We start from the raw sequence: 57,671 nt of genomic DNA, 5'->3' as shown, positions 1-57,671 counted from the left end.
TCGTTTCATATGGCCAGTCGGTGCACGGCATCATCAACACGATGACGGGCAACGCAAACATCACTGTCACCGATGGTGTCGTTAATGGCATCAACATGGCGCAGGAGTTATGCCAGACAATAAATAATCTGTCTTCACTAGGCTCTGTCCAGCCAGCTCAAACGGTCGACCAATCAACGCCTTTTGCTAAAATGGGCGGCAATTTCAACATCAAAAACGGTGTCGTCAGCAATAATGACTTAGGCGTTAAACTGGATGCCATGAACATCAAAGGTAAAGGCGATGTGAATTTACCTCAAGCATTAGTCGATTATCAGTTGGCTTTGATTATCGAAGAAAACCTGTTCAAGAAAACCTGCCCCGTCAATAATCGCCTGGAAGGTGTAGAATGGCCAGTGCGTTGCAAAGGCTCATTTGATCTGGAGCCCACTCAGCTGTGTAAACCCGACACTAAAGCGATTCGCGACATTCTTAAAAATGCGGTCACCAGTAAACTTAAAGAGCAACTCAGCGATAAGGTTCAAGACAAGCTGGGCGATAAACTAAAAGACAAAATTGGCGGCGATGATGCAGTCAAAGGCCTGTTAAAAGGGCTCTTTAAATAACCCGGATACTCCACCAACAATAAGTACCTCATGACCCCTGAAGAATTTAATACTGCCGTGCTGGACTGGTTTGACCAGTACGGCCGGCATAACCTGCCGTGGCAACAAGACAAGACAGCCTATTTCACCTGGATCTCTGAGATCATGCTGCAGCAGACGCAAGTAACAACCGTCATTCCCTATTTTGAGCGATTTATTGCGCGTTTTCCGGATGTTCAAACACTCGCCAACGCCGATCAGGATGAAGTTCTGCACCTTTGGACAGGGCTCGGTTACTACGCCCGCGCACGCAATTTACACAAAACCGCGCAAATCGTTGCCAACGACTACTACGGCGAGTTCCCGCAGACAGTAGAAGCGCTCGAACAACTGCCCGGCATTGGCCGCTCAACCGCTGGCGCCGTCTTATCTATCTCAACCGGCAAACGCGCCGCTATACTCGATGGCAATGTAAAACGCGTACTGGCTCGCTTTTATGCACTAGAGGGCTGGACGGGCTCCACGGCTAACCAAAAAACACTGTGGGAATATGCAGAGCGCAACACCCCCCAACAGCGTGTCGGCGATTACACCCAAGCGATGATGGATCTGGGAGCTACCCTCTGCACCCGCAGCAAACCAAACTGCCAAAGTTGTCCGCTGCAAAACCACTGCACAGCATTAAAACTAGGCCGTAGTAACGAGTTCCCACACCCAAAGCCGAAAAAACAGATCCCGGTCAAACAAACCATTATGCTGTTACTCCAGGATGATCAACACCAGACGCTGCTCCAGCAACGCCCACCCACCGGTTTATGGGGCGGGTTATGGAGTTTGCCCGAGGTTGCTGACCTACGCGATGCCAATAACATCACAGGGCTTTGTCTGGATATAGACAGTGCTGAGCCCCTGGAACCGGTGCGTCATACGTTCAGCCACTTTCATCTGGATATCACCCCCGTCCGGGTTCGCTGCAATAACCTTACAGACTGTGTCATGGAAGGAAATCCCACTCTCTGGTATAACATACAGCAACCACAGAACATCGGGTTGGCAGCACCGGTTAAACGACTGCTGCAAAAATACACCCGCACTAGCAAATAGATTTGGAGAGTTAGATGAGCCGTACTGTCATGTGTCGTAAATACAAAGAAGAGCTGGCTGGTCTTGAAAAACCACCCTATCCAGGCCCTAAAGGACAAGAAATTTACGAGACTATCTCCCAAAAAGCCTGGGCAGATTGGACCGCACACCAAACCATGATCATCAACGAAAAGCACATGAGCCTGATGGATCCTGCCACCCGTAAGTTCCTGCAGGAAGAGATGGAGAAGTTCATGGACGGTGGCGATTACGAAAAAGCCGAAGGATACGTCCCTCCTTCAAAATAATTGAGGCTAAGATGTTGACAACCCTGCAGATTAAGGGTTTAATACGCGCCTCTTGAGATGCCCGGATAGCTCAGTCGGTAGAGCAGAGGATTGAAAATCCTCGTGTCGGTGGTTCGATTCCGCCTCCGGGCACCAAGTACTAACAAGCCTCGCAGTCAAATGTGGGGCTTTGTTGTATCTGGGCTCTGGTCCATATCTGGTCGGGGCGGTGTCAAATATATTCCTACATTCCTTCTTGCTGCAATTTACAGTTTTCGTATTCGTCATCATTTATTAAACATTATCATATAGCCTCCTTGCACGTTACGTTCGCGTCACTACAAAAGTTTATTTCTACATAATGGCCATTGTTGGTTGTAACATTTTGATATTGCCAACCATAGTGTTGGACAAGGCGCTCCGTTAACTCCAGCCCTAAGCCAAATCCGAGTTCATCGCTTTTGTGTGAACTTGTCACATTCTGATTGCTAATGATAAGACAAGCGTCAGATTGTTTAATAGCAACTGTGCCTTCACTGGTGTGTTGTAACGCATTTCTGATTAAGTTTGTCAGAATAATCCGACACAGCGCCTCAGGCAAAAGGTATGTGGTTTCATCTGTTTCAACCGTCACTTCAACCATTTTCCCATTGATCAAGTACGATAGTTCTTCTAGTAGTTGTTTAGACAATAAGCCGATCGAAACCGGTTTAATGGGCATGGATTTGTCTGACTGGCGGTTAAGCCATAACAGTGTTTCGGTCAGGTCTGTCATGGTAAAACTGGCCCGTTCGATACGCTCGAGTACTTGAAGCTGCTTCTCCTGACTAATATTTTTCAACATCATTTTACGTAGCAATTCGGTGTTGGTGCGCGTTACGGCAATAGGGGTTCGTAGTTCATGGCTGGCGTAGCCTAAGAAGCGCTGCTCTCGCTCTAAGCTCTCTTGCACTGACTGCAGACTTGATTGCACCATCGTTGCCAGGCTATTGAGCTCACTATAATAAAAATCAGGAATGGGTTGTGAAAGCTGCTCTTTATTTAACTGTGTTGCCCACGCTATTAATTTCTCAACAGGGCTAGCCACATTACGCAGGATAAAATATGGAACCAAAGAGAACAGCGCAATCGCGACTAATGCTATTAAAATAATGTAGAGAAACTCAGGCGGCGGGCCTGCTGTTAATCTTGTATTTTTTTCTCTGGTAAACATCGATGATACATAACGTACTTGTCCATCGCGACTGACCTTCATCGCAAAATAACCGGCCTTTGGTTTAGCAAATAGCGGATTGCCGTCAATGTGCTTTAGTAAGTCACCTTCGATGAGTTCATGTTCTTTCAGGTTGGCTTTTATGGGCGCAGGCAGATCATCCCACTGGCTGGCAACCACAAAGTCATTGAATGTTACCGGATTACCATTGGATACCGGCTGTTTATATGCATACGATCGCATAGCACCACTCATGGAGAAATCAATGCCCGCAAAAAAGTAGTTAATACTCACCACTGACATAACCGAAATTGTTACCACTCCCGTCATAATCATCATGGCAAAAAAGTACAGTTTCAAACTCGGCCTGATCTTCATCCCTGACGCTCATTTTTTAATACAAAGCCACGTCCGACAAGGGTGTGGATCAATTTACTTTCTGAACCATTATCTGCATGGCTATCTAAGACTTTTCTTAAATTAAACATGTGTACTTTTAAACTATTACTGTCAGGTTGTTCGTCCCCCCAAACACTTTGTATTAGCTTTTCTCTGGAAACGGGATTTGGGCTGGCCCGCATTAAGGTTTCTAATATTTTGAAACTCGTTGGTGACAGCTTTACGGGGGTAGAGCCCCAAGAAATGAGTTGCTGCTGAGAATCCAATTCCAAACCACAGGCGGTTAGTTTCGTCACTTGTCCACTGCGTCTGCGGGATAACACTTGAACCCGGGCAATAAGCTCCTGCATGGCGAAGGGTTTAACTAAATAGTCATCAGCGCCTTTCGAAAAGCCTAACAGTTTATCATCGAGGGTATCTTTTGCCGTTAGCATGAGAATAGGCACATCTATCCCCTGAGCTCTGAGTGTTTCACATACTTCTAATCCATTCATTTTTGGCAAGTTCAAATCTAAAATTGCGACATCATAGTGATTTGATTTAATCAGGTTTAAACCCGACAGGCCGTTGGCGGCGTGGTCACATTGAATATTCTCAAGCTCAAAGTAATCAATAACGGCGGTCGCCAAGTCAATATCATCTTCGACTAATAGTAACTGCAACTTATCTAAACCCATGATTGCCTCTCACTTTTCTGTCTAATACTGCATCCGATGTAAATAAAATAACAATAATCAGGTTAAAGCATGGTTAAGGAATAGCTAAGGCATAGCTAAGGAGTCAATTTACAAATTTTGCACGTTAACCAGACTTTAACCTCCCTGATGATAATTTGCCCTCCATATTGTTACGAATCCCTTGGAGTGGCGCATGAGTATGCCAAATACATTCAATTTAAAGGCAATAAAATTTCGGCTGAGTAGGTTTCGCTTAACCAATAAGCATACATTAACCTTGGCCTATCTCGTTCTGCTGTTACTACCATTTGTCGTCGCTGAAAGTTTAGGGATGCTGTTTGAAGGCATGTACAACAGGGTACTGAGTGCACTAAACCTTAGTGCTATGATGGCGTTTTTTGTTCAATTTCCTTTGGCAGGCCGCCTCAGACATGTGCCTTTGTTTGCCAATATAGACTGGAGTATTGCTAAACATAAAAAAATAGGTAAATACCTTGGCGTGTTCTTCTTTTTACATCCGTTATTAATCGTAGCGCCTAAGATGCTGTTGTCATTTGATGCGTTAAGTACAAGCATCATTAGCATGATTACGTCGCCTCAGCTTCTTACCGGATTGATTGCCTGGGTGGTCATGGCCGTATGGGTGTTGATGTCAGTATATAAAGACAAACTCAACATGCGCTATGAAACCTGGCGCTTATGGCATGTCATCGGCTTGGTGGCGATTGCCACGCTGGCCACATTGCATATCACCACTGTGGGTAGCCATGGACAATATAATCAGGAATTTAATGTCATCTGGTGGTCACTTTACACATTATCAATGATGATCGTTATTTATAACTACTTCATTAAGCCTCGTATTATTCAACGACAGCCATTTACGATTACATCCATTGAAAAAGTGAGCCCATGCGACTGGCAGCTCACCATCGAATCAAAGTCTAAGCAAAGATTTGCTTTTGAAGCCGGTCAGTTTGCCTGGATCAATACCAGCGGCTCGGCTTATAACCTTGAGCAACATCCGTTCTCGATTGCTTCTGTGCAGAATAATGCGGCGCAATTGTCTTTCATCATTCGGGAGTTAGGCGATTACACCTCATCGTTAAATCAACTTGAAATTGGGCAGACGGTGTTTGTTGATGGCCCATACGGAAGCATGAGCTTAGATCAGAGCCGAACATCGCAAGGTATTACTCTCATCGCCGGTGGTGCAGGCATTGCGCCGATGATGAGTCTTTTAAGAGGACTCGCCAGACAAAATGATACCCGACCTATTCGATTAATTTATGGCAACCGAAGTCTGGAAAGAATGGTGTGTCTGGACGAACTTGAGGCGCTTGAAAAGCGTATGGCCAACGTCCAACTGCAATTGGTATGTCAGCAGCTTGAAAATGCTAAAGATACGCTGCGCCCTTATGTACGCCAGGGTCTGATCGGCAAGTCGGAAATCGACGCCAGTTTCACTGCAGGACAGCAGCAGAATTGGGCTGTTTATCTCTGTGGCCCAACGGCAATGATAGACGCAACAACCACTCACTTAAAACAGCTCGGTCTGGCGTCCAGCCAGGTCCATTTTGAACAACTTGCCTATTAATGAGGAGCATAGGATGCCTATTCAACAAATCTCTGGCTGCATTGGTTGCGAAGCCTGTGTAAAAAGTTGCCCAACGGATGTGATCCATATGAACAAAACGACCAATAAAGCAGAAATACGTTATCCGGAAGATTGCCAAATCTGCCATTTGTGTCGCTTATACTGCCCTGTAGGCGCAATAACAATTACCCCTGAAAAGCATATTCCTGTCATGGTGTCCTGGAGATAATAATGAAATCAAAAGCAAATTTATCTCGTCGTCATTTTATGGGAATTGCAGGTGGAATTGCCGGGGCAGCTGCGTTAGCCAGCTTTGCATTTGATGCCCCGGCAATAGAAAACAAGCCTAAGATCGACGCTTCAGATTTCACTGAAGAAAAACGAGTGCTTGACGTGCTGGTGATTGGTGGTGGTATGGCTGGATTATTTGCGGCGGTGAAAGCGCATGATGCCGGGGCAAAAGTATTGATGGTGTCGAAAGGGAGAATCGGCAGCTCCGGTCTGACGCCGTTTGCCAAAGGCATCTTTAGCTATGACAAAAATAACGCTTCTATGAGTATTGATCAGTTTGTTGAAAAAGTCTCAGAGTCGGCAATTCAAACCAATAACCCTGTGTTTACACGCCAGTTAGCAGAGCACTCATATGCCCGTGTAGAAGAGTTAAAAACATGGGGCTTTTTTGACTCTCCATTGTATAACGAAAGCTTTATGCGACCGATAAGTGAGCGCAACATTGGCGTTGAAGAGCGCGTCATGATTACACATCTGCTTAAGCAAGATGGTCGCATCATCGGTGCTTCAGGTTTTAGTTTGGACGACAACAAAATCATTCACTATCACGCTAAGTCGGTGATCTTGTGTACCGGTTCTGGCGGTTTTAAGCCCAGTGGTTTTCCTGTTTGTGATTTGACCCATGATGGCACAATCATGGCTTATAAAGCAGGTGCAAAGGTGACGGGTAAAGAGTGGAATGACGGGCATCCCGGTTCAGCTACAAACTCGGGTTCCAGTTATGACAACTGGCATGGTCAGGTTGAAGAAAAACCCTCAACTACCTCTATTACTATCAACCATCATCTGGGTATGGATTTAAACTACCAAGGTTATATATATGGTGCTCCTGTGACGATGGGCCCGCCGATGAGACAAGCTGAATCAGAACCCCAGACACGACAAGGTGGGCCGTTTACCCCGGAGGCATTTAGAATGACTTCACCTCCGCCACCCCCGCAAAAGGGACTGTTACGAACACTGATTTCAGGCAAAGGACACTCAGGGCCTCCGGGCATGGGAGGAGAACAAGTTGGCGGCTCGAGTGCTGGAATGGCGATCCATAAAGCTGAAGGTTTGGTGCCGATTAATGAGCAGGGCCTATCGACCTTACCCGGCTTGTACGCAGCAGGAGATGCCTTAGGCTCATATATGTCGGGTGGCATTTACACCCAGATTGGTTCATCACTTGCAGGCTCAGCAGTACAAGGTGCGATTGCCGGAGAAGCCGCCGCAAAAGACAGCCTTAACCTAAAGCTGAGTATAGAAGTAACTCAGCAATACTCTGATACGATAACTGAAGAGATACTGGCCCCACTCAAACGTCAGCGAGGCTATAGCCCGGCGTGGGTAACACAAGTACTACAAAGCGTGATGATTCCTAATTTTGTACTTTATATAAAAAAAGAGCGGATGATGCAGGCGGCGCTTGCTTATGTGGAAGAGTTACGTGAGCATCATGTCCCTATGCTACTTGCAAGCGATCTGCATAGTTTACGTTTAGCGCATGAAACTGAAAATATGATAATCACCGCCGAGATGAAACTGAAAGCATCCATCATGCGGACAGAAAGCCGCTGTAGCCATTACCGCTTAGATTGCCCGGATATTGACTACAAAAACTGGCAAGCGTGGATTAACATTCACCAGGATGAAACGGGCAAGATGCAACTTGAAAAGCAGTCATTTGATAAATGGCCTGAATTTAGCTGATAGTGTTTAAAGTTATTGATTTTAGTTCTTAGACATTGCAGAAACACAGATGCAGTCTACTCTTTAATAATTGCGCATAGCTGCAAAGGCTGTTGCTGATGTCTTTATTGAGCAGAACAAGGAAGACTCTATGCCGTGGAATATTACTAACTCCAAAGACGCTAGCATGGCATCGGATTTGAAAGTCTATGCCCAACTATAAAACATGAATGCCGCAACGGGAAAAGGCCCGGTAGCAAATCATGCAACGGCCTCAGCACATCTCAGACATTCTCTCACCGCACTGCTACTTGTATGCTTCGCCGCTGGCCTGAGGGTATGGCCGCTACAAGCGTTTGAGTCGGAACTCACCTGGCTGACATTCTATCCTGCGGTAATTTCCGCTGCCCTCTACGCAGGACTTTACGCAGGATTGCTGGCAACCGTGCTGGCTTGTCTTGCGGTGACATTTCTCTGGCAGTTATTTGTTACTCAGCCTTTTATTGAGAATCGCTTTGACCTTCTGGAGATGGCCATTTTCGCCATCACCTGTGTTTTTATCTCGTACCTTGTCGAAACCGTGCGGCGTACTCAAAAGGCACTCGATCAGGCTGAGACAGCCTCCAAGGCCAGTATCAAACGTGAGCAATTCATCAAATCCATTATTGATAGTATGCCAAGTATGATCGGCTATTGGGGTAGTGATTTACGCTGTCGTTATGCTAACAATGCCTACCGCGAGTGGTTCGGGAAGCCGCCCGAGGACATTATCGGCATCACTTTCCAGGAGCTGGCTGGCGATCACCTATTTACTCTGAATGAGCCTCATATTCGCCGCGCTCTGGCCGGCGAACCGCAACGCTTTGAGCGGATCCTGAACAAAGCCAACGGAAACGTAGGGCATATTATCGGACACTACATCCCCGATTTCGATGCCGCTGGTACTGATAACGACAGTACAGTCAAAGGATTTTCAATTCTGGCCAGCGAGGTGACTGTCTTCAAGGAAACGGAGGCGAAACTCAAACTGGCCGCCTGCGTCTTTGAGAACACGCTTGATGGTGTCCTCGTCACCGATGCCGATGGGGTTATTTTGTCGGTTAATCCCGCCTTCAGCGAAATAACCGGTTATGCGACCGAAGAGGCCGTCGGACAAAACCCTCGCATGCTGCAATCTAACCGGCACGATCAGGTATTTTATGCATCCATGTGGAAGGAGATAAAAACTAACGGACGCTGGAATGGCGAGATATGGAACCGTCGTAAAGACGGGGATCTTTACCTGGAACGCATGACCATCAGCATGGTTCGCGACGAGGATGGCGAACCTATTCGCTATGTCTCGGTATTCAGCGACATTACCGCGCTTTGGCGTAAAGATGAATACATAAAGCATCTGGCTTTTCACGATGCCTTAACCGATTTGCCAAATCGTACCTTGGTAACCGACCGAATAAACCAAAAACTTCTCCATTACAATCGTGAACAATGCAGTCTGGCGCTGATGTTTCTCGACCTTGACGGATTTAAGCTGGTCAACGATCAGTTTGGCCATAACGTCGGGGACGACCTTTTAAAGGAGGTAGCGAAAAGACTGCTGGCACTGCTACGAAAATCAGATACTGTCGCCCGCGTGGGTGGCGACGAATTCATGTTTATCTTCGACAACCCGAAAGGAAAAGACGAAATTGAGTATGTCGCTAATCGTGTTATCAGCTCGATTAATGAGCCTATTGAGACTCTCGGAGAAGTACTCCAGATAGGAGCATCCGTTGGCATTGCGATGTTCCCCGCTGATGGAGATACCTGCGTTGATTTAATCAAGAATGCCGACACGGCAATGTATGCTGCAAAACGCTCGGGTAAGAATAATATTAGATTCTTCTCGCCTGAGAACAATTTTATAAAAACGTGAATACCAACGCGAAGAGAAGTGGCTAATTAATTGGCCGAGAGGCTCTAACTCCCGGCCCTCATATCAAGCCGCATGCGGGTCTGCGCCGATAGTCAAAAATCACCATAATTTCTCCACATTTGTGCGATACACTAATCAGCACTTTATAAGTCAACGTACGAGACGGCTAACCTGGGAGACATGGCGCCTCGATACCACATAACAAAGGAAGGCCGGTGCGATCAAGAATATTTATTAAGCTACTGCTAACGCTACTGGCTACGCTTGCCGTAACTGTGGTGCTGATGTTGGTTGTCGTGAATTGGTCTTTTCAGCGTGGTTTTGTCGCCTATATCCAGCAGGGTGAGACTGAACAGGTCACCGAACTAGCCGACTTGTTAAGCGAACAATACGCCAAACAGGGAAGTTGGAATTTTTTAAGCAACAGCCGCGGTCGCTGGCCACAAATTCTGGCATCAGCAGGCATCGAAATACCACCTCCTCCACACGCTTCCTCTCCTCAAAGAGAGCCTCCGGGAGAGCAGCTCCGCGAGCGCGGCCAGCCCCCACATTATCAGCCTGCACTTAAGCCAGCCGAACGCTCGTCAGCTGACCGGCCCGCTGCGTCGGCGCCTTTAGCCCACCGAATCAGCGTTCTTGATGTTGATCGCAAACCGCTGATCGGACCAAAAACTCCGCCTGGTAATACACAGTGGATAACGGTTCAAGTTGAGGAAACTACCGTGGGCTGGTTAGGCTTGCAACCCATCGATATGGTCACTGACCAGCTCGCCCGTAGCTTTATCAACCAGCAGCGCCACAGCTTTGTTTGGGTCGCCGTTTCAGTTCTGCTACTGTCAGTATTAGTTGCAGCGGGTTGGGCGCGCTGGTTCTTACGCCCTATTCATAACGTTATTCAAGGTGCGAAACAATTATCTGCGGGGGACTATGAGACCCGGGTGCAGGTAAAAGGGCATGATGAACTGGCTGGGCTGGCGCTTAATTTCAATCAGATGGCCAAGACCTTACAACGTAACGAACAACTTCGCCGCCAGTGGGTTGCCGACATTTCCCACGAGCTACGCACGCCAATCGCCGTTCTCAGTGGTGAAGTCGAAGTGCTACTCGACGGTATTCGCAAGCCCACCCAGCAACGGATATCCTCTCTCTATAACGATATTCGTTCGTTGAGCAAGCTGGTAGACGATCTGCACCAGCTTTCGCTGGCCGATCAGGGCGCCATGGAACTGTTGCTTACCGACGTGGATATCTATGCTATATCTCATGATCTGCTGTTGCTGTTTGAGCCCCGTATGCAAGAACACGGTTTACAACTCTCTTTGGACGCTGAACCCGCTCATAACTTCTCGGTAATCGGTGATGAACGCCGACTGATCCAACTGATCAGCAATCTACTAGAAAACAGCCTGCGCTACACCGATAGCGGCGGAGAGGTTCGCATTCAAATATCCACGGCCGGGAATAAACTCACTCTCTGCGTTTCGGATTCTACACCGGGGGTTCCTGAATCGGATCTGTCCAGAATTTTTGACCGTCTCTACCGTGTTGATAAATCACGTAGCCGTTCTGTGGGCGGTTCGGGTCTGGGGCTTTCGATCTGCAAGACAATTGTCGAAGCTCACGCGGGACAAATCGTTGCCCAAAATGGGCCACTAGGCGGTTTGAATATCATTGTCCAATTACCGTTGAGCACAAGCCTGAAAGGTTAATGCGATGAGGAGTATGCTACGTACCTATGTCAGCCACCACTAAAACAATTCTTATTGTCGAAGATGAACATAAACTGGCCCAACTTCTTCTGGAATATATGGAAATGGCTGGGTATCAGGCCTATTGCCTTCACGACGGTGATCAGGTAATTCCATGGATCAATACCCATCAGGCCGACTTGCTGATACTCGACCTGATGTTACCGGGCAAGCATGGAGACATCCTGTGTCGTGAGATCCGCCGCTATTCTGATGTGCCGATTATTATGGCGACCGCTCGAGTCGAAGAGGCGGATCGGCTCAAAGGGCTGGAGATCGGGGCCGATGATTATGTCTGCAAACCCTATAGTCTGAAAGAGATGGTCGCACGAGTTAAGGCCATCCTGCGACGTATGGATTCGAATTCATCGCAAGGAACCAGTCAAAAGAAACTCAATAACCTGTTCGACGTCAATCCGGCTAAGATGAGCATCTCTGTTTATGGCCAACCGCTAGACCTGACACCCGTTGAATTCAGGCTCCTGGAGCATTTTATCGCCTATGCGAACATCGTATTCTCGCGCGACGATCTATTGAATGTGATCTATGATGATTACCGCCTGGTTTCAGAACGTACCGTCGATAGTCATATCAAAAATCTGCGTAAAAAAATTCATCCTCATGTGCCTGATCGTGAACTGATTCGGTCAATTTACGGTGCCGGTTATATCTTCGAAACGGATGCTAGCAGCAACTAATGCCTTGTGCGTAGAGCCTGCAGCATCGTTATCCTCCCACATATACGGTTCCACATTTCCTTCACATTCTCAGCGATCTTATGAGTTATTCTGATCTCAAATCAATGTCAGGAGATACAAAGATGATTAGTGGAATATCCGGTGCCTCAATGGCGGTCTTTCAGACTCAGTCCAGCAGTAATTCTTCTTCATTGTCTACCGATCAGCGCCAGTTAATTGAGGATACGCTGGCTGAGTTTAATGTCGACCAACTGACAGAAGCTGACGCGCTGTCCATTACCGAAACGTTTGCGGATGCGGGCATTCAACCCGGCCGAGAGATGGCACAAGCCATGTCTGATGCAGGATTCGATGCCCGGACAATCGGTGACCTTGCCGGCGTTGGCGGACCTCAGCAGGGAGGGATGCAACAAGGAGGCACGCCTCCTCCGCCGCCATCCCAAGGATTGAATATCAGTGATGAGATGCTTCAATCCCTGAACGACCTGCTGAATGACTATTACAGCGGAGACCTGACAGAGGAAGAGCAGGCATCAACACTCACCTCGATTACCGACATCCTCAAGGAAACCGCACCTGAAGGCGGACTGATCAACGTGACTGCGTAATTAACGGAGACGACAGCTTAATATTGAAAGCGGTCAAATAGCTTTTCAGCAAAATGAAAAAGATCGAAATACCGATAAGGACACATGTGATGAATAAACAAAAAATGCTTGTACTGACGCTGGCTACGACTCTGCTCGGACTAGCGCCGACGATCAGCTTCGGCGCAGAGAATTCGGGGCAGCGTCGCCCACACCAAGGGCCGCCTCCCGAAGCTATTGAAGCGTGCAAAGACAAGCAGGTGGGCGATGAAGTAGGCTTTGCCGGCCGTAAGGGAGAAACACTTGAAGCCATTTGTCAGGAGCGTGACGGTGAACTGGTGGCTATGCCGACATCAATGCCAGACCATGGCCCTCGTCAGTAGCCACAACGTCCGTTCAGCCCGTTAGCGTTTATGCCGATAGTGAGTTTGAACCATAGCACTCAGGTGAACCTGAGTGCTGATATGCTCAAATGCTAATGCCTGAGGCAATCTACTAAATAACGGGACGCCTCCTCCCAGCAAGATGGGGATCTGCGTGATAGTCAACTCATCAATCAAATCAGCGTTTTTATCTCCAATATAACCATCCAGGCTCGTTGCGATGTAGACAATATTGGGCATGTACCCCCCCTAAGAGTTAAACTTTCCGGCTGCAGGCTTCTGGTACTTTTTCAGGTGTAATTCCTCAATACGCTTAATAACATGATGATTTTTGTCACGTATATTTAAACGGGAAATTCTTTATTTCTGTGTATTCTCGGCTACACTTTTTTTAGTCTTAGAATAAATTTATTGGTTCGTTTTATTGAAGATAACGCAGTAGGCACATTTCAAATCCGAGCCTGTCTCCTAATAGTGTGAGCAAAGAGCTGTTCGTGCCTCTTCATTTATGACGCATCAGATTGCCACAATGACCAGATCCGGGCGCGTATTACTTTTCGCGACAACTACATCGGCAATGCCCTGTCAGCCTTTAAAGAGAATAATTTTTTATGTTTAAAGAAAAAATTAAACAGTCACTCATTAATCTCGTGACCTTGTGTCTGATGGTTTATGCAACAGCTATATCGTTTGCTAACGCAGAAAACAGTACGCCTGTTTTGACCGTCCTCAATTGGTCTGAGTACCTCGACCCTGATGTCGTTTCAGCATTCGAGAAAAAATATAATGTCAAAGTTCACGACGTCTATTATGAGAACGATGATGAGCGGGATAAGCTTTTGATTCAGACAGGTGGCAGTGGCTATGATGTCGGGATTGTCAGTGGTGTAATGTTGGAGACCTATCAACAGAAAGGCTGGATTGATCCAATCAACCAACGGAATGTGCCTAACCTCCAGTATATCGATACAGCTAAGAAAAATTCTCATGAAGGGGCGAATGGCTATAGCCTTCCTTATGCGTGGGGCACCCTGGGGATTGCCTATCGGGCAGACCTGGTGAATAAACCCATTGAAACCTGGATGGATCTTTTTCAGCCTGAAGCGGAGTTGCATCAAAAAATCGTGATGATTAAGGGCGCAAGAGAGCTACTTGGGACCGCTTTAAATGCCAAGGGCTATTCTGTCAACAGTATGAATAAAACAGAGTTAGCCGAGGCAGAAGCTTTACTCCTGACTCAAAAACCGCATGTCTTCAGATATGGTCACATTGAGCTCGGTGCTGAAAGTGTATTAGCCACAGGAAAAGCACTGGCGACTATCACTTATAGCAGTGATGCACTGGTCTTAAATGAGCTAAATCCCAATATTAAATATGTCGTGCCTAAAGAGGGCAGTACTGTTTGGGTGGATCATTGGGTGGTCTTTGTAAAATCAGCCAACAAGACTCTGGCACATCAATTCCTTAATTTTATCAATGACCCGAAAATCGCGGCACAAAACGCAGAATACCTTTATATTGCAACGCCAAACCTTGCAGCCGCAGAGTTTCTTTCAGAGGAGTTTCTCGAAGATTCAATAATCCACCCACATGCAGAGCAATTAAAGAATTTAGAAACGTATCACCAGCTCCAGGGCAGAGCGTTAAGAACGCGTAGCCAGATTTACAATCGGGTTGTGAATTAACGAGCCTGATTGGTAATGAATCAGCTACGAAGCAAATTGTTGGCGTTAATACTGCCTATGGTGATAGTGCCTATCATGCTTTTTGGTTTGATTTCGAGTCAGCGAATAGCCAGCATTGCACATGAGAATATTGAAACAAATATTCTCAACTATGCCAGTCAAACGCAGCGCCTAATAGAAAATATTTTATCTGTTGGGCAGTCTAATTTGGAACTGTTTGCACAGCATGACCTGATCACTCAGTATGCACTTGCAGCGGAAAATGAACGCTACAACCTTTTGCACCCTATTCTTCTGAATACTTTTCACGCGTTTCATAATGCTTATCCGGAATATTCGGAGATTCGCTTTATTTTGCCGGATGGTTATGAAGATGTCCGTTATTCAAATAATAGCCAGAATATTACCGAAGAGGAGTTGAATCACCCGGCGATTCAGCAGTTGAATCGACTCGGGGTTAACAGCACTTTTTTGTTTAGCATCAATCCAGACAACCAACAGCCTGTTGTATATTTTGCGCGCAAGATTATCTTAAATGACTTTTCGAAGGACGGTTATGATAAAAAACCGCAGTTAAGAGGTTATCTGCTATTAACGACTTCTTTAGATGAGCTGCAGCAGCATCTTAATAGAATGGCTGCGGATTCACAGATACAATTTATGATAGTTGATCAGCAGCATGATCCGCTGTTAATTTCACAACTGACAGAGAATCAAGATTCAGCGACTGATTCTTTGCCTGTTGATCGATTACAGCAGACGCTTAAAAATTCAACCTTTATAACTAACGATGCCAAACAATACGACGAACTACATGTAGAACTTATGCGGGTCGTCTATGACATTACAGCCTTGCCAATGGATAATGAGTTTCTGCTCATCGCGGCTTACCCGCAGTCACTGTATTTACAGGAAGGCTCGCAACTTCAAAAAGGTTTATTCGTATTGGTGGTGCTGTCTATTCTGATACTGTCGTTTTTTCTGATTCTTGGTCTTAAACGCTTTGTGTTGTCGCCGCTCGCTATGCTCAATCACGCCACGCAGCGGATCGGTGACAACAACCACGAAGTTGTTATTCCTGTCAAAACAGCAGATGAACTGGGCCTGTTAGCACGTTCGTTTGAAAGCATGAATAAAAAACTTTTATTTGCGACAAAGAATCTGAAAACACAGGCCTTTACCGACAGTTTAACCGGCTTACCTAATCGCCTGATGTTTCATGACTACCTAGGTCGATTATTGGCACGCTCTAAACGAAATAATAGCCAGTTCGCCTTACTATTTATCGATCTGGATGACTTTAAAGTCGTGAATGATAGCCTCGGGCATGGCATGGGCGACATCTTACTAAAAAGCTTTGCCCAGCGGATTAGTGCTTCGATAAGAGTGGAGGATTTTATTACCTCGTCTCTTAGCGAGGAAGCTAACGATTTTATTGCCCGATTAGGTGGCGATGAATTTATTGTGGTGCTACATGATGTCAAAAAAAGCAATGATATTACCGTTGTTGCCCAGCGGATTATTCAAACGCTCTCCCAGCCCATCATGTTGAATGATTATGAACATTTTGGTTCAACCAGTTTGGGTGTTTCGGTTTATCCCCATGATGGGGATACCATGGAGGGCTTGATTAAAAATGCGGATATCGCCATGTACCATGCCAAAGCCTTGGGCAAAAATACTTTCCAGTTTTACTCTAAAGAATTGGGGGAAGAGCAAGAGGAAATCAATCGGCTAGAATCGGAGTTACGCAAGTCGATTCAATCCAAAACGGGCTTACAATTGCACTTTCAACCTAAAATTGCACTTAATCCGAATCGCGTCGGTGGTTTTGAAGCGCTGATTCGTTGGACATTGGAAAACGGGGATAGCGTCAATCCCGAAAAAATGATCTATGTGGCAGAGCAACGAAATCTGATTGTGCCTTTAACAGAATGGATTGTGGATGAGGCTTGCCGGCAAAATGCCTTGTGGCAGAAAAACAACCTGATTAAGGTACCGATTGCGGTCAACTTTTCTGGCACCCATATTGTCAGAGAAGACATCAGTGAGATGATTGTATCGGCTTTAACACGGCATGGATTGAAAGCTGAATATTTCGAAGTAGAAATGACTGAATCGAGTGTCATCGACTCTTCTAAAGGTATCTTAGAGAGTTTAGAAAAAATTCGTGCATTAGGTATGAGCATTGCGGTAGATGATTTTGGAACCGGATTTTCATCCTTAAGTTATCTATCAAATTTTCCGATTACTAGCGTGAAGATTGATCGCACGTTCGTCAGTAGAATCAATCAGGGTAATCACTCGGCCATTGTAACCGCGATTATTCACATGTCGCATGCATTAGGGCATAGCGTCGTTGCAGAAGGGGTTGAGACCCAGGATCAGTTAGATTTCTTAGCCCGGGAAAACTGTGACTACATTCAGGGCTTTTACTTCAGTAAACCCTTGCTGGCTCATGAGGTAGAAGCCTTTGTAGAAAAATTCTCCGCTTAAGGGTGAGCACCACACGATGAGTGAATCCCTACTCTTATAATTCAAGAGTCTTAGCGCTCAGGACGGATCCAAGCCATGAGGCCATCCTGAGACTAAAATCACACCATTGTGTCAAACTATTTGATTCAAACTATTTGTGACAATATTAAATTTAAACCATATTTTGTTTTATCAGCTTATGCATCATATCAATATGCGTCTGGCTGTCATTCAGGCAGGGGATGTAATCGTAGGTCTCACCTCCGGCATCGATAAAGTAGTCTCTGTTTTCAACTTCTATCTCTTCAATTGTTTCCAGGCAGTCAGAGGAAAAACCCGGACAGATAATAGCGACGCGTTTCACGCCTTGCTCCGCTAACGATTTAAGCGTGACATCTGTATAGGGCTGCAACCATTTCGCCTTACCAAACCTCGACTGAAAACTGCTGATAACATGCTCATTATCTAATCCTAATGCTTCAACCACTAAGCGAGTGGTCTGCATACAAAAACAATAGTAAGGATCGCCTTGCTCAAGATAGCGCTGCGGCGTGCCATGATATGAAAATATCAACCGTTCGGGCATGCCGGACTGCTTGATATAGTTTGTTATCGATTGACCGATAGCGTTTATGTATTCAGGGGTTTGATGATAGCCATTAATAAAGCGTATGGAGGGGACCCAACGATAGCTTTGTAATTCTCGCGCAATGGCGTCAAAAGTAGAACCTGTCGTAGCCGCACAATATTGTGGATACAGCGGCAGTACTGTTATATCACGTACATTTTGTTCAGCGAGCGATTTGAGCGCACTTTTAATCGACGGGTTTCCATAGCGCATACCTATCACTACCGGTAATTGCCCTTCAGCATAATCAGCATCGAGCTGTTGCTGTAGCGCAGCCCCCTGACGCTTAGTGATAGCTAATAAGGGAGAGCCTTCATCTGTCCATACTGATGCATATAATTTAGCTGAGCTTTTAGATCTGAAGGGCAAGATAAACAGGTGCAAAATCATCAGCCATAGTAAACGGGGTATCTCAACCACTCGGTGGTCGCTTAAAAACTCTTTAAGGTAGCGCCGCAACGCAGTTGGTTCGGGGGCATCGGGTGTGCCGAGGTTAACCAGCAATATACCTTTTTTAGGCTTAGGGCCTTTATGTTCATATTCTGTCTGACCTTGAAAGCTCATGTGATTCTCTTTTTTGAAGATGAATAGTTAAGGTGAATAGTAAAAATAATTAGCAGATGTTGGATAAAGATTAAGCCGGTATCTCTTTTCCATCCCACGCAAACACCTTGCCGCTGTCTTGTTTATCAAGGTTATCAATAACCTGCAACAAGTAACTGGCTGACTGCTCTGCTGTAAATAGTTTATCGGCCGGTACATTTTTCTGAAATGGCTCTGAAAGTGAAGTATTGACAGTGCCCGGATGCAGACCGGCAACTATCAGATCGGGGTAGCGCACGCGGCATTCAATCGCCAGCCCCTTTAACATCATATTCAACGCGGCTTTACTGGCGCGATAGCTGTACCAGCCACCAAGGCGGTTATCGCTGATGCTTCCAACCCGCGCAGAAATTGCGGTAAAGGCTGTCTTGTTGTTTTTATTCATATAGGGCAAAAAGTGTTTCGCTACTAACATTGGCCCGAGTGTATTTAACTGAAATACCTCTTCAAAGCTTTCAGGCTGCAGGCTTCTGATACTTTTTTCAGGAGTGAAGTTTTCACCATGCAATACGCCGGTTGCCACAATAACCAGGTCCAGGCGGGTTTTACCTAACGCGGCAGCCGCATCGGCGATGCTTTGCTCATTGCGATAATCCAATGGCGAATAACTCAGATTTTCAATAGCAGACAGCGCCTGCGGATAGGTTCTTGAATAGGCGTAAATATAGCCAATACCAGGCATATTGGTTAACTGCTGAATCAATGCCTGACCAATGCCTCCGCTAGCACCGATAACGGCGACCTTAAGCGACGCATCCTGATTATTAAGCAACCCCATGTTATCTACTCTTGTTGATTATTCAGATAGTTTGCAAACAAAGCATGCACGTTGACTGACGCATTTAATCGCGCCGCCATCAGATACAAACCTGCCATTTTCCGATGTAAAAAGAGCACATCCGGCGGCGGTGTATGCCAGGCATCAGGATCGCCACTGACGCTTAAGCCGCGAGCCTGAATCCGTTTCGCCAGATCAGATTGTCCAAAGTCATAGTCGCCGTTGTAGCGTAGCGGTTCTGCCGCCATCATAAAGATATCTAATACCACTTCCCGGTTAGCCACTTTCATGCCGTTCTGAAAAAAGCCTAAATTATGCAATGCTGTATCTAACGCTTGCCTGTCTTGTTTAACGGCGGCACACATCGCATTTTGGTACTTCTGTACAAAATCCGGATTAAAAACCCTGACCGCACCAAAATCTAATAACACCAGTTTATGCTGGTCAGCCTGATAAAGGTAATTCGCCAGATTAGGATCGGTTTGTACACATTTAAAATCAAATAATTCAGCAAAAAAAAGACTGAAAATTAATGACATGATATCTGTGCGCTTTTCAGCAGACTTCGAGCGAAGAGCATCCAGTGAATCCCCTGCGACATAGTCCATGGTTAAGATTTCAGTGGTAGACAGGTCGGCATGAAACCTCGGTATAACGAGATCGGCATTGCGCTTAAAAGATTGCACGTGCTGACGATAAGCATCAAGGTGAGCGCCTTCTGCCAGGTAATCGGCTTCCTGTTTCAGTTGCTGGCGAGCTTCATCCAGTATCGGCTGCAAATCCAGTGTTTTAGGAATAAGCCCCGTCATACGTAACAAGCTGTAAACGTTATCGATATCGCTGTCGATACTTTGACGCACGCCGGGATATTGCACCTTGATAGCCAGATGACGGCCTTGTGTGCAGGTGGCTTCGTGAACCTGCCCTATCGAGGCCGCGGCCAGCGGTTCAAATGAGAAACGACTGAAGCGCTCATTCCAGTCTTGGCCCCAATGACGCTCCAGTACCATCACCAGTTGCGACATCGGCATAGTCACGGCATCGGAGCGCAGCCGTTCCAGTATCGAAGAGAGTTCATCGGGCAGTAAACTCCCTGAATCCATCGACAGCAACTGCCCCATTTTCATCGCCGCTCCGCGCATGGTGGACAACTTATCAGCCACCTGATGAAGGTTTTTTGGCGTTAGCAGCAGATCGGAGATCACCGGTTTTTTACCCTGAACCAAGTGCCTGCCACCTTCCAGAACGACATTACCGGCAATCCGTCCGGCTAATGATCCCATGCGTGCCAGACGAGACACTCTCGATTGAGGTACTGCCGCGCTTTTTCGGTTTTGTGAGTTACTCATCAGCTACACCAGCGGGCAGATGCTGTTCTATCATGCTAATCACTGTCGGATCATTCGGTATGATATGGCTCTTAAAACTGGCCAGCATCTTCCCATCCGGAGCAATCAAATATTTATGAAAGTTCCAACCCGGATACTCACCTGCCATTGCTGCCAGCTGTTGATAAAAAGGCGATGCGTTTGCCCTGGCTGCATGAGTCTTTTCAAACATCGGAAAGTTGACACCATAAGTTAGCTGACAAAAATCCTTTATCTGCTTTTCGCTACCGGGTTCTTGTCCGGCAAAGTCATTGGAAGGGAATCCAAGTACAACAAACCCCTTATCCTTATAGCGTGAATAAAGCGATTCCAGGCCATCATATTGCGGCGTAAACGCACACTTGCTGGCGGTATTCACAATCATGATCAGTTTTCCGCCATAGGTATCACACAAATTAACCTGCTGGTCTTGCCCCAGCCTCTTGAAGTTGTAGTTTAAGGCCTGTCTCAGCTCTGCAGAACATGCCTGCGAACTCACCTTGATCTCCTTCTGGGCTGTTGAATAAGGGGATAGTGTTAACATCGCAAGCAACATTAAGAAAGGCAACGGCATGATCCATTTCATGTGAGTCTCCAATGAGCGTTTTCAGGGCTTGTCCCCCTTCTACGTCATCTGTGACAGATCGGATCTGATAAGGATTTATTAAAGTGTAAATTATGAAGATGAAAATCATAACCCGCTTACGGGAGTGGCCCCTAAAGAGCCACAGTAACAGCTTATCCCGCCAGGCTCGCCTTCAGAATTCCTTTTTGTTCTGCTGATTGCAGCGTTTGACTAATCAGAGCATTAATAGTCATAGGCCCCACGCCACCAGGTACCGGCGTCAGTGCAGCGACCCTTTTTTCCAGACCCGTTTTCTCGATATCACCAACACCACCAGCATGGTAACCCGCGTCCACGACAACCGCGCCATCCTTGATCCATGCGGCTTTAATCAGTTCTGGTTTACCCACTGCGCCCACAACGATATCGGCTTGAGCGACCAATTCAGCCAGATTCTCTGTACGGGAATGGCAGATGGTTACTGTGGCATTGGCATTCAACAGCATAGCGGCCATCGGTTTACCCAGAATAGCACTACGCCCCAGCACCACAGCATGCTTGCCTGAGAGTTGAATATCGTAATGCTTGAGTAACGTCATAATACCTGCAGGCGTGGCCGAACCGAATGCCTGCTCACCCATCGCCATCAGGCCAAAGCCCTGCGTAGTCACACCGTCCACATCTTTATCAATGGCGATCGCATCAAAACATAGCCGCTCATCAATGTGCTCTGGTACCGGGTGTTGCAACAAAATGCCGCACACATCCGAGTCCTGATTTAACTGATCAATCGTTGTCAGCAATTCCTCTGTGGTCGTGGTCGCTGGCAGATTAATACAGCGCGACCCCATACCGACCCGGCCACATGCATTAATTTTCATTTGCACATAGGTTGCAGAAGAAGGGTCATCACCCACTAAAATAGTGGCTAAGACAGGCTGTAAACCACCAGAATCCTGTAGATTTCTCACAGCGGCTTGCAGTTGTTGCTCACGACTTTTAGCCAGTGCTTTGCCATCCAAAATTACTGCAGACATCAATCAAACCTCATCATTACTCTTGCTATAAAACGTATAAAAACTTTTCGACAAATTTCTTCGGTTGGCGGCTGTCAACTGGCCAAAAATTCATTTTGTATTCTTCGATCATCGGTTTAAATTTTTCATGCAGCTCTTCAATGTCGAATGGAAAAAATCAGCCTGAGCGACTGATTAGCGAAAATTCAGGCTTTCAGGATCTGATCGCCAATCCGCTCCAGAGACTCAACTACGAGTGTCGGTGTCACTTCCCAGTCATCAAACAATGAGGATTCACTGCGTTTAACCCACGCTGCTTTCATACCAAAATTCAGAGCACCGATAACATCAAAAGGGTTACTGGATATTAGCCAGCTTTGCTCTTTGGACGAAGCGCTGCGTTGTAAAAAATAGTCATAGACTGCTGGATCAGGCTTGAAGGTTTTCAGGGAATCAACGCTGACAATATCAAGCAGGTACTGCTCAGTACCTGAGTGTTGCAGGAGTTTTCGAACAGCAGCTTCAGTGCCATTGGAAAATGCATACGGGCGGAATTGATCTTGATTCAACGCTGCCAATCCATCCAGAGTATCCTGAAAAGCCGGTAGCACTGCATACAGTGAGAGCAATCTGGACTTCTGATCTGAACTCATATCTACCTGGTGTAACTTGCAGGCGTATTCCAGTGCGCTGCGGGTACATTCAGAAAAGGGAAGGTAACTTTTCATCAGCCCTCTACGGAATGAATACTCTAATTGTTTTTCTCGCCAGGTATTCGAGAATGCCTGCGCTTTATTGCCGATCATCTCTTCAAGTTGAGTCAACAACCCGTGGGTATTAATCAGGGTTCCGTATACATCAAATGCCAATGTAATTGTCATCATTACCTCCGGTCAAACGTGTCAACAAAGTGTTTAACTAACGTACTTATCAGTACAATGTGGGTCAACCCTCTGGTTGAAATATTATACTCAGTGCAGACAGACTCATGACGTAGCAATAAAGCGCTCCATCAAGTCTTTGTTAACCATACTGAGATCTAAGACGATACAAATTAATCCCAACGGATCGCACTGGCGAAATCAACAAATCGCTTAATTTCATCCTTGTTTTCACTTTGGCCCCACATAAAGCCTATCGATCTTTTTTGTTTCGACTCTACCAACGGGCAGGTCCTTATTTCGGCTGACCGGCAATGCTCCGGCACAATCGCGATGCCGATACCGGCTTTAACCAGTGCCAGTGCTCTATCATCCTGATCGGTCACATAGATGGAGTTGAGCCGTACGTTCCGTGACTTCAGCAGCTCTTGAATCACCCGTCGGTGTTCACAGTGAGAACGGGAAATAAACGGCTCCTTAATCAGGTCATTAATGCTCAGCGAAGGAGATTGACTCAGGTGGTGGTCTTGCGACATAGCGACCACATAGGCTTCACTGAACAGCTCTTTGTCATAAACAAATTTCCGGCTGCTAAGGGGCGGGTGCGGCAATATCGTCAATGCCAGATCAATACGCTCTTCTCGCTCCAGCTTTTCAATGTTCAGACTATTGGCATCCGTTACATTTAAAACCAAGCCTGGATTTTCCCGGCGATACTGCTCCACCAAACGGGTGACGTAATGGATCGATAGTGTATTGATCACCCCCAGCCTGAGAACGCGGAGCTCATCATGGCGTCTTAGCTCATCTTTGGCCCTGGAACATTCATCTACAATAACTTCTGCGCGTTTCAACAGCATCCTTCCGGCCGGCGTTAATACGACGTTACGCTTATTGCGGGTAAATAATTTAACGCCCATTTCTGCTTCTAACTTAGAAACTGAAGCAGAAAGCGCCGGTTGTGAGACAAAGGCCCGCTCAGCACCGCGCGTAAAGCTTTCGGATTCTGCGGCGGCCAGAAAAAGGCGTAATTGTTGCAATTCCATATCATAACCACTAGTTATCGTAACGATAGAAATAATCGATTTTATTTATTCTAAATACAGCTCTACCCTTTTACAAGTTAACAAAAAGATAATGAGGAGTAGCTGATGACAACGAGTAACAGACCCATCGCACTGATTATCGGAGCCGGCGATCATCTGGGGGCAGCGATCGCACGGCGTTTCGCCAGAGAAGGTTATTATATCGTTGCTACTCGTCGCCGTGGTGATCTGCACGCACTGGTCAGTGATATTCAGGCAATTGGTTCTGAAGCTACCGCGTTGCATTCGGATGCACGCGATGAAATACAGGTAACCGAACTGATTGATAAAGTGGAATCAGAACTAGGCCCTATCAGGGTTGCGGTATTTAACGTTGGCGGAAATGTACGCTTCAGCATCACGGAAACGACAACCAGGGTGTACCGTAAAGTCTGGGAAATGTGCGCCCTTGCGGGTTTTCTGGTCGGCCGGGAAGTCGCCAGGAAAATGATCTCTCGTCAGCAAGGCAGCATCATTTTTACCGGAGCATCGGCAAGCTTACGTGGTAGCAGTGGCTTTGCAGCCTTTGCCGGTGGTAAGCACGCCTTAAGAGCGCTAGCTCAAAGCATGTCCAGAGAACTGGGCCCTCAGGGCATTCATGTTGCCCATGTGGTCATTGATGGACTGATCGAAAACGAAGCCACCAAAGCAATCCTGCCTGATCTATTTGCCAGCAAAGGAGAGGACGGCATTATTCAACCCGATGATCTGGCCGAAGTTTACTGGCAGATTCATAACCAACCCCGCAGTACATGGACATTCGAGCAGGATGTGCGCCCATATTCAGAAACATGGTGATCACATCGCTTCAGATATCATCAGAAGAGCATTAAGTGAGGAAGATTAAATGAGTAAAACTATTGATTTTTATTACGACTTTATTAGCCCTGCCTCCTATTTTGCCCTCGTGCGATTAAAAGAGATTTGCACGCGAACCGGCACCACAATTAATTACAAGCCGATGCTGTTAGGCGGTGTATTCAAAGCCCAAGGCAATACTGCTCCGGTGACGGTACCGGCAAAATGGGAGTGGATTAAAATTGATTTTGCCCGAACCGCCGAATACTACGGTATTCCTTACACACTCAATCCACATTTTATTTTCAGCACGGTCAACGCAATGCGTGGTGCTCTTTGGGCCATATCAGAAAACCGGATTGAAGAGTACAACCAAGCTATGTATCAAGCCGCATGGGCTGAAGGAAAAGATTTGTCCTCTGCAGACGTCCTGATTGATACGCTAAATAAAGCGGGTTTTGATGCCGACACCGTTATGCAAGCGATCACCCGGCCAGAGATTAAACAAGCGCTGATCACGTCGACGCAAGAAGCGGCAGCCAGAGGGGTATTTGGTGCTCCGACTATGTTTGTTGGTGACGAAATTTATTTCGGGCAAGATCGTCTGGATTGGGTCGAAAGAGCGCTGACTGACCAAATTAATGCTTGAAATCAAAATTGAATAACTCCCTGACATATTCACTTATTATGTTGTTAGCCGGGATCGGTATAGCCACGATGGCCGCGCTAAATGGCGGATTGAGTGGAAAATTGCGGTGACGATGTAAACTTTGTTAATCCAGTGGGAAATGTATGAGCAGCAACATCCAACGATTCAAAATTCTTAGCGCCGGCGTGTTCAGTCTGATACTCACCATGGGTGTGGCTCGTTTTGCCTACACCCCGTTGCTACCTGTCATGCAACAGCAAGCAGGTCTGGGCGTGGCAGAAGGAGGATGGTTAGCGGCAGTTAATTACCTGGGCTACCTGTGTGGCGCGCTGGTTGCCACTATGATCAGTGATCTGTCTGTTAAAGACCGGCTCTATCGCATAGGGCTGGTGGTTGCGGTCATCACGACCGCAGGTATGGGGTTAACAGAGAATATATGGCTGTGGTCCCTGTTTCGTTTTCTGGCCGGACTGAGTTGCGCTGCAGGCATGTTGCTGGGCGGGGGATTAATTCTAAACTGGCTGATTCGTAACGGCTATCGCAGTGAGTTAGGGATTACCTTCGGCGGTGTAGGCCTGGGAATGGTCTTATGCTCCATTGCTGTCGAGCTGATGAGCGGATACTTTGACTGGAGCCAGCAATGGCTGCTATTTACCGTTATTGCCGTCGTCATTATGGTACCTGCCTGGGTGTGGCTCCCGCCTCCGGACTCAACAAAAGTCACCAGTAGCGGTGAAACGATGACCGACTCTCCTCCTGGCCCAGCTTTTATGCGTGTATTTTTAGTCGCTTATTTTTGTGCGGGTATTGGGTATGTGGTTAGCGCTACCTTTATCGTCGCTATTGTTGAACAATTGCCAGGCCTGGAAGGCAAAGGGGTATGGGCCTTTATGGCAATGGGGGCAGGCGCTACAGTTAGTGCTATCATTTGGGACCTGATCGCACGGCGGATAGGCTTACTGAATGCTCTGATCAGCGCCAGCATACTTCAGATTCTTGGCATACTGCTACCCGTCATTGAGCCCAACTTAATATTCACAATGACAGGTGCGCTTCTCTTTGGTGCTACCTTTAGTGGCATGGTCTGTTTGGTGTTAACCATGGCCGGCCGGTATTATCCAACCCGTCCGGCAAAAATGATGGGCAAGATGACGTTATCTTTCGGCGTAGCCCAGATTATTGGTCCCCTAATCGCCGGGCTGCTCGCTGAAGAAAGTGGAAACTATAACGATGGTCTCTATATGGCAGCGATTGTCATGGCGTTTGGCAGTGCTCTACTGGTAACGCTCAAATCTCTCGAACCCAATATAAAGCAAGCTCAGGTAGTCCATCCCTAACGTAAAAACTGATCTGAATTCGACTCCTGAAATATTTGAAAGCCTGCGTTAAGCGTTTTGATCAGGCTTCCCAAGGCTGAGGTTCCGGATCAGTGCGTTTAACGCTTTATGTGATTTTCAAAAAAAGTGATACCTTGCATAGACGTTGTGCGCTTACCGGGCATCAAAACAGATAAGTTTACTACTGGTTGCGCATCAGTTTTTCAATGTTAAATCAGTTATATAAGGGCTGATCAACATAAGTAAAAACCAAGGAGACTGTCATGACTAAAGGGATGGCTACAGATGTAGAAATAGCTCAACAGTTTACGCCGCAGCCTATTACCGACATCAGCGAAGCACTTGGGATTGATGCACAATATCTTTATTCTTATGGCCGTGATATCGCAAAAGTGAGTTTAAAAGCACTAACGACTCCCAGCCAAAAAAAGGGCAGGCTGATTCTGGTTTCAGCAACAACCCCGACGCCATCCGGAGAAGGAAAAACGACAACCACCATCGGACTAGGCCAGGCATTCTCTCAGCTGAATGAATCGGTGTGTATGGCGCTACGTGAACCCTCTCTGGGCCCATGCCTGGGTATGAAAGGCGGAGCAACGGGCGGTGGGTATAGTCAGATAATGCCCGCAGATCGCATCAATTTACACTTTACCGGCGACTTTCATGCCATCACCAGTGCTAATAATTTACTCTCCGCGGCGCTGGATAATCATATCTATCAAGGAAACGAGTTAAGCATCGATCCCCGCCAAATCGTATGGCGCCGCGTCATGGATATGAACGACCGTAGCCTAAGGAAAATAGTATTGGGCCTTGGTGGCAAGATGCAGGGTATCCCCCGCGAAGGAGGATTTGATATCACCGCCGCCTCCGAAGTGATGGCCATGCTGTGTTTAGCGAATGACGCTGATGATTTAAAACAGCGACTGGACCGCACCTTAATCGGCTTCACTTACCAGGGAGACCCCGTCTATGCTGCACAATTAGAGATTACAGGAGCAATGATGGCGTTGCTTCGTGACGCTTTACAACCTAATTTAGTACAGAGCTTTGAAGGCACGCCAGCCTTTGTACATGGAGGCCCCTTTGCCAATATCGCGCATGGTTGCAATAGTGTAATCGCCACGCGAATGGCGATGCACCATGCCGACTGGGCGATCACAGAAGCCGGCTTTGGTTTTGATTTAGGCGCCGAAAAATTCTTTGATATTAAATGCAGAATAGCCGAATTAGATCCGGATGCAGTCGTACTGGTCACCACTGTACGGGCATTAAAGATGCATGGTGGTAAAAATATAAACGATTTAGAAAACGAGGATCTGCCAGCACTAAAGCAAGGCCTGGAAAACCTCGACAAGCACATTGAGAGTGTAGAGTTATTTAATAAGCACCCCGTCGTTGCCCTGAATCGATTCGCCACCGACACCGATGCGGAGGTTGCATTGATTCGCGCACGCTGCGAAGCATATGACGTTTCATTTGCCGAAACAAATCATCACGCAATCGGTGGCAAAGGAGCAATCGAATTAGCCAAAGCAGTCATGGCATCTGTTGAAAAAAATCGTCCTTTCAAACCTCTCTATGAATTGGACGCCAGCGTATTAGAAAAAGTGCGTGCCGTGTCTAAAGCTATGTACGGTGCAGATGATGTGGCATTTTCAAAAGATGCAGAAAAAGATCTCAAACAGGTCGAGAAATTAGGGCTGACCCACCTTCCCGTGTGCATTGCAAAAGCGCCTAGTTCTTTATCGGACGACCCGGAGTTACATGGCAGACCGCGAGACTTTGAAGTCACTGTCAGCTCTATTCAAATTAACTCAGGTGCGGGCTTTTTAGTCATCCTCACCGGAAAAATTCTGCGTATGCCAGGATTACCTAAAATACCTGCCGCCAATAGTATCAGGTTACTGGAAAACGGCATTATTGTAGGGTTAAAGTAACCAAGCAGTTTCACATCAAAACAGAGGCATTCATCGCTGCGTGATTTTTCAAGTGCTGCCAAACCTTATTTACCCTGGCGAGCTTTTTTTGTTCCGGATGCACTGCAATCCAAAAAGTCCGCACGATACTCGTTTGTTGCGCTAATACCGGTATTAAATCAGGATGTCGGCGAGCTAAAAAGCAAGGCAATATCGCCAGCCCCAGACCTTCACGAACCGCTATAGACTGAGTCACGACACTGGTACTTCGAAAGCATGGATTTGAGTTTGGAAGTAAGCGCTCCAAATAGGAAAGCTGGTCACTAAACACCAGGTCATCAACATAGCCTATGAGCGGATGATGGTAGATATCTTCAACGACATTGATCTCCTTCGAACGCGCAAGGTAATCACGAGAAGCGTACATAGTAAGGCGATAATCACATAGCTTGGCGACAACCAGCGAGGTATTTGGCGGTTTTTCAATCGTGACGGCAATATCAACTTCCTGATGAGACCACTTTACAAAACGCTGTAACGGCAACAGGTCAATAATGATCTGCGGATACTGCTGACAGAACTGCACCAACTCCGGTGCTATAAAGTCATTACCAAAAGCTTCTGTTACTCCAAGACGCACCTTACCTTGGTTCTCTAAGTTTTTGCCTTGCAAAATTTCATTGGCCGCTTGTGCCCGCTGATCCATATCGCGGGCAGTCTGTAAGAGTAGCTGGCCATGTTCGGTCAGACTATGGCCTTCTGCACTGCGATCAAATAACTGAGTAGCCAACTGGTCTTCCAGTCGGTGTAAACGGCGTGAAACCGTCGAAGCATCTATACCTAAGCGCTTAGACGCTTGTGATAGTTTCTCAGTTCGCGCGACTTCTAAAAAGACCTTTAAATCATCCCAGTTCATCTCTATTCTCTTTGTGATCATAGGCTTGCAATTATGCAAGGGCGCATTGCCATACTGTCTATTGTTTACACGATACCCTGCCGCTATCCTAGATATCAATCAATATACACTGCTTGCATAAATGCATCTTTATATGCAGTGCAACATAAATCAGATATCTACTCACGATGTCTCTGGAGGCAATTATGAGCATTCCCCATGTAGCAATGATTATTAACGGTGAAAAAGTTGAAACCACCAGCGGCATTTGGGTTGATGTGCTCAACCCCGCCACTCAGGAAGTGGTTGCCAAAGTACCGTTTGCCACTCTTGATGAGGTCGACACGGCTGTCGCTAGTGCAAAAGAAGCCTTCAAAAGCTGGCGCAAAGTATCAGTCGCCAAACGCCAGGCCATTATGTTGCGTTTCCAACAACTGGTTCGCGACAACACCAAAGAGCTCGCCGAGCTAATTAGTCTGGAACACGGCAAGACACTGCCTGATGCTGAAGGTGAAGTCGGTCGAGGACTGGAAGCAATAGAAAATGCCTGCATGGTCACTAAAATCCAGCTCGGCGAGATCGCTGACAATGTTGCGGGTGACGTCAATGTATATACGTTAAACAAGCCACTGGGCGTCGGTGTCGGTATTACCGCCTTTAACTTCCCGATTATGCTGCCTTGCTTCATGTTCCCGATAGCCATCGCATGCGGTAATACCTTTGTACTCAAGCCTTCTGAGCAGGACCCGACATCGACAATGCGTTTGGTAGAATTGGCGATGCAAGCAGGTGTTCCAGCGGGCGTACTGAACGTCGTTCACGGTGGCGCCGATGTCGCTAACCGTCTGGCAGAGCATCCTGATGTTAAGGCGCTGTCTTTTATCGGTTCAACTCATGTCGGCACATCCCTTTATCAGCGTGCCAGCAACAGCGGTAAACGCGCACAGTGCATGATGGGTGCAAAAAACCACGCGGTTATCATGCCTGATGCCAATAAAGATCAAGCGATCAACCATATGCTTGGGTCTTGTTTTGGCGCGGCAGGTCAGCGCTGCATGGCCAACTCCGTTGTTATTTTGGTGGGTGAAGCGCGTGAATGGCTGCCAGAAATGGTGGAACGCGCTAAAAGTATGATCGTAGGCCCTGGCAGCAATCGCGAGGCAGACTTAGGACCGTTAGTTTCTCCACAGGCACAAGCACGTGTTGAAGGCCTGATTGAAACAGGTGTTAAGCAAGGAGCGTCGTTATTACTCGACGGCCGTGGTGTCAGCGTTGAAGGTTATCCAAAGGGCAACTTCGTCGGTCCTACATTGTTTGCCGATGTCACGACCGACATGGATATCTATACTCAGGAAGTCTTCGGTCCGGTGATGTGCGTGATGGGCGCTGATGATCTTGAGAGCGCTACTGATATTATCAATGCCAATGAAAATGGTAATGGTACGGCAATCTTTACCAACTCAGGCTGGAACGCACGCTGGTTCGAAAATAACGTTGATGTAGGACAGGTGGGTATTAATATTCCAATCGCGGTACCGGTTGCCTACTTCAGCTTTACGGGATCTCGTGCGTCTAAACTAGGTGATTTAGGGCCTAACGGTCAACAAGCAGTACAGTTCTGGACTCAGACGAAAACCGTATCAGCTCGCTGGTTTGAGCCTGGCACAACGTCTGACAAAGTCCACACGACGATTTCTATGAAGTAAGCGGCGTTGATTGCCAGCAAGCGTTAACGGCAAGCGTTACCGGCAAGAGTACCATGACAGCGGAGGGAGAACCCTCCGTTTGGGACACGCAGCAACCAAGACAAAATCCTTCGATGCCTTAAAACCGCTACCCACCTTAAATATTTTTATATTTCCTTTCAGGCCTGCCGACACTTCCGTAGCTGACTTCTGCCGATAGCTCATTATTACTCACCAGAAATTCTAAATAGCGACGCGCGGTGGTGCGACTGGCACCTATATATTCACCGACCTCTTCTGCATTCAACGCATGAGAATGCGTACTGAAAACGCTTCGTACCTTTTCTAACGTCAGGGCATCCACGCCTTTTGGCAGACGAGTTTCCAAACCGTCATTAGACGTTGCTGTAGTGCTGTAAGGTAAAATAGTATCGACATCACGTTGCCCCAGAGTTTGCATGGCTTGGAATTTTCCCAAATGCTGATGATATCGATCCAGCGTTTCCTGTAAACGCTCAAAGACTAATGGTTTAAGAATGTAATCGAACACTCCGCCGTGTAACGCTTCCCGAAGAGAATCCACCTCTTTTGCCGCAGTGACAAGGATCACATCGACACTGCTGTTTCTGGCACGTAATTTACGTAATAGATCCAGCCCTGTCCCTGTTGGAAAGTGTATATCCAGGAGCAAGAGTTCAGGTTGCATTACGTCAACCAGATCTTCCGCATCTTCTAAACTATGGGCAATACCGACAAGCTCAAAGCCCTCTATTCGCTCAAGAAAGCGCTTTTGTATCTCTGCTATTTGTTGATCATCTTCAGCGATGACGATACGTATCAAGTTCATATTTTTTTCTTATTTTAAGTTTTCATATTTGAGATCTTTCTTCTTTCAGGCCTTTCTTCTTTCAGGCCTTTCTTATTTTAGGCAGGTACACAATAAAACGGCTTCCTTCTTCCTCGCCTTTCTCCAGCATAATAGTACCCCCCAGCGTTTCCAGCAGGCCTTTGACCAAGTGCAGACCGATACCGTGACCCATTTCAGTCTTACTGGTGAAGCCTTTTTCAAAAATTTGCTGCTGCTGATGCAAGGAGATCCCCGCGCCCTGATCCTCTATTTCAAATATAAGATCATTACCCAGATCAGTCATCGACACCTTAACCTTTCCACCCGCACCTTTATGTCGCAAGGTCGCTTCCAGGGCATTATCAATTAAATTACCCAGCACACTCACCAATTGCTCTCTGGGCAAATATTCTGGTAACTCTGTCATTTTGCTTTCCGGGTCAATCACCAGACGCAAACCGAGTTCTCTGGCACGATTGTATTTACCTAAGAAAAACCCTGCCAACACCGGATCAGGCACCACCTCAAGCAGCAGACGAATTAGCTCCTGATGCTCTTGTGTCTCCTGCCCTATAAACGCCAGTGCTTCATTTTTAGCATCTAACTGAATCAAGCCTGCAATGGTATGTAATTTGTTAGAGTATTCATGTGCCTGGCTACGCAGACCGTCGGCATACTGCTGAATACGGGTTAATTTTTTACTCACCAAATCAAGTTCATCTTTTCGTCTAAAACTCGAAACGACGCCGGTAATCTGATCTCCCTGCTTTAAGGGGATACGGTTTACAATCAGACTATGATTCTGCAGCCATACTTCATAGTCAAAATGTGGTTTTCCTGTTTTAAGAATCTCTAGCATCGCGCTACCGGGCAATACTTCTTCGATTGACCTGCCCATTAACTGTGTATCTTCTGAAAGTCCGAGGGTTTTAATAGCATTACGATTAAAGATAGTGATTTTTCCTTTATTATTAATCGCTATAATGCCCTCACGAACAGACTCCAATGTAGCTTTTTGCTCATCAAATAATCTCGCTATCTGTTCAGGCTCCAGACCAAATATTGCTTTTTTAAAGTGGTTGGCAAACCAAACAGCAATAATCGCACTCAACAAAAACGAGAGCGCTATGACAACCATCAGCGTTAATCGATAGTCGCTGATAATTTCATCAACCCGATCAAGATGATAACCCACCGAAACCACGCCAATAACATCACGATCATTATTCGCAAATACCGGTGCTTTTCCGCGCATCGACCAGCCCAAACTACCTAAGTCTTTTGAAATGTAGCCTTTTCCTTGTTTCAATGCGAGAGCACTATCATCACCTTCATCATCGGCCATCGACAAACCTACTTTTTCCAGGTTGGGATGCGCCAAACGAATACCGTTTTTATCACCGATAACCACAAAGCGGGCCTGTGTTTTCTTTGCCAACAGCATACTAATCGGCTGCAGTGCATCTGTATCGCCACGAGCAACAGCCTCTGAAATTTGCGGAACAGCAGCAATCGTCTTAGCAACATGCAATGCCCTTTCGCCTATCTGCTCTTCCAGAGACTGGTGCAGGTATTGCACAGCAAAAACACCCAGCAACCCGGTTTGTAAAAGGGCCATCAGCCCCAACACAAGAATCATTCGCGTTTTGAGCTTTAAACGACTCAGTAATTTCATGGTTTTTACCCAGGTGGCTCTCATCAATAAACCAGGTAAGTGATCAGGTCTACTGGTCTTTATAGTTCAGCCCTTTGGTGAGATAGTAATCAAGCAACAAATTCAACACCCGTGAACAGTATGCACAAAAAGAATTAAAAATTTTAAAAAGCTTTTAAACTCATAATCTATAACAAAGCCAGTTGAACAATTATCCTGCTCCCATCATAACAATAAATAAAACAGCATCGAGGTAATTTTTATGTTCTGCAAACCAACTCCTAAAAAACGTTCGGCTCTCATGGCCGCAGTGTTAACCACTTGCCTGACCGCCGGTTTTTCATTGAGCGCTTCAGCAACAGAAAGCATCCACTTCCTGATACCGGGTGGTGCTGGCGGCGGCTGGGACTCAACCGCACGCGGTACAGGTGAAGCACTGTCTAAGTCGGGCCTTGTTTCCACAATCTCTTACGAGAACATGTCAGGCGGCGGCGGCGGTAAAGCCATTGCGCATCTGATTGAAACGGCTACGCAAAAGCAAGACACCTTAATGGTGAATTCAACGCCAATCGTCATCCGCTCGCTCTCCAAAGTGTTCCCTCAGTCTTTTCGGGATCTCACACCGATTGCCGCGACCATAGGAGATTTTGGTGCTTTTGTTGTCAAAAATGACTCTAAATACACCAGCTTTACGCAAGTTATAGAAGACTTCAAAAAAGATAATCGCTCAGTGAAAATATCTGGTGGCTCAGCGCGGGGCAGCATGGATCATTTAGTCGCTGCAATGGCATTTAAAGCCGCTGGCGGCGACCCGTCCAAAGTACGCTACGTCGCTTATGATGCTGGCGGAGAAGCAATGGCAGGACTACTGTCAGGCGAAACACAAATTCTTTCTACCGGCTTCAGCGAAGCGCTGACGCTCTCTGCAGCAGGTGAAGTACGCATTCTGGCAATGACCGGAGATGAGCGTAATGACGCAGATCCAAGTGTACCCACTCTGAAAGAATTAGGTTATGACGCCTCGTTCGTAAACTGGCGCGGCTTCTTTGCAGCACCAGGCATATCTGAAACACAGAAAAATGAATTTATCGACTCCCTTGAAAAAATGTACCAAACCGATGAATGGGAAGAAGTCAGAGCCCGTAACGGCTGGGTAGAGAGTTTCAAGCCTGGAGCACAGTTCGTGAGCTTCCTTGAACAGCAAGAGCAAGAGATAGGCGACTTGATGCGCGAGCTCGGCTTTCTGTAGTAACAAGCCTCTCTGCACAATGAACTAGTCACTTTCACAATCTTCGGGCCATGGTCGCTGACAGAAAAACAGTGCCTGGCCCGAGATCTCTATTACCCCACAAAGCGGAGAGTTCCGCCGTCCGGAGTACCCCATGATTTTTACCAAAGACCATATTGGTGGACTTATATTCCTGTGTTTATCCGTCACATACGGTTACTACGCCGGCGATATTGCACTACTGCCAGGTGATGAGTATGAACCGTTCCATGCGCAGACATTACCATACGCCTTAGCAATTCTGGGGGGAGGGCTTTCTCTGGCACTACTCATCACCGCTAAATCAGACCTTAACCATAAACTTAGCTTGCGGGGGTATGACTTTGTGCTGGTCGCCAAGCTACTCGTACTTGTGGTGCTGTTTGCATTAGCACTGGAGTGGGTTGGATTTTTGTTAGCAACCGTATTCTTCTTAGTAGGTGGATATTGGTTACTCGGCGAGCGTCGCCCCAAAATGCTGTTGTTAGCGTCGGTTCCCTTTGCTATCGGGATCTGGTTTGCCCTTACCCAATTGCTGGATGTCTATCTGGCTCCGGGGCAACTCTACACACAACTATTTGGAGGATAAGCTAATGTTAGACGGAATCTTCACCGGCCTATCAACGGCTGTTATGCCCTTTAATTTAATGATGGTTGTTGTCGGCTGCTTCGCTGGAACATTCATCGGCATGTTACCAGGACTGGGACCCATCTCAGCGGTAGCCTTAATGATCCCGATTACTTACGGCATCGACCCTGCATCAGGCATCATTCTGATGGCCGGTGTTTATTACGGTGCGGTATTTGGCGGTTCGACCTCCTCTATTCTTATCAATGCACCCGGTTGCGCGAGTACCGTTGTTACATCATTTGATGGCTATCCATTGGCACAGCAGGGACAAGCAGGCAAAGCACTGGCTTTAGCGGCATACAGCTCCTTTATCGGTGGCACCATTGGTGCAATAGCATTACTCATTGCCGCACCCGCCTTAGCTGCAGTATCCCTGAGCTTTCAATCTACCGACTATTTCGCCCTTATGGTTTTAGGCCTGACCGCTGTTGCTGCTTTTTCAGGTAAAGGACAGGTCATTAAAGCGATGATTATGACTGTTTTTGGTCTGATGATAGCCACGGTCGGCACCGATAAAACCTCTGGTGTTCCCCGCTTCACCTTCGGCAGCATTGACCTGATCGACGGCATTAGCTTCCTTCTGCTGGCGATGGCGACGTTTGCGCTCGCTGAAGTGGTAATGACTATCCTCAATGGAAAGCACAAAGAAAAAGATGCACAGCTGGATATGGCTCAACTCGGTAGCATGAAGCTGAGTAAAGAAGAGATATTACATGTCGCACCGACTGTCGCCCGCTCTTCTGTGTTTGGCTTTATTGTCGGTGTTCTTCCCGGTGCTGGTGCGACTATTGCGTCTTTTCTTGCTTACGGACTTGAGCGAAACATTGCATCCGCAAAAGAAAAACTTAAATTTGGTAAAGGCTCATTACGCGGTCTGGCAGCGCCAGAAACGGCCAACAATGCAGCCTCAACAGGTTCATTCGTACCCCTGCTGACACTCGGCATCCCTGGATCAGGCACGACTGCGATTATGTTAGGTGCCCTGATTGCCGCTGGCGTACAACCCGGCCCTCGCCTGTTTGTTGATAACCCTGATGTTTTCTGGTCAGTCATTATCTCGATGTATTTTGGTAACCTGGTACTGTTAATTCTTAACTTACCCCTGATCCCTTATATCTCGAAATTATTGACCATTCCTCGTCCGATATTAATTCCTCTGATCCTGTTCTTCTCAATCACGGGTGTCTATCTGGTGAGCTTCAATACCTTTGATATCCATATGATGGTGGTTATTACCGTTATTGCGCTCCTGCTGAAGTTACTGGAATTCCCCATGGCTCCGATGCTACTCGGTTATATTCTGGGCGGACTCATGGAAATCAACCTCAGCCGGGCGCTGGTGATTTCAGATGGTAGCTTTGCGTTTTTATGGGAACGGCCATTAACACTAGGCATCATGATAGCGGCCATTCTTATGCTATGTTTACCACCCATTCTGGAACGACTGAACAAGCGTAAAGCTGTTCGTGGTCCGGAAGTAGCCGTCAATGAAGGTGAGGGGTAATCACACACTTCTTTATTAAGACTGCTTAATCCAACTAAGCTTAGCTCACAGCATTGATAATCAATGCTGTGAGCTTTTTTGGTATTAAGCGTAACTACCCAAAAATCACTCCCGGTAACCACAGAGCAATCTGTGGATAAGCAACAACAAGCCCCAGACCAATCACCTGAAGAATAATAAACGGAACTACCGATTTATACAGGTCATAGATAGTAATGGACGGAGGCGCCACCGATCGCATATAAAACAAATTATACCCAAAGGGGGGCGTTAGATAGGCCGTTTGCATACTGATAATAAACAATACGGCGAACCACACTGTGTCAAATCCCAACTCCTGAACAATTGGTACAAACAAAGGTACGGTAATAAAGACAATCGCAAAATCATCAAGGAACATACCCAGCACGAAGTAGGTGACCAGCATCGCGATAATCACCCAGTAAGGCGAAAGATTCGAATCTTCTACCAGTTCAGTCAGCAGAGATCCTGCCCCCAAACCAATATAGACCTTACTGAAAAATACAGCCGCCACGGTAATCCAGATCAACATACCCATAAGCTGAGTAGTACTCATAAGTACTTCTTTAAGCATTTTGATATTCAATGTGCGATAGATAGCCGCACATAAAATAGAACCTGCCGCACCCACCGCTGATGCTTCTGAAGGCGATGTAATACCACCGACAATAAAGCCCAACACTGTCCCGATAAGGAGACCCGGCAGAATCAATGCTTTGAGCGCTTTTATCTTATCAAGACCATTAACACGCTCAGCCAGAGGAATTGAAGGGGCTTTTTCCGGATTTTTGACGGCAAACAGGAAGATATAAAGCATGTATATACCGGCCAACATTAAACCCGGCATCAAACCTGCTGCAAACAATTTACCGACCGACTCTCGGGCAAGAAATGCGTAAACGATCATCAATACGCTAGGAGGAATCAAAAAACCTAACGCGCCACCCGCCATGATAGTACCGGTAACCAGCTTCTTGTCGTAACCTCGCTTGAGCATTGCAGGTAAGGCGATGATACCTAAACTGACGGTTGCTGCACCTGATACCCCAGCCAGCGCGGCGATAATCGCACATACAATCACAGTGCCCATTCCCAGGCCACCGGGTACACCTCCCATCAGCTTGTTAATCATCTCAAACAGGTCATCGGTTATACCGGATCGCTGCAGCATTAATCCCATAAAAATAAACATAGGGAGCGCCACCAGCAGGAAATTATCCATCGCTGAGAAAGCACTGTTGGCCATTAATTCGAGGCCAGCGGGGCCCCATAGAAAATAGGCTGAACCTGTGCCTACGGTCAATAACGCCCAGGTTAACGGGGCGCCCATCGCCAATAGAGCCAGCATGGACAAAAACATGCCTAAGGTAACCAATAAAGGATCTAGATCTAACACGGATACACCTTCGTTTTTTCAGTATACATCTGCACAATTCTTATCAGACCCTTGTTAAGTAAGGCTCTCTGAAAAATTAACAGATATAAAAAACTTACAGAGCTATCAACCCATTCAAAAATCAGCCAGGTAGGACGCTACTCAGGACTCACTTTCTGCTTCCGCTGGCATACCCAGAGCAACCACCAGGCTACGAATCAAGGCAGCTAAGCTTTGCAACATCATTAGGGCTATAGCCAGAGGGAGAACGGATTTGAAAGGATAAACAATTGGCGCCCAGGTACTCTTTGAAGATACCTCTCTAATCGCCCATGACTCCGCAGCGTAGTTAAAGGTGATCACAAAGAAAACGCCGAATACAACTAAACCAAGTGTGCCGGTTATCACGTCCATAATTGCTCTGGTGCGAACTGAGAACAGGTTATAGATCACTTCACTTTTCACATGGCCGTGGTGTCTATGAGTATAGACACCTGCCAGTATGCAGAAAGTACCATATAACATCGTGGTACTTTCATGTGCCCATGAGGTAGGGCTGTTAAATAAATAACGTGCCGTCACCTCATAGCCAAGTACAGCAATCATGGCAAGGCACATCCAGGAGATGCTCTTGCCAACCCACTCAGATACCCTGTCTTGAAAAGCAAGATATTGAGAAAGTTTTGACATTAAGCTCTCCCGGTAGCCTTCGCTGTTGCGATAATCGCTTCAATCGCTTTAGCGGTACGCTCAGACTTTTTACCTTCCTCTGCCCAGACATCCATAGCAGCTGCGGTGAGCGCTTTAGAGTCTTCAGCAGGCAGAGACGCAAATTCAAAGATACCTTCGGCATTCACATCCAAGCAACCGTTCACATTCCAGGCATGCATGTTGGTAGCGTGTTTAGCCGTTGCCAATTCGATAATTTTCTGTTGATCAGGAGACATAGAGTCCCATTTTTTCTTGTTGATCAGCATGCCATCGGCATAACCAGGGTTGATCATATTCAGGTAAGTGTAGTGCTTGGCAGCTTCGTGCAGTTTCAACGCTTTATACTCAAGCGTCCCCCCATAGATAACGCCATCAATAGCGCCGGTAGATAGCGCGATATACAGCTCCTGGCTTGGCAGATATACCGTTGGGATATCAAATTTTTCTAAAATCGCTGCAACCGTAGACGTCGCACGGATTTTCATGGTTTTCAGATCTTCCAGACTCTTAACAGGCTTTGTTGTCAGCAAATCGTATGGGCCACCAAACACAGGCCCTAAATAATGCACGCCTTTCTCGGCATAAGCTTCTGTCAGTAGATCACCAAGGCCTTTAGTCTGGTGCAAATACATCGCTTCGTCATAGCTTGTCCATGCGCCAGGGATGCCGCTTTCAATGTTACCCATATCCAGTTGGCCGGCCCAATAACCACCATAACCCTGACACATATCCAGCGTACCTTTGGATACGGCATCTAACATCTGATCGTTAGACACTAACTCGCTTCCGCGGAAACGAGTGATACGTACATTTTTGTTCGAGCTGGTTTTAACATCATTGGCAAAGGCTTTATACAGATCGTCAGTTTCTGTTCCGTATAATGTTTGCATTCTCAGATTAACTTTATCGCCGGCATGTGCAGAAGTTGCTGATAGGGCGAGCGGTGCTGCAGCGATACCGGTGGCAGCTGCTTTCAATAAGTCTCTTCTTTTCACTCTCTTATTCCTTTCTTTTCATAAGTTCTGATAGCTTATTAGCAGCGAGTTTTAGGAATCGTAAAAGCACATTCTATTTACGTTCTAACAGAAGCTCTCTGATAACGTTCCTACCGACTACCGAGTAGTTACGCAGTATTTTTAACACCGTTAAGTGTAAATTAAAAGCTACATTTGTTCGGTATTTAGTCTATTGGCGATTTACGCAGAAGATTTTATTTATTAGTGAAAACTAATTAATGAAAAGAATATTTATTATTTAAAACCAGACAATCAATTGTTTTTAAATGAAAAAAAACAGATCATCGAGCCATGAGAAAAAGAAAACCTTACCTTTTGCAATGATTATTTCTCTTGGAGATTCATAAGCAACCGATATTAATTAATGTCTAATATATTGAACACAGGAAAGAAAGAGGAGGAGGTTCTTACGAGTTTAAGTACGACGTAGAAAGGCAGCGGATTATTTACACCTCTATAAAGGCTGAAGTGACGAGAGATTTATAACTCCGGAAAGCCTTGAGCATCAATTGACACTTCGCTATCCAGGTCACTCTCCACATCAATAAGCCCGCCGTTTCCTGGCTCAATATCATTGCGTGTCCACCAATATTTGAAACCGTTAGCTAACATCCACTGGCCTACACGATCCAAAGTTAACCACTCCCGGCAGCATCCCCGGGCACTGTTTAAGCGTAGCGGTGAGCCATCAACATAAACCAGCGCAGCCCAGGCAAATGGATGCTTACCGGGATCACCAAAACCGCCGCCTTGCTTATTCCTATAGATACGGTAGGCGACGGCAAAATCGCCTATTCGCCCCTGCTCACGAACAATCGGAAGTTCTGCCTGGGTGATCACTCCGGCAATTTGCAGGTAAGCTTCTAAACTCTCATTATTATTCATCATGAGTCATGGTGTTGCTTTTTCGGAAAGATGATCATACATTATGGTACATGCTGTACGGATCGACAACTGGTTACGACGTAATAAACCCTACGCCACTATCCACTTTTACCGGCAGGTGAAGAGCCTAACCAACAAGTATGATGAAGGACACCTTATGAATGTGAGCAATAAAACAGCCGTGGAATTACTTTCTGATCTTCGCGCTCACCATATCTCAGCGGTAGAGCTGCTAGAGCAAACCATCCAGCACGCAGAGCATGTTGCAGAGACATATAACCCCTTCTCTATAAAACTGTATGATCGCGCACGCAAAGCAGCGGTTCATGCTGACGAACTATTAGCCCAAGGCCTGGGTGGGGCATTATGCGGCCTACCCATTACTATTAAGGACTCGCAATGGCTTGAAGGCGTGCCCTGCACTAATGGCTCCCGCACCCAACAAGACTTTATTCCACACAGCACCAGTGCAGCCGTTAGGCGCCTGGAAGAAGCCGGGGCTGTTATTTTTGCTAAAACAACCTGCCCTGAGTTCTGTTTAACCGGAACTACATCCTCAGAGCTCTATGGGGTAACGTCTAATCCCTGGAACATTGAGCGCACAAGTGGCGGATCTTCAGGTGGTTCGGCCGTAGCAGTCGCCGCCGGAGCAGGCACTATGTCACTGGGCGGTGATGGAGGTGGATCTATCCGTATCCCCGCTGCTTTTTGTGGCATCGTCGGATTCAAACCCTCTTTCAAAGCCGTACCAAGAGAACCCTGTTTTCCTTCATGGAGCACCATTGTCTCCTATGGACCCATGACACGCACCGTTGCTGATGCCCGACTGATGTTTTCTGTTGTTGCCGCTAATAATACAGATAATGCCTACCTGGATGCTCTGGCAGCACATGCGCAACACCCTCTCCCGCTGACGGGACAAAAAATTATCGTCTCTGAAGACTTAGGCATCGCTCCGGTTGATGATGATGTACGCCAAACCTTCCGCACAGTTATTCATCTGCTGGAAGGCGCGGGTGCAGAAATCGTTCATGACCACCCACACCTCCCTTCATCAGTCGTAGCCTGGGCAACATCGGCACATTACGACTCATGGAGCTTTCAGAAGGAGAAAAAATCTCCTCTGAAGGGCCTTGAAAAAGGAACACTGGAGACGCTGCATTTTGGCGCAAGCCTCACAGAAGAAGAATTTAATGCCGCCGAAGAGCACAGAGAAGTAATTCATGCGGCTTACATGGCGATGTTTGAAAGAAATGCCAGTTCATTCTTCCTGACACCGACGTTAGGCGTTGAGGCATTCAAACATACACGTCGCTATCCTAAATATGTTGGCTCGACCAAAATCACCAATCCTTGGCTCGACTGGGTTTCTTTCCTTTATGATGCTAATCTGACCGGTATGCCTGCTTGCGCGTTACCCATGGGGTTAGGTGATGAGGGGCTACCATTATCCATTCAGATTTCAGGACCTCTGGGCAGCGATGCTGCTGTACTGGATATAGCAGAGCACCTGGAAAGCCTGATTGGTTGGGATAACTCGCCAAAAGATTCCCTAAAAGAATCTCTGGAGAATAATGATCTCACAAAGCCGCAAATAGGGCTGGAGACACGAGCTACGTGAAAAACCTTGAGTTTGATGTCATAAACGAGTCAGTTCCGGGTGATAAGTTTAGCCAGCTTTTTCAAAAAGGCTGGCCCGCTTATCGCGCCTGGTATCTGGATGAAGGCGAAGAAGCACGCCCCAGTTATCTTGAATGTGTATCTGCATTAGAAAAACACATGCCTGAGCTGGTTCCTCTTTATCATCAAATTATCAAGCTGTTAGACTGCGATGACCTGCAAGCACGTTTTTTAAGTCTGTATTGCCCACCGACATTTTATTCTGCCTGTTCTCAGCTCATTTATAAAAAAGAACAATCTGTTCTGATCCGCAACTACGATTTTCCTGCTTTCCTTTGTGAAGGCACGATTCTTAGCAGCCAATGGATCGACAAAAAAATCATAGCGATGACTGATTGCGTATGGGGCGCACTCGATGGAATCAACGATGCTGGCTTGGTTGTATCAATCAACTACGGTGGACGCCTGATCGAAGGTTCTGGTTTTGGTATCACCATTGTAGTGCGCTATGTGCTGGAAACCTGTAGCACAGTAGATGAAGCGATTGCCGTATTTAACAGAGTGCCAGTGCATCTTGATTACAATATTGCGTTACTCGATAAGACAGGAAAGCATGCAACGGTTTTTATAGCCCCTGACCAGGCACCCCATGTTACCCCGCAAACCACCTCAACCAATCATCAGGCACATATCAAGGATGGCAAGCCCCTGTTCCTTGCAGATTCAACCACCAGACTAGATACACTGAATTGGTTAGTAGCAAACAACGATTACTCACTCTCAGATACCATTACTCAATTCTTGCATCCGCCGCTGTATCGTCAACATGGAGACCAACAATCAGGCACTTTATATACAGCGGTCTATAACCCCACACAAGGGTATGTAAATTATGTTTGGCCGCACCAAAACCTATACTTGACTTTTGACCACTTTCCCGAACAATCAATTGATATTCATTATGCCTAGCAACGCTGCAAGGCCTCCGATCCATTGCTTAACGAGTATCTAAGGAACACTATGGCCAGCCTGTTACGTAAAATAACATCAATAGCCAATGGTATTTTCAGATCAGTTTTCCCAGCGCGTGTCACCCAGGACCCAGAAGAACCAATAACCTTACCTTCAAAAAATAATATTGAGGACCTCATCATGAGCGAGCCAGAAAAACTTCGCGGCTTATCCGATATCTATCGTTTTTTTCGCAAAAACACCACGCCTATCTACTTTGTATCGCCAACCGCCTATAACATTCTTGGTTTGGGCCAATGGATTCAAGGTTTCAAATACATATCTCACTTTGACTCTTTCGATGGTGGTCATTTTCGTGTAACCAACCCACAGCAGAACACGGAACGCGAGTTTCAGTCCATGGAAGATATGGTGAACTACCTGCTGAGCCACAAAGAATCCGTCGATCTTTTTCAGAGAAACGGCGGTAAAGGTAAAATCCTCACTGTTATGTTTGATGAGAAAACCGAAGAGATTGCTAAACAACTCGGGGTCGAGATTGCTTTACCATCAGCGGAGCTACGTAAACGACTGGACTCCAAAATTGTCACCACCCAACTCGCTAATGAAGCGGGCGTAGCCAGCGCCCCCAACATTGTCGATGTGCAAGCATCCAGTTATGAAGAATTGCGCGCCTTGGCTGAAAAAAATAATCTGGGTGAAAAATTAGTCGTTCAAACGCCTTATGGGGATTCTGGCAAAACCACATTTTTCATCAGCAACCAGGAAGAGTGGGACAAGGTCGCCAAAAAAGTGATCGGTGAAACGCTCAAGGTGATGAAGTATATCAACCACATCCCGGGCACAGTTGAAGCGGTTGCAACCCGTTGCGGCACTATGGTGGGGCCGTTGCAAACCGATATTACCGGCTATAAAGAACTCACACCGTATAAAGGCGGTTGGTGCGGTAACGATATATTCCCTGAACTCCTTGAAGGAAAACAGCGAGAAAAAATTATCGCGATGGTTAAGGCGATGGGTGACAAGCTTTATGAGAACGGCTACCGAGGTACCTTCTGTTTCGATTATCTGGTTGATACGGATGACGGCGAAGTCTATCTTGGCGAGATCAATCCACGCATCAGTGGAGCCAGCCCGCTAACCAATCTGGTGACTTCAAAGTACGGCGGCATTCCGTTAATGCTGTTCCACCTGCTTGAATTTATGGATGTCGACTTTGAGATCGATGTAGATGAAATTCAAAAGCGCTGGGCAGATTTTGGCAGTTGGACACAGTTAGTACTCAAACATACCGAAGATCAGGTGCGCCTGATCACAAAAGCGCCCCGCTCCGGTATCTGGCGTATGCTCGATAATGGCGAGATAAAATTTGTTCGTAATAGCATAGACTGGAATAACGTCAGCGATAATCAGGATGCATTTTACTTACGTGTTTATGATGCTGGCGATTACGCCTACCTAGGTGCAGATATGGGTATTCTGGTCGCTCGCGGAAGAATGCAAACCGATGACCGCCAACTGTTACCTCGCGCGCATCAATGGATAAGAGCCATCAATGCAGAGTTTGAATACAGAGCATTAGATGCACAGGAAGTGCCACACATTCCAACCGACAATGTACGCAAAATGATCTGATCACCATTAGACCAGTCCTTATAAGTCAGTCCCTTTATGCCAGTCCATTGGCCGCTCTCTTCGAGAGCGGCCTTTTTTCTATGTCACACACCCTTCGCTTCTAATGCAGTCAATGCCGCCTGCCTGATCGCAATATAAACACGTCATCATTCTTTACAGATGTTATATTATCTTATATATTAGGTTATTCTAATTTAATGTATTCTAATTAAATATTAACTTCCATAAAAGTGAGAGCTGAAATGAAAACTATCAAAAATGTTGCCGCATCGTGCTTAGTCGCTGGGTCTTTGCTATCTGCTACAAGCGTACAAGCTGAAGGTCACGCCTCTCAGGTAGATAAAGCACTTATTATACTCACGAGTCCATCTTTACAAACTCAGGGTATGGCGATGGTTTTGGGGAACGCTATGCAGGCAAAAGGAGTGGCTGTTGATGTGCTGTTGTGTGATACCGCAGGTGACTTAGCGTTAACCTCAACCACCAGCCAGGCGTTAAAGCCACAAAACGTCACGCCAGAGCAACTGATGCTTAAGTTACAGAACAGTGGTGCTAATGTCAGTGTATGCGCGCTTTACCTACCCAACAGTACGCATAGCAAGCAAGACCTGCGCGAGGGTATTAGTGTTGCAACACCTCCACAAATGGCAAGCATGATGTCTTCAGACAGTACCCGTGTTTACAGCTTTTAATGAGTTTTATAGAGAGCGCTTATCATGAAAAACCTAATCATACGCACACTACTTACAACAGCATTAGCTTTGCCAATCTACACCGCGAACGCCAATGAGATCGGTATTAGCCCACAAGAAACGCAAATTCTGATCCAACAAAGCGATAGTGTTCTGTTTATTGATGTGCGCGATCCGGTTGAGATCATGTTTATTGGCTTTACGGATGAAGTAGATACCAATATTCCTTACTTAATGGTGGATCGTTCCCAGTGGGATACAGATAAAAACCGCTTTCGCCTTTATCAAAACCCGGACTTTATCAGTCAGGTCAAGGCTGCCTTAACCGCAAAAGGATTGGATGAAAGCGCCACCATCATCACTATGTGTCGCTCAGGTAGCGAGCGCGGCTTACCCAGTGCTAAGTTTTTGCAGGACAATGGCTTTGCTAACGCCCGCTATGTCGTGAATGGCTTTCAAGGCGACGCGCTAAAAGAGGGAGAAAAAGCTGGGCTACGGATTCAGAACGGTTGGCAAAATGAAGGACTCCCCTGGAAGGCCAAACCTAACCCTGAAAAAATATACAGAATAGATTTACAGAAAAGGTAGGTTAGCACTGCACGGGCACTGCTGTGGTTTACAGAGCCCGTATTGTTATATCAAAGAATTAAGAGTTATTTTTTGTGTCAGGGCATATTCCTTTTGTCTTAATCAGGGAGAAAAATCTAACAACTCGACCCCCACTTAATCACATTATACTGAAAGGGTGAAATACTATGCCAATTAGCCGACGTAACCTTCTTATATCTGGCGCCTCACTTGGTGCAGCATCCGCTGCAGGTATGTTGGGCTGGGAACTTAGTAAATTAGAGACGAAGGCGCGCATACTCATCGCCGGCGGTGGTGCGGCCGGTATCAGTATCGCTAACAAGCTTCAAATGTACCTAAAAGGCGCCCAAATCACCATCGTCGATCCGCGCCCTTACCACTGGTACCAACCAGGACAAACACTACTGTTGGCCGGGGCTTATAAAAACCTCGATGATGTGATGAGTAGCAATCAACAATATATCAACTCAGAAACAAACTGGGTGACAGCAGCAATCAGTGAGTTTGATCCTGATAACAACCAGGTGCGCACCAACCAAAACGATACTCTGGTATACGACTACCTAATCGTCGCTACGGGTCTGGAGTTACGCTACGACCTGATAGAAGGATTAGATACGCAACAAATAGGCAAGGATGGTATTGCCAGTATTTACTTAAGCCCTGAAGCAGGTCTTGCCAGCCATCAGCAAGCGTTAGACTTTGCGCAATCGAACGGTGGAGAGGGAGTATTTACCCGCCCACACGGTGCAATGAAGTGTGCTGGTGCGCCGATGAAAGCAACCAACCTGGTAGAGTATTTTGTTCGCCAAGCGGGTAAAAGAGATCAATTTAACTTCAATTATATGACCGCCGAAAACTTCCTGTTTTCAGTTAAAGCATTTGATAAGCGCCTGATAGAAATCTGGCAAGAAAGACAGATCACTGCGCACTACCAGCATCAGCTTAAAGCAATTGACAGCGCCAGTAAGCAAGCTTGGTTTGCAACAGCCGATGGTAACCAATTGCAACAGTCGTGGGATTTCATACATGTTGTTCCCCCTATGTCTCCCATTCCCGTTGTGCGTAACTCAGTATTGGCTGACAAAGATAAATTCAAAGGCTATCTGGAAGTCGATCAATACAGCTTACAACACAAACGCTATGCTAACGTTTTTGGCTTAGGCGACACGGTTGGTACACCGATAGGTAAAACAGCCGCGTCAGTAAAAGCGCAACTCCCTGTTGTTGCTAAAAACCTGACATCGCTACTGCGTGATGAACAGATGACTGCCCGCTGGATGGGTTACACCTCCTGCCCAATGATTCTTGATGTGGGTCACGCCATGCTGTGGGAGTTCGACTACAGCATGCAACCCATCACTGCCTTACCCTTTGAGGTGGTGGATCCTCTGGAGAAAAGTAAACTGGCCTGGGTAATGGAGAAATCCTTAATAAAGCCTGTTTACGACGTAATGCTTGAAGGTTACACGCCTATTTAGCTGGCTACCAAGTTACGGATCTAGCTGCCGGATTTGTCATGAAAAACACAATAAATGACAAATTTGACATATAAAATTCTAAAAACATACCTGCCTGCTGTCTGTAAGCCACTGATAGCAGGCTTTCAGGTATTTTATATTACTTGAAGAAACTGGCATAACCTGTGCTTATCTTAAATAAACAACTCAGCTTATTACACTGCTGTAGTTGTTCATTACTTCCGGCATGTGCCGGTTTTACATTTAACAAAGGTCGTGGCTTATGGTTTCCGAAACAGTCGTGGAGCTCTCCCGCTGGCAGTTTGCCTTAACGGCGCTGTATCACTTTCTATTTGTCCCATTAACTCTGGGACTAGCATTCATGCTGGCCATCATGGAATCTGTCTATGTGATGACCAACAAACAAATCTACAAAGACATGACCCGTTTCTGGGGCAAGCTCTTTGGTATCAACTTCGCATTAGGCGTCACTACCGGCCTGACTATGGAATTTCAGTTTGGCACAAACTGGGCCTATTATTCACATTACGTGGGTGATGTCTTTGGTGCTCCACTGGCCATTGAAGGCCTAATGGCATTCTTTTTAGAATCGACCTTTATTGGTTTGTTCTTCTTCGGCTGGGATCGCCTCTCCAGGGTGCAACATCTTACAGTCACCTGGCTGGTAGCGATTGGCTCCAACTTCTCGGCACTATGGATTCTTATTGCCAATGGCTGGATGCAGAACCCGGTTGGGGCTTACTTTAATTTTGAAACCATGCGCATGGAAATGAACAGCTTCGCTGAAGTGATTTTCAACCCCGTTGCTCAGGTCAAATTTGTACATACCGTTTCTGCCGGTTATGTCACCGGTGCGATGTTCGTACTTTCTATCAGCGCCTACTACATGCTGCGTAACAGAGACGTAGGCTTTGCCCGCCGCTCATTTGCCATCGCTTCTGCTTTTGGTTTGGCGTCGATCATCTCTGTCATCATTCTGGGTGATGAAAGTGGTTATGAAGTCGGTGATGTGCAAAAAGTTAAATTAGCCGCCATAGAATCAGAATGGGAAACACATCCAGCACCCGCTGCCTTTACACTGATAGGTCTTCCTAATCAGGAAGAGCAAACCACTGATTTCGCGCTACGCATACCTTATCTGCTGGGCCTAATCGCGACCCGCTCTATTGATGAAGAAGTGATCGGTCTAAAGGACTTAATCGCCACCCATGAAGTGCGTATTCGTCAAGGTATGATTGCTTATGGACTTCTACAGCAGCTACGTAAAGGTGAAGATAATCCCGAAAATCGTGCGGCCTTCAGCGCCGTCAGTGACGATCTTGGCTACGGATTACTGTTAAAACGCTTTACTGAAAATGTCGTCGATGCAACTGAAGAACAGATCAAAGCGGCCGCTCTGGATAGTATTCCACAGGTTGCCCCCATATTCTGGACGTTCCGTATTATGGTCGCCTGCGGTTTCACTATGCTACTCACCTTTGCGGCAGCATTTTATTACACTGCACGCCGAAAAGAGCATAAAACACCCTGGCTGCTAAAACTCTCACTACTCTCTCTGCCCCTACCCTGGATAGCCATTGAAACGGGATGGTTTATCGCTGAGTTCGGACGCCAGCCTTGGGCTATTGGTGAAATCTTACCCACCTACGTTGCGACATCCAATCTCACTGAGACCGATCTATGGATGAGCATTGCAGGCTTCGCCAGTCTCTATTCACTGTTTTTGGTGATCGAAGTGTACCTGATGGTGAAATATATCCGTAAGGGCCCCAGCGCGTTAGAAACCGGCCGTTACGACAAAGAACCACAAGGAGAATTGCAGCATGTTTGATTACGAAACTCTGCGACTGGTCTGGTGGCTGTTGGTCGGCGTTTTATTGATAGGCTTCGCCATCACAGACGGTTTTGATCTCGGCGCTGCCATGTTGCTGCCCTTACTGGGAAAGACAGATACCGAACGGCGTGTGATTATTAATACTATTGCACCTCACTGGGATGGCAATCAGGTGTGGTTCGTCACTGCGGGCGGCGCTCTGTTTGCCGCCTGGCCTTTGATTTACGCGACTGCATTTTCCGGCTTTTACTGGGCGATGCTATTGGTATTGTTTGCATTGTTCTTCCGCCCGATCGGCTTTGAATACCGTAGCAAGATGCCAAGTAAACGCTGGCGCAGCAATTGGGACTTAGGCCTGAGCCTTGGCTCCTTTGTACCGGCGTTAGTATTCGGTGTTACATTCGGTAACTTATTTTTGGGGGTGCCTTTCAGCTTTGATGAATTTACCCGCCCAACCTATACCGGTTCGTTTTGGGAATTACTCAATCCGTTTGCACTCATCTGTGGTTTGGCTAGTGTGATAATGCTGATCCTTCATGGCGCCGTATGGTTGCAAATGCGTGCCGGTGGAGACGTTCAGCCCCGGGCCAAATCAATGGCAATAGTGACGGGCCCATTATTAAGCCTTCTACTGGTAATTGCCGGTTTTTGGTTACTCACAGCCATACCTGGCTATGAGATCAGCAGCACCGTTATCGGTGATGCTAGTTCTAATCCACTGAGCAAAAGCGTAGTTCGCATTGATAGCTGGTTTGCAAATTTCGACCTTTACCCGCAACTTTGGCTGCTACCTATCCTGGCTGTTATTTTGCCTTTATTAACCAGCGTTCTATCACGTGCTGAACGCTATGGCTGGGCCTTTTTAGCCAGTTCATTAGCAATTACCAGCATTATCTTGCTGGCAGGCTCTACGCTATTTCCGTTCCTCATGCCGTCATCCACTGATTTAGCGAGTAGCCTTACACTGTGGGATGCGACATCAAGCAGGCTGACGTTAGAGATAATGCTCTGGGTAGTGTTTTTCTTTGTACCGCTGATACTCGCCTACACAGTGTGGGGTTACTATAAAATGTGGGGCCGGGTCGAACCTGAAGCTATCGAAAGCAATAGTATTTCATATTACTAAAAGGAGGTTTTTATGTGGTATTTCGCATGGATTCTTGGGGTTTTACTGGCGTGCAGTTTCGGCATCATTAATGCTATGTGGCTAGAAACCCAGATGAGCGACGACGAATAAAATCGTCTCAAGCTGAACCCGCCCCGGCGGGTTTATTTCTCGGGATTCACGAGTTCTAATTTACGATACAAAGTGCGCAAACTACAGCCGGCAATCTCAGCCACCTGTATTTTATCGGAATAGGTTTGCAGTAGTGCCTCTAAATAGCGCTGCTCTAACGCGTCAAGACTTAACTTTTGCTGAGCCAATTGCTGAAAAACAGTGTGCGATGCAACGGTTTGACCTGCTCGCATCACATCTTGAGCAGGAAGCAGGTTTAAGCTTTGCAGGATTACATCAACACCGATAAGGTCATCATGACGCAAAACTATAGCCCGCTCGAGAATATTCTTCAGTTCGCGTACATTCCCTTTAAAAGACTGTCGAGAGAGCAACGCCTGTGCATCGTCGGTCAGGCTAAGGGGTACATTCCCGGCAATACGCAGCAGGATACTCTGGACCAGCAAAGGCAGATCTTCACGCCGCTCCGCCAAAGAAGGCAAAGAGATAGGAAAGGTGCTGATCCGGTGATACAAGTCTTCCCTGAACTCCCCTCGCTCAACCATCGTAGGCAGATCTTTATGCGTCGCACACACCAGCCTGAAATCAGCTGCTGCAGGCTTGCTGTCACCGACGGGGCGAAAGGTTTTGGTTTCAATCAGGCGCAGCAGTTTTACCTGAAGATGCAACGGGACATCGCCGACTTCATCAAGAAACAAAGTGCCACCCTGTGCGGATTGCACCAGCCCAGTTCTGTTATAAGTCGCTCCGGTGAAAGCGCCTTTCATATGGCCAAACAGCTCACTTTCAAACAAAGTATCGGTCAGCCCGGAACATTCAACTGTAACAAAGGGCTTGCTTGCTCTTGGACTAACCGAATGAATCGCCTGCGCCGCCAGCTCTTTACCTGTACCCGATGCTCCGATCAGGAGCACATTCGTATTGGTTTTACCGACTCGATGAATCAGATCGACCAGACGGTTAAACGCCGGGCTACGGCCGATCATCTTGTTGGCAATCGGTTCAGCACTCACTTCCAGAATCGGCTTGATCACCTCAATAAAGTAAGTCCGCTGTTCCTCGTCAACAATAGGAATAGTATCTATTCCGACATGTTCTTTTCCCTGAGGCGTATTATGAATATGCAAAACGCTGGCACGCTTGCGCGTTTCACGAGCTTCCTGCATCGGGCAGGTTTCACCCTCCAGATCACATGGGCGCTGATAACCATGCGATATAAAATAGCACTTTGCGGGGCTATTCTCTTTAAGCCCACCAAAACGAAAATCGTAGCTGCTGTTCGTCACTACCACATTATAATCGGTATCCACCAGCACTGCCGGATCAGCATAACTATCCAGCACATTGCGCATTGTTTCCAGCCAGCTAGCGTTAGTCATGCATCAACTCCGTCACTTTTGTCTCTACTATGACGATAATGACAAAAAAATTGACCATCTACCAGAACTGTCAATATGAATTACAGAGCTTTTTTTATACGGCAATTAATATGACCAATAATATGAAACCACGAATATGAAACAGTCATTAAATCCCGACCTGCGCCATTGTGCCGATGCCAAAACACTATTGCGTGAGGCAGGAAAAATAGCCCGTAAAGAAAACGACTGGCTAACGGTCATTGGTGTACTGCAAACACTCTGTACCATCAGCTTTGCCGCCCTGGTCGCCCTGCTGATTAATTCAAGCGTATATGAACAGCAAGATCAGTGGCGACAACCCATTTGGTGGATCGGACTCGCTTCAATTCTCTGCATTAAAGCCTGCTTACCCATACTACAAGCACGCTTAGCCGACAGCGCCAGCATAAAGATACGCGACAACTTACGAGCAGTAATGCTACAACACTGCCAACAGCTGAATATCCATCTGTTTCCTGATTTTACAGCCGCAGAACTCAGTAGCCTGATCAGTACAGAAATCAACAGCATGCGCGATTACTTTGCAGAATTCCGGCCTCAGCAACGCTTAGCCATGCTAACGCCTCTACTGGTAATACTAGCCTGTTGCACAATCAACTGGCTTGTCCCTCTGATACTGGCACTAACGGCGCCGATCGTTCCTCTTTTTATGATCATTGTGGGACATAAAGCTACCGCTGCCAGCCAACAAAACCTGACACAACTCAACCGATTAGGCAGCCTGTTAGCCGATAGAATTCAGGGCCTGAGTGCTTTACAGCTGGCGGGCTCAACTGCGCATGAGCAAGCCTCTTTGTATAAGCAATCAGAGAGCTATCGACGCTCAACGATGCAAGTACTGCGACTGGCTTTTTTATCAGGCACTGTTCTGGAATTTTTCAGTGCTATCAGCGTTGCACTAGTAGCCGTCTATTTAGGTTTACTCTTTCTCGGCAAATACCAGATAGGCAATTGGAGTGAGATCATCACATTAGGCGAGGGTGTTTTTCTGTTGATGCTGGCTCCCGAGTTTTACTTACCCCTGCGTCGCTTGGGAGCGCTCTACCATGCCCGTGCCGATGCCCTCAGTGTAGCCGACCATCTACTCAGGTTATTTCAAAAAAAAACAGCAGAAACTCAGCCTAAAGACAATCCTCCGCTGGTTGAGCCAATCACCTCAATCACCCTTAGCTCGCTGCAAACCGGACGCAATGGTCGCAAAATAGGCAAACCAATTAACATCACACTAGGCCCCGGCGAAAGCATTCTGCTTCAAGGACCATCCGGAGCAGGTAAAAGCACGTTATTAGAAACGCTCGCAGGTTTTTTACCTCCGGTATCAGGGCAAGTACTGATTAATAGCCATGTACACCTGCTAGAAAGCAATACCGACTGGCAAAGTAAAATTGGCTATATGACACAACATCCGGAACTGTTATTTGACACGATCCGCAGTAACCTTTGTCTGGGGCGTGATTTCACAGATGATCAGTTATTTGCAGCACTCAATTCTGCTCAGGTAGCGCAAGTGGTCCGGGAGCTACCTGGCACTCTGGATTATCGCATCAGCGAAACGGGGGGTTACCTATCCGGAGGCCAGGCTCAACGCATTGCTTTAGCCAGGGTGTTTTTACATCAGCCCAATATATTGTTACTGGATGAACCCACCGCCAATCTTGACGATCAGACAGCCGAACTGTTTTTAGAATCGCTTCAACAGTTCACCCGTGAGGGAGGCATGTTATTAATCGCCAGCCACAGACTGAATGATCAGCATCGCTTTGATCACGTCATAGTCATCGACTCTGCAGAAAAAGGTGTTGTCGAAAAGAACACTTCTATAAAGGGAGACGACACACATGCCAAGATTAGTTAAGCGCTATTTCTGCTTGCTTTGGCAGCAACGCACCATGGCCACCCTGGGGCTGTTATTGGCGACCATTACGGCAATTTCCGGGATCGCATTACTCGCCGTGTCGGGTTGGTTTATCAGTGCAACTGCTTTAGCAGGGCTCAGTATCGCGGGAGCGCACAGTTTTAACTACTTTGCACCCGGTGCCATTGTCCGGGGTCTGTCTATTACACGTACCCTAGGCCGCTATGGCGAGCGCCTGACCACCCATGAAGCAACATTACGGGTTATTTCACGATTAAGAGCCGAGCTCTTCGGTGAGTTAGCCAAGCATTCCTGGCAAGAGCAACCGTTAAATAATCATGATGCCAGCAGCCGTCTGATGGAAGACATAAAACATGCCGAAGCCCTCTACCTGTCTGCATTGGTACCGGGCTTTGTCATGTTGCTCTGCTCTCTTTTATATCTGATTACGGTTTCTCTGTTTGTACCCGATATCTGGATATGGTTAGCGCCTACTCTCTGTATCGCTGTTTTCTTTATGCCTTGGTTATATATGCATCTGGTTTTGCAACCACAGGACGTGCTTCATCAGCAACGCAGCCAGCAATGGAGCAGTGCCAGTTCATTGTTCAACAATGTACGCACACTGATTCTCTTTCAACGTTTTACGCACAGCACACAACAGCTGCAGCAAGCGGCGAGTACGGCAGATTATTCAGAACAACAAGCCAGCCGCGCCCAGCAGCATGTGATGTCGCTGAGCCAACTGATATTAGCCGTCCAGGTATTAGTTATGCTCTGGCAAGGACTATTAGCCTTATCATACGGGTACATTGAAGGTGCTCACCTGTTTATGCTGCTACTGCTAACGCTGGGTGTACAGGAAGTTATTTTGACTGGCGTTAACTCATTGGCCAATTTCGGATTGGGATACACGGCCCTGAAAAGAATTGATTACCTGGCATCAAATATCTCAAAAAAAGACCAACGCCAATTCGTATCCGCAGACGCCACTGTGATTAAGGTCACGCAACTCAGTTATCATTATCCGCAACGGCAAACCCTGATTATTGATAAAGTAAATACCGAGCTAAGCGCCCCTCACTGGTATTGGATTACCGCCCCCAGTGGACATGGAAAAACTACCTTTTTACACCTGTTAATGGGGCACCTGCAGCCCAGCGACGGCACTCTGTTAATCGAAAAAAGCAGCGCTGAGCAGATAGGGTTGATGCCTCAAAAAATCGACTTATTACGCGGCACATTGCGCTACAACCTCTGCTTACACCAGCAGCACTCAGATGAAACCTTACAAGAAACTCTCCGCTTGGTTGAACTGGAGCATTGGTTTCAGCAGCTCCCAGATGGTTTTGACAGCTGGCTCGGAGAAGGCGAGCGTATGCTATCAGGAGGCGAACTTAAACGCTTAGGTTTGGCCAGACTAATCCTTCAGGATCCGCAAATTTTACTGTTAGATGAACCAACTGCCGGTATAGATCAACTTAGCGCGGCAAGAATACTCAGCAAACTACACCATCACTGGAAAGGGAAATTAGTCATCATCAACAGCCATGATTCGTCGCTGAGCTGCAGCACTGATAAGGCACTTACTTTAAACCAACTTGCTGAGGGGGTCTCAGAGGTACAGAAGATAATTTAACAGGGATTTATGTATATCTGGGTCAGTCATAAAAACCTAGTCTATAGTTCAATATAGCGTAAAACAATAAGACAGCATTTGCTGCCATGATACCTACGTAAAACAGCAATTTTTTACGAACTGATACGGTCAAAACATCATTTTATGACAATAATATCCGACCAGAAACTTATCCGTCTTATCAAAGTAGCTCCGGTTCTGGTCGTCGGGATATTTATCGTATTGCTCAGCGCTATCATCATTTATAACAACCATACAAAAGCAACAAGCGAAATAGCGTCACTACGCAGCAACTTTATGGATCTTCAAAAAGCGGTTGCCAAGAGTCAGGTTGAGCAGGTCTTTCAAGACATTCAGTTCGAAAAAAATCAAACCGAAGCCTCTTTAAAGCACAACATCAAACAGCGTGTTAACGAAGCCTACGCTATTGCAGAAAACATTTATCAACAACATAAAGACAAATCGGAAGCAGAAGTCACCCGGTTAATCACCGATAGCCTACGCAGCATCTCTTTTAATGGAGGACGGGGTTACTTTTTTATATATAAAACCAACGGCCTCAGTGTTATGCATCCACTGCTCCCTCACATGGAAGGTAAATCAAAGTGGGAGCTGCAAGATGTGAAAGGCAGCTACATTGTTCAGGAAATGGGAGAATTAGTAAAAACCAAAGGCGAAAGTTTTTACCACTGGTGGTTTGTAAAACCACAGAATAAAACTCAAGAATTCGAGAAAATTGGTTTTGGTAAGTACTTCGCGCCCTACGATTGGTTCATCGGCACCGGCGAGTACCTTATCGATGTCGAAAATGATATTAAGAAACGCTTATTAGAAAGAATAAGTAATATTCGCTACGGTGATAACGGTTACGTTTTTGTCGTCGACTACCAGGGTAATTATCTTTCTCATTTTAAAGAATCATTGGTTGGAACAAACAACCTCGACCGCAAGGACAGCAATGGATTTCCTGTCGTTCAAAAGATTATTCAAACAGCGCAACAGGGAGGCGATTATGTTGAGTATATCGGTTCAATCATGCCATCCACAGGACAGCCCGCACAAAAAATAAGCTATGTAACCGGCATTGCAGATTGGAATTGGGTCATTGGTACCGGGGTGTACATCAACGAAATTGAAAACTACCTGACGCAAAGAGAAACCATTGTCCAAAACCAAAACACAGTAGGACTTCAAAAAATATTGTTACTCAGTTTTTTTTCTACGTTACTTCTGGTCTTTGTTTTAGTGTATATAAGCCGAAATATTTCGCGAAGATTTGAAAAGTTC

At 46.6% G+C, this 57,671-nt stretch carries 51 protein-coding genes and 1 tRNA gene (2 of these 52 only partly in view); 34 read left to right on the top strand and 18 right to left on the bottom strand.

Translation table 11 applies throughout. The features are described 5' to 3' along the window. The 4 genes from BM099_RS01010 to BM099_RS00995 all read left to right on the top strand — a co-directional run. Nucleotides 1-605, top strand: partial view of an AsmA family protein gene (locus BM099_RS01010; RefSeq protein ID WP_090723248.1) — the end only. The gene continues 1,573 nt to the left of window position 1, outside the view; the window shows 605 of its 2,178 coding nt (coding positions 1,574-2,178); its start codon lies off the left edge, out of view; it ends in the stop codon at nucleotides 603-605. Nucleotides 606-635: 30 nt separating this feature from the next. After that, nucleotides 636-1,688: an A/G-specific adenine glycosylase gene (mutY, locus tag BM099_RS01005; RefSeq protein WP_090723245.1), complete on the top strand. Its 1,053-nt coding sequence runs from the start codon at nucleotides 636-638 to the stop codon at nucleotides 1,686-1,688. A 14-nt stretch (nucleotides 1,689-1,702) separates the two neighbouring features. Beyond that, nucleotides 1,703-1,975: an oxidative damage protection protein gene (locus tag BM099_RS01000; protein WP_028468446.1), complete on the top strand. Its 273-nt coding sequence runs from the start codon at nucleotides 1,703-1,705 to the stop codon at nucleotides 1,973-1,975. Nucleotides 1,976-2,034: 59 nt separating this feature from the next. Then, nucleotides 2,035-2,110: transfer RNA gene (locus BM099_RS00995), tRNA-Phe, on the top strand. Between the two features lie 148 nt (nucleotides 2,111-2,258). Here BM099_RS00995 and BM099_RS00990 read toward each other — a convergent pair. Together BM099_RS00990 and BM099_RS00985 are read right to left on the bottom strand one after the other, a co-directional pair. After that, the gene (locus tag BM099_RS00990) at nucleotides 2,259-3,527 is read right to left on the bottom strand and encodes a sensor histidine kinase (RefSeq protein WP_198064078.1); all 1,269 of its coding nucleotides are present in this window, start codon (nucleotides 3,525-3,527) and stop codon (nucleotides 2,259-2,261) included. A 14-nt stretch (nucleotides 3,528-3,541) separates the two neighbouring features. Then, on the bottom strand, nucleotides 3,542-4,243 hold the full coding sequence (locus BM099_RS00985; protein ID WP_090723241.1) for a response regulator transcription factor: 702 nt from the start codon (nucleotides 4,241-4,243) through the stop codon (nucleotides 3,542-3,544). Nucleotides 4,244-4,436: 193 nt separating this feature from the next. On the opposite strand from BM099_RS00985, the gene BM099_RS00980 reads away from it, so the two are divergent. The 8 genes from BM099_RS00980 to BM099_RS00945 all read left to right on the top strand — a co-directional run bounded on the left by BM099_RS00980 (nucleotide 4,437) and on the right by BM099_RS00945 (nucleotide 13,133). Beyond that, nucleotides 4,437-5,840 (top strand): ferredoxin reductase family protein, encoded by a 1,404-nt coding sequence (locus tag BM099_RS00980; protein ID WP_090723239.1) that lies wholly within the window; start codon nucleotides 4,437-4,439, stop codon nucleotides 5,838-5,840. A 13-nt stretch (nucleotides 5,841-5,853) separates the two neighbouring features. After that, on the top strand, nucleotides 5,854-6,069 hold the full coding sequence (locus tag BM099_RS00975; RefSeq protein WP_090723237.1) for a 4Fe-4S dicluster domain-containing protein: 216 nt from the start codon (nucleotides 5,854-5,856) through the stop codon (nucleotides 6,067-6,069). 2 nt (nucleotides 6,070-6,071) lie between these two features. After that, entirely contained in the window at nucleotides 6,072-7,823 is a 1,752-nt protein-coding gene (locus BM099_RS00970) for an FAD-dependent oxidoreductase (RefSeq protein ID WP_090723235.1), read from the top strand. 205 nt (nucleotides 7,824-8,028) lie between these two features. Further along, nucleotides 8,029-9,717: a diguanylate cyclase domain-containing protein gene (locus BM099_RS00965; RefSeq protein WP_090723233.1), complete on the top strand. Its 1,689-nt coding sequence runs from the start codon at nucleotides 8,029-8,031 to the stop codon at nucleotides 9,715-9,717. A 215-nt stretch (nucleotides 9,718-9,932) separates the two neighbouring features. Beyond that, on the top strand, nucleotides 9,933-11,426 hold the full coding sequence (locus BM099_RS00960; RefSeq protein ID WP_090723230.1) for an ATP-binding protein: 1,494 nt from the start codon (nucleotides 9,933-9,935) through the stop codon (nucleotides 11,424-11,426). A gap of 26 nt (nucleotides 11,427-11,452) precedes the next feature. Continuing rightward, nucleotides 11,453-12,163, top strand: a complete 711-nt coding sequence (locus tag BM099_RS00955; protein ID WP_090723227.1) for a response regulator — start codon at nucleotides 11,453-11,455, stop codon at nucleotides 12,161-12,163. A gap of 122 nt (nucleotides 12,164-12,285) precedes the next feature. After that, nucleotides 12,286-12,771, top strand: a complete 486-nt coding sequence (locus BM099_RS00950) for a hypothetical protein (RefSeq protein WP_090723224.1) — start codon at nucleotides 12,286-12,288, stop codon at nucleotides 12,769-12,771. A gap of 89 nt (nucleotides 12,772-12,860) precedes the next feature. Beyond that, nucleotides 12,861-13,133, top strand: a complete 273-nt coding sequence (locus BM099_RS00945) for a hypothetical protein (RefSeq protein WP_090723222.1) — start codon at nucleotides 12,861-12,863, stop codon at nucleotides 13,131-13,133. 21 nt (nucleotides 13,134-13,154) lie between these two features. Here the strand turns inward: BM099_RS00945 and BM099_RS00940 are convergent, their stop codons facing one another. Next, nucleotides 13,155-13,373, bottom strand: coding sequence for a dihydrofolate reductase family protein (locus tag BM099_RS00940; RefSeq protein WP_090723220.1), 219 nt, complete (start codon nucleotides 13,371-13,373; stop codon nucleotides 13,155-13,157). 371 nt (nucleotides 13,374-13,744) lie between these two features. Between BM099_RS00940 and BM099_RS00935 the strand changes: the two genes are divergently transcribed. Then, nucleotides 13,745-14,818 carry a polyamine ABC transporter substrate-binding protein gene (locus BM099_RS00935; protein WP_090723217.1) on the top strand — a complete coding sequence of 358 codons (1,074 nt, stop codon included), beginning with the start codon at nucleotides 13,745-13,747 and terminating at the stop codon, nucleotides 14,816-14,818. Between the two features lie 15 nt (nucleotides 14,819-14,833). After that, nucleotides 14,834-17,314: a bifunctional diguanylate cyclase/phosphodiesterase gene (locus tag BM099_RS00930; RefSeq protein ID WP_090723215.1), complete on the top strand. Its 2,481-nt coding sequence runs from the start codon at nucleotides 14,834-14,836 to the stop codon at nucleotides 17,312-17,314. Nucleotides 17,315-17,465: 151 nt separating this feature from the next. On the opposite strand, the gene hemH is transcribed toward BM099_RS00930, so the two are convergent. The 7 genes from hemH to BM099_RS00895 form a co-directional block, all read right to left on the bottom strand. Next, nucleotides 17,466-18,485, bottom strand: a complete 1,020-nt coding sequence (gene hemH / locus BM099_RS00925) for a ferrochelatase (protein WP_090723212.1) — start codon at nucleotides 18,483-18,485, stop codon at nucleotides 17,466-17,468. A gap of 70 nt (nucleotides 18,486-18,555) precedes the next feature. Continuing rightward, nucleotides 18,556-19,302, bottom strand: coding sequence for an SDR family NAD(P)-dependent oxidoreductase (locus BM099_RS00920; RefSeq protein WP_090723209.1), 747 nt, complete (start codon nucleotides 19,300-19,302; stop codon nucleotides 18,556-18,558). Nucleotides 19,303-19,307: 5 nt separating this feature from the next. Continuing rightward, complete coding sequence (locus BM099_RS00915; RefSeq protein WP_090723207.1) at nucleotides 19,308-20,651, bottom strand: ABC1 kinase family protein; 1,344 nt, start codon at nucleotides 20,649-20,651, stop codon at nucleotides 19,308-19,310. Next, on the bottom strand, nucleotides 20,644-21,255 hold the full coding sequence (locus tag BM099_RS00910; protein ID WP_232348875.1) for a glutathione peroxidase: 612 nt from the start codon (nucleotides 21,253-21,255) through the stop codon (nucleotides 20,644-20,646). Before BM099_RS00910 ends, BM099_RS00915 begins: the two co-directional genes overlap by 8 nt. 152 nt (nucleotides 21,256-21,407) lie before the next feature. Then, complete coding sequence (locus BM099_RS00905; RefSeq protein ID WP_090723204.1) at nucleotides 21,408-22,271, bottom strand: tetrahydrofolate dehydrogenase/cyclohydrolase catalytic domain-containing protein; 864 nt, start codon at nucleotides 22,269-22,271, stop codon at nucleotides 21,408-21,410. A 185-nt stretch (nucleotides 22,272-22,456) separates the two neighbouring features. Continuing rightward, on the bottom strand, nucleotides 22,457-23,131 hold the full coding sequence (locus BM099_RS00900) for a haloacid dehalogenase type II (RefSeq protein ID WP_090723201.1): 675 nt from the start codon (nucleotides 23,129-23,131) through the stop codon (nucleotides 22,457-22,459). Between the two features lie 173 nt (nucleotides 23,132-23,304). Then, nucleotides 23,305-24,177 carry a LysR family transcriptional regulator gene (locus BM099_RS00895; protein WP_090723198.1) on the bottom strand — a complete coding sequence of 291 codons (873 nt, stop codon included), beginning with the start codon at nucleotides 24,175-24,177 and terminating at the stop codon, nucleotides 23,305-23,307. Between the two features lie 105 nt (nucleotides 24,178-24,282). Here BM099_RS00895 and BM099_RS00890 point away from each other — a divergent pair, with 105 nt between their 5' ends. From BM099_RS00890 to BM099_RS00875, 4 genes are all read left to right on the top strand, one after another. Then, nucleotides 24,283-25,014, top strand: a complete 732-nt coding sequence (locus BM099_RS00890) for an SDR family NAD(P)-dependent oxidoreductase (protein ID WP_090723194.1) — start codon at nucleotides 24,283-24,285, stop codon at nucleotides 25,012-25,014. Nucleotides 25,015-25,063: 49 nt separating this feature from the next. Then, the gene (locus tag BM099_RS00885; RefSeq protein ID WP_090723191.1) at nucleotides 25,064-25,663 is read left to right on the top strand and encodes a 2-hydroxychromene-2-carboxylate isomerase; all 600 of its coding nucleotides are present in this window, start codon (nucleotides 25,064-25,066) and stop codon (nucleotides 25,661-25,663) included. Between the two features lie 143 nt (nucleotides 25,664-25,806). Further along, the gene (locus BM099_RS00880) at nucleotides 25,807-27,000 is read left to right on the top strand and encodes a YbfB/YjiJ family MFS transporter (protein WP_090723185.1); all 1,194 of its coding nucleotides are present in this window, start codon (nucleotides 25,807-25,809) and stop codon (nucleotides 26,998-27,000) included. 263 nt (nucleotides 27,001-27,263) lie between these two features. Further along, on the top strand, nucleotides 27,264-28,940 hold the full coding sequence (locus BM099_RS00875; protein WP_232348876.1) for a formate--tetrahydrofolate ligase: 1,677 nt from the start codon (nucleotides 27,264-27,266) through the stop codon (nucleotides 28,938-28,940). 10 nt (nucleotides 28,941-28,950) lie between these two features. Here BM099_RS00875 and BM099_RS00870 read toward each other — a convergent pair whose 3' ends face one another. After that, a complete protein-coding gene (locus BM099_RS00870) occupies nucleotides 28,951-29,835 on the bottom strand; it encodes a LysR family transcriptional regulator (RefSeq protein WP_177201056.1) in 885 nt (294 codons plus the stop codon). A gap of 185 nt (nucleotides 29,836-30,020) precedes the next feature. On the opposite strand from BM099_RS00870, the gene BM099_RS00865 reads away from it, so the two are divergent. Next, entirely contained in the window at nucleotides 30,021-31,520 is a 1,500-nt protein-coding gene (locus BM099_RS00865) for a CoA-acylating methylmalonate-semialdehyde dehydrogenase (protein WP_090723179.1), read from the top strand. A gap of 136 nt (nucleotides 31,521-31,656) precedes the next feature. On the opposite strand, the gene BM099_RS00860 is transcribed toward BM099_RS00865, so the two are convergent. Both BM099_RS00860 and BM099_RS00855 read right to left on the bottom strand, forming a co-directional pair. After that, the gene (locus tag BM099_RS00860) at nucleotides 31,657-32,346 is read right to left on the bottom strand and encodes a response regulator (RefSeq protein ID WP_090723177.1); all 690 of its coding nucleotides are present in this window, start codon (nucleotides 32,344-32,346) and stop codon (nucleotides 31,657-31,659) included. Between the two features lie 61 nt (nucleotides 32,347-32,407). Then, nucleotides 32,408-34,021: an ATP-binding protein gene (locus tag BM099_RS00855; RefSeq protein WP_090724151.1), complete on the bottom strand. Its 1,614-nt coding sequence runs from the start codon at nucleotides 34,019-34,021 to the stop codon at nucleotides 32,408-32,410. Nucleotides 34,022-34,262: 241 nt separating this feature from the next. Here BM099_RS00855 and BM099_RS00850 point away from each other — a divergent pair, with 241 nt between their 5' ends. From BM099_RS00850 to BM099_RS00840, 3 genes are all read left to right on the top strand, one after another. Further along, a complete protein-coding gene (locus BM099_RS00850) occupies nucleotides 34,263-35,249 on the top strand; it encodes a tripartite tricarboxylate transporter substrate binding protein (RefSeq protein WP_090723174.1) in 987 nt (328 codons plus the stop codon). Nucleotides 35,250-35,382: 133 nt separating this feature from the next. Beyond that, nucleotides 35,383-35,856 (top strand): tripartite tricarboxylate transporter TctB family protein, encoded by a 474-nt coding sequence (locus BM099_RS00845; protein ID WP_090723171.1) that lies wholly within the window; start codon nucleotides 35,383-35,385, stop codon nucleotides 35,854-35,856. Nucleotides 35,857-35,860: 4 nt separating this feature from the next. Next, nucleotides 35,861-37,402, top strand: a complete 1,542-nt coding sequence (locus tag BM099_RS00840; RefSeq protein ID WP_090723169.1) for a tripartite tricarboxylate transporter permease — start codon at nucleotides 35,861-35,863, stop codon at nucleotides 37,400-37,402. Between the two features lie 94 nt (nucleotides 37,403-37,496). Here the strand turns inward: BM099_RS00840 and BM099_RS00835 are convergent, their stop codons facing one another. The 4 genes from BM099_RS00835 to BM099_RS00820 form a co-directional block, all read right to left on the bottom strand. Continuing rightward, entirely contained in the window at nucleotides 37,497-38,819 is a 1,323-nt protein-coding gene (locus BM099_RS00835) for a TRAP transporter large permease (protein WP_090723166.1), read from the bottom strand. Nucleotides 38,820-38,960: 141 nt separating this feature from the next. Further along, nucleotides 38,961-39,488: a TRAP transporter small permease subunit gene (locus BM099_RS00830; RefSeq protein WP_090723163.1), complete on the bottom strand. Its 528-nt coding sequence runs from the start codon at nucleotides 39,486-39,488 to the stop codon at nucleotides 38,961-38,963. Next, nucleotides 39,488-40,504, bottom strand: coding sequence for a TRAP transporter substrate-binding protein DctP (gene dctP / locus BM099_RS00825; protein WP_090723161.1), 1,017 nt, complete (start codon nucleotides 40,502-40,504; stop codon nucleotides 39,488-39,490). The genes BM099_RS00830 and dctP overlap by 1 nt, the downstream gene beginning before the upstream one ends. 501 nt (nucleotides 40,505-41,005) lie before the next feature. Then, the gene (locus BM099_RS00820; protein ID WP_143083707.1) at nucleotides 41,006-41,413 is read right to left on the bottom strand and encodes a hypothetical protein; all 408 of its coding nucleotides are present in this window, start codon (nucleotides 41,411-41,413) and stop codon (nucleotides 41,006-41,008) included. A 40-nt stretch (nucleotides 41,414-41,453) separates the two neighbouring features. On the opposite strand from BM099_RS00820, the gene BM099_RS00815 reads away from it, so the two are divergent. The 9 genes from BM099_RS00815 to cydX all read left to right on the top strand — a co-directional run bounded on the left by BM099_RS00815 (nucleotide 41,454) and on the right by cydX (nucleotide 51,469). Next, the gene (locus BM099_RS00815) at nucleotides 41,454-43,031 is read left to right on the top strand and encodes an amidase (protein WP_090723157.1); all 1,578 of its coding nucleotides are present in this window, start codon (nucleotides 41,454-41,456) and stop codon (nucleotides 43,029-43,031) included. Further along, nucleotides 43,028-43,999, top strand: coding sequence for a C45 family autoproteolytic acyltransferase/hydrolase (locus BM099_RS00810; RefSeq protein WP_090723155.1), 972 nt, complete (start codon nucleotides 43,028-43,030; stop codon nucleotides 43,997-43,999). Before BM099_RS00815 ends, BM099_RS00810 begins: the two co-directional genes overlap by 4 nt. A 183-nt stretch (nucleotides 44,000-44,182) precedes the next feature. Then, the gene (locus tag BM099_RS00805; protein ID WP_090724149.1) at nucleotides 44,183-45,637 is read left to right on the top strand and encodes a biotin carboxylase; all 1,455 of its coding nucleotides are present in this window, start codon (nucleotides 44,183-44,185) and stop codon (nucleotides 45,635-45,637) included. A 242-nt stretch (nucleotides 45,638-45,879) separates the two neighbouring features. Then, nucleotides 45,880-46,329 (top strand): DsrE family protein, encoded by a 450-nt coding sequence (locus BM099_RS00800; RefSeq protein WP_090723152.1) that lies wholly within the window; start codon nucleotides 45,880-45,882, stop codon nucleotides 46,327-46,329. A gap of 24 nt (nucleotides 46,330-46,353) precedes the next feature. Then, nucleotides 46,354-46,917: a rhodanese-like domain-containing protein gene (locus BM099_RS00795; protein WP_090723150.1), complete on the top strand. Its 564-nt coding sequence runs from the start codon at nucleotides 46,354-46,356 to the stop codon at nucleotides 46,915-46,917. A 167-nt stretch (nucleotides 46,918-47,084) separates the two neighbouring features. Continuing rightward, the gene (locus BM099_RS00790; RefSeq protein WP_090723148.1) at nucleotides 47,085-48,398 is read left to right on the top strand and encodes an NAD(P)/FAD-dependent oxidoreductase; all 1,314 of its coding nucleotides are present in this window, start codon (nucleotides 47,085-47,087) and stop codon (nucleotides 48,396-48,398) included. Nucleotides 48,399-48,660: 262 nt separating this feature from the next. Then, nucleotides 48,661-50,229 carry a cytochrome ubiquinol oxidase subunit I gene (locus tag BM099_RS00785; RefSeq protein WP_090723146.1) on the top strand — a complete coding sequence of 523 codons (1,569 nt, stop codon included), beginning with the start codon at nucleotides 48,661-48,663 and terminating at the stop codon, nucleotides 50,227-50,229. Continuing rightward, nucleotides 50,222-51,358 (top strand): cytochrome d ubiquinol oxidase subunit II, encoded by a 1,137-nt coding sequence (gene cydB / locus BM099_RS00780; RefSeq protein ID WP_090723145.1) that lies wholly within the window; start codon nucleotides 50,222-50,224, stop codon nucleotides 51,356-51,358. The genes BM099_RS00785 and cydB overlap by 8 nt, the downstream gene beginning before the upstream one ends. A gap of 12 nt (nucleotides 51,359-51,370) precedes the next feature. After that, nucleotides 51,371-51,469, top strand: coding sequence for a cytochrome bd-I oxidase subunit CydX (cydX, locus tag BM099_RS00775; RefSeq protein WP_090723142.1), 99 nt, complete (start codon nucleotides 51,371-51,373; stop codon nucleotides 51,467-51,469). Between the two features lie 32 nt (nucleotides 51,470-51,501). Here cydX and BM099_RS00770 read toward each other — a convergent pair whose 3' ends face one another. Then, on the bottom strand, nucleotides 51,502-52,848 hold the full coding sequence (locus tag BM099_RS00770) for a sigma-54 interaction domain-containing protein (RefSeq protein ID WP_090723140.1): 1,347 nt from the start codon (nucleotides 52,846-52,848) through the stop codon (nucleotides 51,502-51,504). 136 nt (nucleotides 52,849-52,984) lie between these two features. On the opposite strand from BM099_RS00770, the gene cydD reads away from it, so the two are divergent. The 3 genes from cydD to BM099_RS00755 all read left to right on the top strand — a co-directional run. Continuing rightward, complete coding sequence (gene cydD, locus BM099_RS00765; RefSeq protein WP_090723137.1) at nucleotides 52,985-54,745, top strand: thiol reductant ABC exporter subunit CydD; 1,761 nt, start codon at nucleotides 52,985-52,987, stop codon at nucleotides 54,743-54,745. After that, the gene (locus tag BM099_RS00760; protein WP_090723134.1) at nucleotides 54,729-56,384 is read left to right on the top strand and encodes an amino acid ABC transporter ATP-binding/permease protein; all 1,656 of its coding nucleotides are present in this window, start codon (nucleotides 54,729-54,731) and stop codon (nucleotides 56,382-56,384) included. Before cydD ends, BM099_RS00760 begins: the two co-directional genes overlap by 17 nt. Before the next feature lie 144 nt (nucleotides 56,385-56,528). After that, nucleotides 56,529-57,671, top strand: partial view of a bifunctional diguanylate cyclase/phosphodiesterase gene (locus BM099_RS00755; RefSeq protein ID WP_090723133.1) — the 5' portion only. 1,353 nt of this gene lie beyond the right edge of the window; the window shows 1,143 of its 2,496 coding nt (coding positions 1-1,143); the start codon lies at nucleotides 56,529-56,531; the stop codon falls past the right edge of the window.

This window comes from Neptunomonas qingdaonensis (genome assembly GCF_900113275.1).
Classification (GTDB): Bacteria; Pseudomonadota; Gammaproteobacteria; order Pseudomonadales; family Balneatricaceae; genus Neptunomonas; species Neptunomonas qingdaonensis.
This window is presented reverse-complemented; position numbering and strand designations above follow the sequence as displayed.

Excerpts from the sequence above, each read along its gene's own strand:
- mutY (WP_090723245.1), top strand. The coding sequence starts at position 636 with ATGACCCCTGAAGAATTTAATACTGCCGTGCTGGACTGGTTTGACCAG.
- BM099_RS01000 (WP_028468446.1), top strand. The coding sequence starts at position 1,703 with ATGAGCCGTACTGTCATGTGTCGTAAATACAAAGAAGAGCTGGCTGGT.
- BM099_RS00985 (WP_090723241.1), bottom strand. The coding sequence starts at position 4,243 with ATGGGTTTAGATAAGTTGCAGTTACTATTAGTCGAAGATGATATTGAC.
- BM099_RS00980 (WP_090723239.1), top strand. The coding sequence starts at position 4,437 with ATGAGTATGCCAAATACATTCAATTTAAAGGCAATAAAATTTCGGCTG.
- BM099_RS00975 (WP_090723237.1), top strand. The coding sequence starts at position 5,854 with ATGCCTATTCAACAAATCTCTGGCTGCATTGGTTGCGAAGCCTGTGTA.
- BM099_RS00970 (WP_090723235.1), top strand. The coding sequence starts at position 6,072 with ATGAAATCAAAAGCAAATTTATCTCGTCGTCATTTTATGGGAATTGCA.
- BM099_RS00965 (WP_090723233.1), top strand. The coding sequence starts at position 8,029 with ATGAATGCCGCAACGGGAAAAGGCCCGGTAGCAAATCATGCAACGGCC.
- BM099_RS00955 (WP_090723227.1), top strand. The coding sequence starts at position 11,453 with ATGTCAGCCACCACTAAAACAATTCTTATTGTCGAAGATGAACATAAA.
- BM099_RS00950 (WP_090723224.1), top strand. The coding sequence starts at position 12,286 with ATGATTAGTGGAATATCCGGTGCCTCAATGGCGGTCTTTCAGACTCAG.
- BM099_RS00945 (WP_090723222.1), top strand. The coding sequence starts at position 12,861 with ATGAATAAACAAAAAATGCTTGTACTGACGCTGGCTACGACTCTGCTC.
- BM099_RS00940 (WP_090723220.1), bottom strand. The coding sequence starts at position 13,373 with ATGCCCAATATTGTCTACATCGCAACGAGCCTGGATGGTTATATTGGA.
- BM099_RS00935 (WP_090723217.1), top strand. The coding sequence starts at position 13,745 with ATGTTTAAAGAAAAAATTAAACAGTCACTCATTAATCTCGTGACCTTG.
- BM099_RS00930 (WP_090723215.1), top strand. The coding sequence starts at position 14,834 with ATGAATCAGCTACGAAGCAAATTGTTGGCGTTAATACTGCCTATGGTG.
- hemH (WP_090723212.1), bottom strand. The coding sequence starts at position 18,485 with ATGAGCTTTCAAGGTCAGACAGAATATGAACATAAAGGCCCTAAGCCT.
- BM099_RS00920 (WP_090723209.1), bottom strand. The coding sequence starts at position 19,302 with ATGGGGTTGCTTAATAATCAGGATGCGTCGCTTAAGGTCGCCGTTATC.
- BM099_RS00915 (WP_090723207.1), bottom strand. The coding sequence starts at position 20,651 with ATGAGTAACTCACAAAACCGAAAAAGCGCGGCAGTACCTCAATCGAGA.
- BM099_RS00910 (WP_232348875.1), bottom strand. The coding sequence starts at position 21,255 with ATGAAATGGATCATGCCGTTGCCTTTCTTAATGTTGCTTGCGATGTTA.
- BM099_RS00905 (WP_090723204.1), bottom strand. The coding sequence starts at position 22,271 with ATGTCTGCAGTAATTTTGGATGGCAAAGCACTGGCTAAAAGTCGTGAG.
- BM099_RS00900 (WP_090723201.1), bottom strand. The coding sequence starts at position 23,131 with ATGACAATTACATTGGCATTTGATGTATACGGAACCCTGATTAATACC.
- BM099_RS00895 (WP_090723198.1), bottom strand. The coding sequence starts at position 24,177 with ATGGAATTGCAACAATTACGCCTTTTTCTGGCCGCCGCAGAATCCGAA.
- BM099_RS00890 (WP_090723194.1), top strand. The coding sequence starts at position 24,283 with ATGACAACGAGTAACAGACCCATCGCACTGATTATCGGAGCCGGCGAT.
- BM099_RS00885 (WP_090723191.1), top strand. The coding sequence starts at position 25,064 with ATGAGTAAAACTATTGATTTTTATTACGACTTTATTAGCCCTGCCTCC.
- BM099_RS00880 (WP_090723185.1), top strand. The coding sequence starts at position 25,807 with ATGAGCAGCAACATCCAACGATTCAAAATTCTTAGCGCCGGCGTGTTC.
- BM099_RS00875 (WP_232348876.1), top strand. The coding sequence starts at position 27,264 with ATGACTAAAGGGATGGCTACAGATGTAGAAATAGCTCAACAGTTTACG.
- BM099_RS00870 (WP_177201056.1), bottom strand. The coding sequence starts at position 29,835 with ATGAACTGGGATGATTTAAAGGTCTTTTTAGAAGTCGCGCGAACTGAG.
- BM099_RS00865 (WP_090723179.1), top strand. The coding sequence starts at position 30,021 with ATGAGCATTCCCCATGTAGCAATGATTATTAACGGTGAAAAAGTTGAA.
- BM099_RS00860 (WP_090723177.1), bottom strand. The coding sequence starts at position 32,346 with ATGAACTTGATACGTATCGTCATCGCTGAAGATGATCAACAAATAGCA.
- BM099_RS00855 (WP_090724151.1), bottom strand. The coding sequence starts at position 34,021 with ATGAAATTACTGAGTCGTTTAAAGCTCAAAACGCGAATGATTCTTGTG.
- BM099_RS00850 (WP_090723174.1), top strand. The coding sequence starts at position 34,263 with ATGTTCTGCAAACCAACTCCTAAAAAACGTTCGGCTCTCATGGCCGCA.
- BM099_RS00845 (WP_090723171.1), top strand. The coding sequence starts at position 35,383 with ATGATTTTTACCAAAGACCATATTGGTGGACTTATATTCCTGTGTTTA.
- BM099_RS00840 (WP_090723169.1), top strand. The coding sequence starts at position 35,861 with ATGTTAGACGGAATCTTCACCGGCCTATCAACGGCTGTTATGCCCTTT.
- BM099_RS00830 (WP_090723163.1), bottom strand. The coding sequence starts at position 39,488 with ATGTCAAAACTTTCTCAATATCTTGCTTTTCAAGACAGGGTATCTGAG.
- BM099_RS00820 (WP_143083707.1), bottom strand. The coding sequence starts at position 41,413 with ATGATGAATAATAATGAGAGTTTAGAAGCTTACCTGCAAATTGCCGGA.
- BM099_RS00815 (WP_090723157.1), top strand. The coding sequence starts at position 41,454 with ATGGTACATGCTGTACGGATCGACAACTGGTTACGACGTAATAAACCC.
- BM099_RS00805 (WP_090724149.1), top strand. The coding sequence starts at position 44,183 with ATGAGCGAGCCAGAAAAACTTCGCGGCTTATCCGATATCTATCGTTTT.
- BM099_RS00800 (WP_090723152.1), top strand. The coding sequence starts at position 45,880 with ATGAAAACTATCAAAAATGTTGCCGCATCGTGCTTAGTCGCTGGGTCT.
- BM099_RS00795 (WP_090723150.1), top strand. The coding sequence starts at position 46,354 with ATGAAAAACCTAATCATACGCACACTACTTACAACAGCATTAGCTTTG.
- BM099_RS00790 (WP_090723148.1), top strand. The coding sequence starts at position 47,085 with ATGCCAATTAGCCGACGTAACCTTCTTATATCTGGCGCCTCACTTGGT.
- BM099_RS00785 (WP_090723146.1), top strand. The coding sequence starts at position 48,661 with ATGGTTTCCGAAACAGTCGTGGAGCTCTCCCGCTGGCAGTTTGCCTTA.
- cydB (WP_090723145.1), top strand. The coding sequence starts at position 50,222 with ATGTTTGATTACGAAACTCTGCGACTGGTCTGGTGGCTGTTGGTCGGC.
- cydX (WP_090723142.1), top strand. The coding sequence starts at position 51,371 with ATGTGGTATTTCGCATGGATTCTTGGGGTTTTACTGGCGTGCAGTTTC.
- BM099_RS00770 (WP_090723140.1), bottom strand. The coding sequence starts at position 52,848 with ATGACTAACGCTAGCTGGCTGGAAACAATGCGCAATGTGCTGGATAGT.
- cydD (WP_090723137.1), top strand. The coding sequence starts at position 52,985 with ATGAAACAGTCATTAAATCCCGACCTGCGCCATTGTGCCGATGCCAAA.
- BM099_RS00760 (WP_090723134.1), top strand. The coding sequence starts at position 54,729 with ATGCCAAGATTAGTTAAGCGCTATTTCTGCTTGCTTTGGCAGCAACGC.